The organism is Streptomyces sp. NPDC003248 (assembly GCF_055563235.1).
Genome location: NZ_JBVHDT010000006.1, coordinates 340073 through 396353 on the forward strand (window position 1 = coordinate 340073; position 56281 = coordinate 396353).

At 73.9% G+C, this 56281-nt stretch carries 53 protein-coding genes (2 of these 53 cut by a window edge); 25 read left to right on the top strand and 28 right to left on the bottom strand.

The annotated features are described in order from the left end of the window. Nucleotides 1–38: the 3' portion of a hypothetical protein gene (locus tag ACZ3KJ_RS17610; protein WP_467527873.1), read on the top strand. Its footprint begins 583 nt before the window's first position; the window shows 38 of its 621 coding nt (coding positions 584–621); its start codon lies beyond the left edge, outside the window; it ends in the stop codon at nt 36–38. Between the two features lie 89 nt (nt 39–127). On the opposite strand, the gene ACZ3KJ_RS17615 is transcribed toward ACZ3KJ_RS17610, so the two are convergent. Then, nucleotides 128–976, bottom strand: coding sequence for a helix-turn-helix domain-containing protein (locus ACZ3KJ_RS17615; RefSeq protein WP_467527875.1), 849 nt, complete (start codon nt 974–976; stop codon nt 128–130). A gap of 18 nt (nt 977–994) precedes the next feature. Next, on the bottom strand, nt 995–1747 hold the full coding sequence (locus tag ACZ3KJ_RS17620) for a DUF6879 family protein (RefSeq protein ID WP_467527877.1): 753 nt from the start codon (nt 1745–1747) through the stop codon (nt 995–997). Between the two features lie 172 nt (nt 1748–1919). Between ACZ3KJ_RS17620 and ACZ3KJ_RS17625 the strand changes: the two genes are divergently transcribed. Together ACZ3KJ_RS17625 and ACZ3KJ_RS17630 are read left to right on the top strand one after the other, a co-directional pair. Further along, nucleotides 1920–2144 carry a DUF397 domain-containing protein gene (locus ACZ3KJ_RS17625; protein WP_467527879.1) on the top strand — a complete coding sequence of 75 codons (225 nt, stop codon included), beginning with the start codon at nt 1920–1922 and terminating at the stop codon, nt 2142–2144. A 7-nt stretch (nt 2145–2151) separates the two neighbouring features. Continuing rightward, on the top strand, nt 2152–2619 hold the full coding sequence (locus ACZ3KJ_RS17630) for a hypothetical protein (protein WP_467527881.1): 468 nt from the start codon (nt 2152–2154) through the stop codon (nt 2617–2619). 60 nt (nt 2620–2679) lie between these two features. On the opposite strand, the gene ACZ3KJ_RS17635 is transcribed toward ACZ3KJ_RS17630, so the two are convergent. The 7 genes from ACZ3KJ_RS17635 to ACZ3KJ_RS17665 all read right to left on the bottom strand — a co-directional run bounded on the left by ACZ3KJ_RS17635 (nt 2680) and on the right by ACZ3KJ_RS17665 (nt 11028). Next, nucleotides 2680–3324, bottom strand: coding sequence for a dihydrofolate reductase family protein (locus ACZ3KJ_RS17635; protein WP_467527883.1), 645 nt, complete (start codon nt 3322–3324; stop codon nt 2680–2682). Between the two features lie 179 nt (nt 3325–3503). Continuing rightward, nucleotides 3504–5045: a cellulase family glycosylhydrolase gene (locus tag ACZ3KJ_RS17640; RefSeq protein ID WP_467527885.1), complete on the bottom strand. Its 1542-nt coding sequence runs from the start codon at nt 5043–5045 to the stop codon at nt 3504–3506. A gap of 165 nt (nt 5046–5210) precedes the next feature. Next, on the bottom strand, nt 5211–7277 hold the full coding sequence (locus ACZ3KJ_RS17645; RefSeq protein WP_467527887.1) for an iron ABC transporter permease: 2067 nt from the start codon (nt 7275–7277) through the stop codon (nt 5211–5213). 8 nt (nt 7278–7285) lie between these two features. Next, nucleotides 7286–8266 (bottom strand): ABC transporter substrate-binding protein, encoded by a 981-nt coding sequence (locus ACZ3KJ_RS17650; RefSeq protein WP_467527888.1) that lies wholly within the window; start codon nt 8264–8266, stop codon nt 7286–7288. Then, on the bottom strand, nt 8263–9141 hold the full coding sequence (locus ACZ3KJ_RS17655; protein ID WP_467527890.1) for an ABC transporter ATP-binding protein: 879 nt from the start codon (nt 9139–9141) through the stop codon (nt 8263–8265). The genes ACZ3KJ_RS17650 and ACZ3KJ_RS17655 overlap by 4 nt, the downstream gene beginning before the upstream one ends. Nucleotides 9142–9283: 142 nt before the next feature. Beyond that, nucleotides 9284–9808 carry an MSMEG_1061 family FMN-dependent PPOX-type flavoprotein gene (locus ACZ3KJ_RS17660; RefSeq protein ID WP_467528078.1) on the bottom strand — a complete coding sequence of 175 codons (525 nt, stop codon included), beginning with the start codon at nt 9806–9808 and terminating at the stop codon, nt 9284–9286. 215 nt (nt 9809–10023) lie between these two features. Continuing rightward, entirely contained in the window at nt 10024–11028 is a 1005-nt protein-coding gene (locus ACZ3KJ_RS17665; protein ID WP_467527891.1) for a WD40 repeat domain-containing protein, read from the bottom strand. A 132-nt stretch (nt 11029–11160) separates the two neighbouring features. On the opposite strand from ACZ3KJ_RS17665, the gene ACZ3KJ_RS17670 reads away from it, so the two are divergent. The 3 genes from ACZ3KJ_RS17670 (at nt 11161) to ACZ3KJ_RS17680 (ending at nt 13586) form a co-directional block, all read left to right on the top strand. Beyond that, the gene (locus ACZ3KJ_RS17670) at nt 11161–11838 is read left to right on the top strand and encodes a GDSL-type esterase/lipase family protein (protein ID WP_467527893.1); all 678 of its coding nucleotides are present in this window, start codon (nt 11161–11163) and stop codon (nt 11836–11838) included. 119 nt (nt 11839–11957) lie between these two features. Then, entirely contained in the window at nt 11958–12545 is a 588-nt protein-coding gene (locus ACZ3KJ_RS17675; RefSeq protein ID WP_467527894.1) for a Uma2 family endonuclease, read from the top strand. Between the two features lie 48 nt (nt 12546–12593). Then, the gene (locus tag ACZ3KJ_RS17680) at nt 12594–13586 is read left to right on the top strand and encodes an aldo/keto reductase (RefSeq protein ID WP_467527896.1); all 993 of its coding nucleotides are present in this window, start codon (nt 12594–12596) and stop codon (nt 13584–13586) included. A gap of 393 nt (nt 13587–13979) precedes the next feature. Here the strand turns inward: ACZ3KJ_RS17680 and thpR are convergent, their stop codons facing one another. The 3 genes from thpR to ACZ3KJ_RS17695 all read right to left on the bottom strand — a co-directional run bounded on the left by thpR (nt 13980) and on the right by ACZ3KJ_RS17695 (nt 16552). Beyond that, entirely contained in the window at nt 13980–14552 is a 573-nt protein-coding gene (gene thpR, locus ACZ3KJ_RS17685; protein WP_467527898.1) for an RNA 2',3'-cyclic phosphodiesterase, read from the bottom strand. Nucleotides 14553–14727: 175 nt separating this feature from the next. Beyond that, a complete protein-coding gene (locus tag ACZ3KJ_RS17690; protein ID WP_467527900.1) occupies nt 14728–16089 on the bottom strand; it encodes an MFS transporter in 1362 nt (453 codons plus the stop codon). 25 nt (nt 16090–16114) lie between these two features. Then, nucleotides 16115–16552: a MarR family winged helix-turn-helix transcriptional regulator gene (locus ACZ3KJ_RS17695; protein ID WP_385070732.1), complete on the bottom strand. Its 438-nt coding sequence runs from the start codon at nt 16550–16552 to the stop codon at nt 16115–16117. 164 nt (nt 16553–16716) lie between these two features. Between ACZ3KJ_RS17695 and ACZ3KJ_RS17700 the strand changes: the two genes are divergently transcribed. Next, complete coding sequence (locus tag ACZ3KJ_RS17700; RefSeq protein WP_389521404.1) at nt 16717–16899, top strand: ribbon-helix-helix protein, CopG family; 183 nt, start codon at nt 16717–16719, stop codon at nt 16897–16899. A 92-nt stretch (nt 16900–16991) separates the two neighbouring features. On the opposite strand, the gene ACZ3KJ_RS17705 is transcribed toward ACZ3KJ_RS17700, so the two are convergent. After that, nucleotides 16992–18443, bottom strand: coding sequence for an NCS2 family permease (locus ACZ3KJ_RS17705; RefSeq protein WP_467527903.1), 1452 nt, complete (start codon nt 18441–18443; stop codon nt 16992–16994). A gap of 171 nt (nt 18444–18614) precedes the next feature. Here ACZ3KJ_RS17705 and ACZ3KJ_RS17710 point away from each other — a divergent pair, with 171 nt between their 5' ends. Together ACZ3KJ_RS17710 and ACZ3KJ_RS17715 are read left to right on the top strand one after the other, a co-directional pair. Beyond that, on the top strand, nt 18615–18899 hold the full coding sequence (locus ACZ3KJ_RS17710; protein WP_467527905.1) for a DUF2530 domain-containing protein: 285 nt from the start codon (nt 18615–18617) through the stop codon (nt 18897–18899). Nucleotides 18900–19005: 106 nt separating this feature from the next. Continuing rightward, on the top strand, nt 19006–21372 hold the full coding sequence (locus ACZ3KJ_RS17715; protein WP_467527907.1) for an HAD-IC family P-type ATPase: 2367 nt from the start codon (nt 19006–19008) through the stop codon (nt 21370–21372). A 105-nt stretch (nt 21373–21477) separates the two neighbouring features. Here ACZ3KJ_RS17715 and ACZ3KJ_RS17720 read toward each other — a convergent pair whose 3' ends face one another. The 3 genes from ACZ3KJ_RS17720 to ACZ3KJ_RS17730 form a co-directional block, all read right to left on the bottom strand. After that, nucleotides 21478–22404, bottom strand: a complete 927-nt coding sequence (locus tag ACZ3KJ_RS17720) for a hypothetical protein (RefSeq protein WP_467527909.1) — start codon at nt 22402–22404, stop codon at nt 21478–21480. Nucleotides 22405–22857: 453 nt separating this feature from the next. After that, a complete protein-coding gene (locus ACZ3KJ_RS17725; RefSeq protein WP_467527911.1) occupies nt 22858–26004 on the bottom strand; it encodes a sacsin N-terminal ATP-binding-like domain-containing protein in 3147 nt (1048 codons plus the stop codon). A gap of 877 nt (nt 26005–26881) precedes the next feature. Next, complete coding sequence (locus ACZ3KJ_RS17730) at nt 26882–27808, bottom strand: DUF3027 domain-containing protein (protein ID WP_467527913.1); 927 nt, start codon at nt 27806–27808, stop codon at nt 26882–26884. Between the two features lie 324 nt (nt 27809–28132). Between ACZ3KJ_RS17730 and ACZ3KJ_RS17735 the strand changes: the two genes are divergently transcribed. The 4 genes from ACZ3KJ_RS17735 to ACZ3KJ_RS17750 all read left to right on the top strand — a co-directional run bounded on the left by ACZ3KJ_RS17735 (nt 28133) and on the right by ACZ3KJ_RS17750 (nt 31763). Continuing rightward, a complete protein-coding gene (locus ACZ3KJ_RS17735) occupies nt 28133–29566 on the top strand; it encodes an MFS transporter (RefSeq protein WP_467527915.1) in 1434 nt (477 codons plus the stop codon). 109 nt (nt 29567–29675) lie between these two features. Then, nucleotides 29676–30188, top strand: a complete 513-nt coding sequence (locus ACZ3KJ_RS17740) for a DUF2771 domain-containing protein (RefSeq protein ID WP_389521390.1) — start codon at nt 29676–29678, stop codon at nt 30186–30188. Continuing rightward, nucleotides 30158–30922: a futalosine hydrolase gene (locus ACZ3KJ_RS17745; protein WP_467527917.1), complete on the top strand. Its 765-nt coding sequence runs from the start codon at nt 30158–30160 to the stop codon at nt 30920–30922. The genes ACZ3KJ_RS17740 and ACZ3KJ_RS17745 overlap by 31 nt, the downstream gene beginning before the upstream one ends. Further along, complete coding sequence (locus tag ACZ3KJ_RS17750) at nt 30912–31763, top strand: 1,4-dihydroxy-6-naphthoate synthase (protein ID WP_467527919.1); 852 nt, start codon at nt 30912–30914, stop codon at nt 31761–31763. Before ACZ3KJ_RS17745 ends, ACZ3KJ_RS17750 begins: the two co-directional genes overlap by 11 nt. Nucleotides 31764–31785: 22 nt before the next feature. On the opposite strand, the gene ACZ3KJ_RS17755 is transcribed toward ACZ3KJ_RS17750, so the two are convergent. Then, on the bottom strand, nt 31786–32169 hold the full coding sequence (locus ACZ3KJ_RS17755; RefSeq protein ID WP_385069837.1) for a cold-shock protein: 384 nt from the start codon (nt 32167–32169) through the stop codon (nt 31786–31788). Between the two features lie 165 nt (nt 32170–32334). Here ACZ3KJ_RS17755 and ACZ3KJ_RS17760 point away from each other — a divergent pair, with 165 nt between their 5' ends. Continuing rightward, entirely contained in the window at nt 32335–32586 is a 252-nt protein-coding gene (locus ACZ3KJ_RS17760; protein ID WP_385069840.1) for a hypothetical protein, read from the top strand. 36 nt (nt 32587–32622) lie between these two features. Here ACZ3KJ_RS17760 and ACZ3KJ_RS17765 read toward each other — a convergent pair whose 3' ends face one another. Further along, the gene (locus tag ACZ3KJ_RS17765; RefSeq protein ID WP_467527920.1) at nt 32623–33261 is read right to left on the bottom strand and encodes an HAD family hydrolase; all 639 of its coding nucleotides are present in this window, start codon (nt 33259–33261) and stop codon (nt 32623–32625) included. 47 nt (nt 33262–33308) lie between these two features. Next, the gene (locus tag ACZ3KJ_RS17770) at nt 33309–34358 is read right to left on the bottom strand and encodes a hypothetical protein (RefSeq protein ID WP_467527921.1); all 1050 of its coding nucleotides are present in this window, start codon (nt 34356–34358) and stop codon (nt 33309–33311) included. A 75-nt stretch (nt 34359–34433) separates the two neighbouring features. Here ACZ3KJ_RS17770 and ACZ3KJ_RS17775 point away from each other — a divergent pair, with 75 nt between their 5' ends. Further along, a complete protein-coding gene (locus ACZ3KJ_RS17775) occupies nt 34434–36968 on the top strand; it encodes a helicase-associated domain-containing protein (RefSeq protein ID WP_467527923.1) in 2535 nt (844 codons plus the stop codon). Nucleotides 36969–37062: 94 nt separating this feature from the next. After that, nucleotides 37063–38709: a DNA repair helicase XPB gene (locus tag ACZ3KJ_RS17780; RefSeq protein WP_467527924.1), complete on the top strand. Its 1647-nt coding sequence runs from the start codon at nt 37063–37065 to the stop codon at nt 38707–38709. Nucleotides 38710–38734: 25 nt separating this feature from the next. Here ACZ3KJ_RS17780 and ACZ3KJ_RS17785 read toward each other — a convergent pair whose 3' ends face one another. Next, nucleotides 38735–38929 (bottom strand): hypothetical protein, encoded by a 195-nt coding sequence (locus ACZ3KJ_RS17785; RefSeq protein ID WP_467527926.1) that lies wholly within the window; start codon nt 38927–38929, stop codon nt 38735–38737. A gap of 240 nt (nt 38930–39169) precedes the next feature. On the opposite strand from ACZ3KJ_RS17785, the gene ACZ3KJ_RS17790 reads away from it, so the two are divergent. Then, nucleotides 39170–41257 carry a HelD family protein gene (locus ACZ3KJ_RS17790; protein ID WP_467527928.1) on the top strand — a complete coding sequence of 696 codons (2088 nt, stop codon included), beginning with the start codon at nt 39170–39172 and terminating at the stop codon, nt 41255–41257. A 519-nt stretch (nt 41258–41776) separates the two neighbouring features. Here ACZ3KJ_RS17790 and ACZ3KJ_RS17795 read toward each other — a convergent pair. Further along, on the bottom strand, nt 41777–42469 hold the full coding sequence (locus ACZ3KJ_RS17795; protein ID WP_467527930.1) for a copper homeostasis protein CutC: 693 nt from the start codon (nt 42467–42469) through the stop codon (nt 41777–41779). 159 nt (nt 42470–42628) lie between these two features. Here ACZ3KJ_RS17795 and ACZ3KJ_RS17800 point away from each other — a divergent pair, with 159 nt between their 5' ends. Further along, a complete protein-coding gene (locus ACZ3KJ_RS17800) occupies nt 42629–43273 on the top strand; it encodes an HD domain-containing protein (protein ID WP_467527932.1) in 645 nt (214 codons plus the stop codon). Between the two features lie 320 nt (nt 43274–43593). Then, nucleotides 43594–44355, top strand: coding sequence for a hypothetical protein (locus ACZ3KJ_RS17805; protein ID WP_467527934.1), 762 nt, complete (start codon nt 43594–43596; stop codon nt 44353–44355). Here the strand turns inward: ACZ3KJ_RS17805 and ACZ3KJ_RS17810 are convergent. Together ACZ3KJ_RS17810 and ACZ3KJ_RS17815 are read right to left on the bottom strand one after the other, a co-directional pair. After that, nucleotides 44345–44629 carry a DUF4031 domain-containing protein gene (locus ACZ3KJ_RS17810; RefSeq protein ID WP_467527936.1) on the bottom strand — a complete coding sequence of 95 codons (285 nt, stop codon included), beginning with the start codon at nt 44627–44629 and terminating at the stop codon, nt 44345–44347. The two genes, ACZ3KJ_RS17805 and ACZ3KJ_RS17810, sit on opposite strands and share 11 nt — an antisense overlap. Nucleotides 44630–44636: 7 nt before the next feature. After that, nucleotides 44637–45065 (bottom strand): hypothetical protein, encoded by a 429-nt coding sequence (locus ACZ3KJ_RS17815; protein ID WP_467528080.1) that lies wholly within the window; start codon nt 45063–45065, stop codon nt 44637–44639. A gap of 166 nt (nt 45066–45231) precedes the next feature. On the opposite strand from ACZ3KJ_RS17815, the gene ACZ3KJ_RS17820 reads away from it, so the two are divergent. The 3 genes from ACZ3KJ_RS17820 (at nt 45232) to ACZ3KJ_RS17830 (ending at nt 48819) form a co-directional block, all read left to right on the top strand. Beyond that, nucleotides 45232–46128: a MurR/RpiR family transcriptional regulator gene (locus tag ACZ3KJ_RS17820; RefSeq protein WP_467527937.1), complete on the top strand. Its 897-nt coding sequence runs from the start codon at nt 45232–45234 to the stop codon at nt 46126–46128. Between the two features lie 155 nt (nt 46129–46283). Further along, nucleotides 46284–47219: an N-acetylmuramic acid 6-phosphate etherase gene (murQ, locus tag ACZ3KJ_RS17825; RefSeq protein WP_467527939.1), complete on the top strand. Its 936-nt coding sequence runs from the start codon at nt 46284–46286 to the stop codon at nt 47217–47219. Between the two features lie 16 nt (nt 47220–47235). Beyond that, the gene (locus ACZ3KJ_RS17830; RefSeq protein WP_467527940.1) at nt 47236–48819 is read left to right on the top strand and encodes a PTS transporter subunit EIIC; all 1584 of its coding nucleotides are present in this window, start codon (nt 47236–47238) and stop codon (nt 48817–48819) included. On the opposite strand, the gene ACZ3KJ_RS17835 is transcribed toward ACZ3KJ_RS17830, so the two are convergent. Together ACZ3KJ_RS17835 and ACZ3KJ_RS17840 are read right to left on the bottom strand one after the other, a co-directional pair. Continuing rightward, the gene (locus ACZ3KJ_RS17835) at nt 48764–50308 is read right to left on the bottom strand and encodes a subtype B tannase (protein ID WP_467527942.1); all 1545 of its coding nucleotides are present in this window, start codon (nt 50306–50308) and stop codon (nt 48764–48766) included. The genes ACZ3KJ_RS17830 and ACZ3KJ_RS17835 overlap by 56 nt on opposite strands. A 129-nt stretch (nt 50309–50437) precedes the next feature. Continuing rightward, nucleotides 50438–51064, bottom strand: coding sequence for a hypothetical protein (locus tag ACZ3KJ_RS17840; protein ID WP_467527944.1), 627 nt, complete (start codon nt 51062–51064; stop codon nt 50438–50440). A gap of 163 nt (nt 51065–51227) precedes the next feature. Between ACZ3KJ_RS17840 and ACZ3KJ_RS17845 the strand changes: the two genes are divergently transcribed. Next, a complete protein-coding gene (locus ACZ3KJ_RS17845; protein ID WP_467527946.1) occupies nt 51228–51794 on the top strand; it encodes a hypothetical protein in 567 nt (188 codons plus the stop codon). A 179-nt stretch (nt 51795–51973) separates the two neighbouring features. Here ACZ3KJ_RS17845 and ACZ3KJ_RS17850 read toward each other — a convergent pair whose 3' ends face one another. Together ACZ3KJ_RS17850 and ACZ3KJ_RS17855 are read right to left on the bottom strand one after the other, a co-directional pair. Next, nucleotides 51974–52624 carry a response regulator gene (locus ACZ3KJ_RS17850; protein ID WP_467527947.1) on the bottom strand — a complete coding sequence of 217 codons (651 nt, stop codon included), beginning with the start codon at nt 52622–52624 and terminating at the stop codon, nt 51974–51976. Next, nucleotides 52621–53805, bottom strand: coding sequence for a sensor histidine kinase (locus ACZ3KJ_RS17855; RefSeq protein ID WP_467527948.1), 1185 nt, complete (start codon nt 53803–53805; stop codon nt 52621–52623). The genes ACZ3KJ_RS17850 and ACZ3KJ_RS17855 overlap by 4 nt, the downstream gene beginning before the upstream one ends. A gap of 157 nt (nt 53806–53962) precedes the next feature. On the opposite strand from ACZ3KJ_RS17855, the gene ACZ3KJ_RS17860 reads away from it, so the two are divergent. After that, nucleotides 53963–54598, top strand: coding sequence for a VanZ family protein (locus tag ACZ3KJ_RS17860; protein ID WP_467527949.1), 636 nt, complete (start codon nt 53963–53965; stop codon nt 54596–54598). Between the two features lie 80 nt (nt 54599–54678). Continuing rightward, the gene (locus ACZ3KJ_RS17865; RefSeq protein ID WP_467527950.1) at nt 54679–55365 is read left to right on the top strand and encodes a DUF4232 domain-containing protein; all 687 of its coding nucleotides are present in this window, start codon (nt 54679–54681) and stop codon (nt 55363–55365) included. A 73-nt stretch (nt 55366–55438) separates the two neighbouring features. Here ACZ3KJ_RS17865 and ACZ3KJ_RS17870 read toward each other — a convergent pair whose 3' ends face one another. Then, nucleotides 55439–56281, bottom strand: the 3' portion of a protein-coding gene (locus ACZ3KJ_RS17870) for a carboxylesterase/lipase family protein (RefSeq protein ID WP_467527952.1). 705 nt of this gene lie beyond the right edge of the window; only the last 843 of its 1548 coding nucleotides appear in the window; its start codon lies off the right edge, out of view; the stop codon is at nt 55439–55441.

Sequence of the window (56281 nt, forward strand, 5' to 3'; positions counted from 1 at the left end):
CGCAGGCCAACGCCGGACTCCTCGGCGGCTGGGACTGACCCGGCACGCGGCGCGAGCCCTGCCGCCGGGATGACCGGGAACGGCGAGGCGGGTACTGCGGTACCCACCTCGCCGTCGACGTACGTCCTCAGACCTTGATGCTCCGGCGGACCCGGGCGATCACCTGCTGGGCGTCGGCGCCGAAGACGGCCGACTCCGCGAGGGTGTCCCAGACGCGGCGGTAGAGAGCAATCGTTTCGGCGTCGTCGAGCCATAGTTCGGCGTGCCAGTCCTCGACGCTGACCAGACGGTCGTCCAGGACCCAGAACCCGTTCCCCGGCGGCAGGCGCAGTGCGGCGTCCAGAGGCAGGATTCCGAGGTGGACGGTGTCCATGCCCACCACGCCCAGCAAACGGTCCAACTGAGCCGCCAGCACTTCCGGGGGACACACCTGGGCCCGCAGTGCGCCCTCCCACATGACCAGCTTCAACTGCTTGCCCGGCCGATACAGCCATTCCTGCCGTTTCATACGGGCTCGCACAGCGGCCTCCGCATCCCGTGGAGAGCGTCGGAACTCCGCGAAGCGTTCGAAGACGTTCCGGGCGTAGTCAGGAGTCTGAAGCATGCCGTTGACCAGGCTGTTGTCCCACACGTGCAGGGTTCGGGACTCCCCGATGAGCGTGTTCCACGCCTCCTGCACAGGACCGTGTCCTGCCGCCAGTTGGCGTCGCCACGAACGGATGTGACTGTCGAACCCCTTCAGACGGGCGCGTAGTTCTGCGAAGGCATCAGGCCGTCCGGCGGCTTCGGCCCATGCCCGCAGGTCGTCGTCCGTGGGGGTCTGCCTGCCGTTCTCCAGCTTGCTGACCTTCGACTGCGGCCATCCGAGCCGCTGGGCCAGCTCCGTACCGGTGAGCCGGCCATCAGGGCCCTCGACACGTAGTTCACGGAGCCTGCGGCCCAGTTCCTCACGCGCTCTCTGATAGTCCGTGCTCACCGGTACCCGCTCTTGTCCCTAAACGCCGCTGTGTACCTCCGTCGTGAACTGTCGCCACGGTACGGCGTGATGCCAAGCAGCATCCCGCACCATGGAGCAGCGCACCACCTCCGCGGGCTCGGTGATCAGGTCAACATGCGTGAGCTGATCGTCGTCGTCGAACCGCAGGAGCGCGATGAGACGACTGTCGAACAGCCAGAAGTCCTCGGCGGGAAGCCGGAGCCGTTCCGCGTCGGCCCGCCACAGGTTACGGATGTCCTCGCCCATGCCGCTGTTCCGCTTGGCGTTGTCGAGGAGGTAGAGCTGACCCGTGGTCGGCGGCTGGTCCACGATACGCACCCGCTCGACACGCTTGCCCTGAGCGGTCTGCTCGCGGATCGTCCGACAGTACGGGTGATCGTACGTCCAGTCGACCTCCCCGGTCGTCACGAACTGCCGGTAGGTGTCGGTCGCTTCGTCACTCGCGTACCGGCGCCGCGTCTCCAGACGCCAGGCGGTGTGCGCGAACTTGGCGAACAGGTCGCCGAACTCGTCCAGTCCGATCGTCCGCACCTGACGTGTCCGCTCTTTCGGGGACCAGTCGACCAGCAGGTCACGCGGAACCACGATCGCGACCTCCCCCTCGGAGAGGTGCTGGAGTTGCGCAACGTCCTCGGGCTGGGTGAGTGGAGGACCATGCACGATCACTTCTCCGCTGTCCAAGTCCTCATGCACGGACGGGCATCCGCCATCACCGCTACCAGTTCCGTTGAACCGCAGCCTGCGCGCCATGTATGACCACTCCTCGGGCCTTGACGATGTCGACGCGTACAGCATGTCGGTGACGTTGAGTGAATGTCCATGCATTCAGGGTTACATCAATCGAATAACCGAGAATATTCTCCGCCTTGCTCTCCTCCTGTCCCTACGGTCATTTCCCGGAAGCCGATCAGGAAGGAACGCCATGCCGAACACACCCGACCTCTACGCCCTCGACCTCACCGCAACCTCCTTCGTGAAGGCCTGCGGCGGCCCCTGCTCCGAGGGCTGCGTCACCCTCGCCCGGATCGGGGCGGACGCCTGGGCGCTCGGGGACAGCAAGCAGCCCGACAAGGAACCGCTCCGCTTCACCACCGAGGAGCTGAGCGTCGCCGGGATCGACCCCACCCGCTTCGGTCTGCCGATCTGAACGGCCGGTGCACCACCACGCCTACCTGTGGACCGGCCCGAAGGCCCGCTTCGACCAGGAGGCCCTGCGGAGGCCGCCGCACCCCGATCCGCCGCCCGGCAGCCGGCCCGAGCTGATCCAGCGCCACCGCGAGGTGGCCGCGGAGTTCCCCGCGTCGGACCTGCCGCCGCTGGAGACCGCGTACTGGCTCGTCAAGCCGGGCTCGCTGGTCCGGGGGACGTGGCCGGACCCGGCGGAGGCGGCGGCCTGGCTCGGTTCACAGGTGAACGCATACGTCACCCGGTTCGCGTCCGAGGCCCAGCGCGACGCCCGTCACCTGGCCGATCTCGTCGCCTCCGCCGCCGAACGGCTGGGGTCGGGCCACGACGTGTCGCTCGGGTTCTATCTGGAGCGGCCCTCGTACCTGTCCCTGGCCCTCGTGACCTGTTCTCCGAACCGGGAGAACGCCCAGCTCACGTGCCCCTTGGGGGCATGAGGGAACGAGCGCCGGCACCCGGCCGGCGCTCGATCGCAGGCACACCGCCGGAGCCTGCTGTCACCTCCGCCAGAACAGGTGGTGCGTCACGCCGCTCGGGCTGGGCACGACCTCCAGGTGGAACCGGTCGAGCAGGTCGTCGGGGGACTCCCAGAGCCGCAGGCCCGACCCGAGCTTCACCGGCGAGACCGCCACGTGCAGGGTGTCGACGAGGTCGGCGTCGAGGAACTCCCGGATCGTCGTGACGCCGCCGCCGAGTCTGACGTCCTTGCCCTCCGCCGCCTCCCGCGCCCGTTCGAGGACCGCGGCCGGGTCCCCGCCGACGAAGTGGAACGTGGTGTCGGAGAGCGTGAACGACGGACGCTCGTGGTGCGTCATGACGAAGACCGGGGTGCGGAACGGGGGCTCGTCGCCCCACCAGCCGCGCCACTCCTCGTCCTGCCAGGGGCCGCGCTGGGGACCGAACTTGTTGCGCCCCATGATCTCGGCGCCGATGTCGCGCGCGTAGTCCCGTGTGAAGTAGTCGTCGAGGCCCCGGCTGCCCCCGGGATCGGTGCGCATGGGCCAGCTCGCCGTGGCGCCCGCCCAGGCGAACAGCCGCTCGGGCTCGACATGGCCGAACGGGCGCTCGAAGCTCTGGTCCTCGCCCGCGCCGATCCCGTCACTCGAGACGTTGAAGTTCTGGACTCGCAATAACTGGGGCACGTGTTCCTCCGGTGGTGTCCGACAACAGTGATGAGACTCTTCCAGCCGGGAGAACTCATCGCCGCGTCCGGTGACCGTTCGGACGACTACGGTGCGCGCGGGGGACACGGGGCTCGGGTGTGACCAGGGTGCCCGGCGACCAGCGCCCGGGCACCCCCTCGCCGCTGCGCCGACGGCGTCTACGCCGCCGTACAGCTCACGCTCGGCACGCCGCCGCCCCCGGGCGCGCCCCCGAAGCCGAAGCTCGCCGAAGCCCCGGCCGCGACCGACCCGTTGTGGGACGCGTTCACCGCCGTCACCGTCGCCCCGCTCTGCGTGTACGAGGCGTTCCACATGCTGGTGACCTGCTGGGCGCCCGGCCAGGTCCAGGTCACCCGCCAGGACGTGATCGCCGTCGTCCCGGTGTTGGTGACCTTCACGTCGGCGTTGAAGCCGCTGCCCCAGTCGCTGGTGACGGTGTAGGCGGCGGCGCAGGCCGCCGTGGAGCCGGGGTCCTCGGGGTCCGAGGGGTCCGTACCGCCGTCCCCCGGGTCGAAGCCCGCCGCCTTGATGCTCGCCAGGTAGCCGTCCTTCACCGTGTCCACGGTCGTCCAGTCGTCCTTGAGGATGCCGCCGGTGTCCCCGGAGTTGGGGTTCCAGGACCAGAAGGTCCAGTGGAAGGAGTCGGCGCCGTACGCCGAGGTCGGGCGCAGGTAGTCGACGAGGGCGGCCAGCCACCGCTGGTCGACCGTCGACTGGAGGGTCGTACCGAACTCGCCGAGCCAGACCGGGGCGATGTTCTGTTTGAAGATGTAGCCCCAGTACTTGTCCCAGATGCCGGGCATGTTGGACGGGAACGACGGGTCGCTGAACCAGCTCTGCTGGGCCACGCTCGTCGCGTAGTCGTGGGCGGAGTAGACGAGCCGGTCCGGGACGTCGAGGCGGACGGGGTACTGGGCGACGCCCATCAGGTTGCCGCCCCACCACCCCGAGACGCCGTTGAAGGACTGCACGCCCTCGACGAAGACCAGCAGGTCGGGGTTGACGGCGAGGACGGCGTTGCCGGCCCGCTCGGCGGCCAGGCGCCAGTCCAGGGACGTGTCGCCGCAGCCCCAGCAGGCGGGGTCGTGCGGCTCGTTGTGCAGGTCGATGCCCACGACGGTGGCGTCACCGGCGTAACGGGAGGCGAGGGAGGTCAGGTTGGCGATCCACGTCGACTCCGGGACCGCCGAGGTGTACCAGAGCGCCGACTGGCCGGCCGCGTCCGGGCGGTGCCGGTCCAGGATGACCTTCAGGCCGGACTGGCCGGCGTACCCGACGATCCTGTCCAGTACCTGGAGCGAGGTCAGGCCCGCCAGGTCGGCGTTCTTGCCGCCGGAGAAGTCGATGCTGTCCGGCACGGTGCCGCTCTTGAGGATGTCGTCGCTGAACGGCAGCCGGAGGGTGTTGTAGCCCAGCGACTGCATCTGGTCGATCATGCTCTTGTAGTCGCGGGCCCACAGGCCGTGGACGACGTGGTTGGCCGTCTCGAAGCCGAACCAGTTGATGCCGGCGATCCGGACCGGCGTCCCGGCCTCGTCCAGGATCTGACGGCCGCTGGTGTGCCAGTAGCCGGCCCCGGCGTCGACCGCCACGACGCCGGTCGCCCCGTCGGCCCCGTGGGCGGACGGGGCGGCGGCCGCCAGCGGTAACAGCAGGGCCGCGCCGACCGCGCACAGCGCTCTGCGCAAGGTGCGGAACATGTCGTTGCTTCCTCTCGGGGAGGCGCGGGCCCGGAACATATGGGAGCGCTCCCACACACCGCGCACCCCCCAGCAAACTAACGCTGCATGGCCACGTCAAGAAGCGGGCACGTCAAGAAGCGGGGCGGGAGACTCGCCCCCAGTGGGACGAGTCTCCCCTCGGACCTACCGCCGGCTCCGCACCAGCAGGTGCAGGAAGTACGGCGTCCCGATCACCGCCGTCATCAGGCCCGCGCCCAACTGGGCGGGGGCGATGACCGTGCGGCCGAGGAGGTCGGCGGTGCAGACGAGCGCGGCGCCGAGGAGGACCGCGACCGGGACCACCCGGACGTGCCGGCGGCCCACGAGGGCGCGGGCCGCGTGCGGCGCGACCAGGCCCACGAAGCCGATGGTGCCGGCCGAGGCGACGGCGGTCGCGCTGAGCAGGACGCTCAGCGCGAGGAAGCCGAGCCGGGTCCGGGACAGGCTCAGGCCGAGGAGGCGCGGGGTGTCCCCGTTCAGGGAGACGAGGTCCAGCTCGGTGCGCCGGGCGACCGCGACGGCGAGGCCCAGCGCCAGGACGAGCGCGACGGGCGCCACGTCCGGCAGGGTCCGCCCGTACGTCGAACCGGACAGCCAGGTCAGCGCCTTCGTGGCGTTGAACGGGTCGGTGAGCACGATGAGCAGGCTGATCAGCGCCGTCGTCCCGGCGGCCACGCCGACGCCGACGAGGACCAGCCGGTTCTGCTGGTAGCCGCCCCGCGCGGCGAGCCCGAAGACGATCGCGGAGGCCGCCGCGGCGCCCGCGAAGGCGGCGCCCGCGACGCTCCAGGTGCCGGCGACGGGCACGGTGGTGACGAGCAGGACGGCGCCCAGCGCGGCTCCGCCGGAGACGCCGAGGACGCCCGGTTCGGCGAGCGGGTTGCGGGTCACGGCCTGCACCAGCGTGCCGGCCAGGGCGAGCGCCCCGCCCGCGCACAGGGCGGCGAGCACGCGGGGCACGCGGGTGTCCAGGACGAAGGAGACGGCCCGCCCGGCCCGCCCCTGCGCCCAGTTGGCGACGTCGCCGAGCAGGAGCTTGCTGTCGCCCAGCAGGACGCCGGCGATCGTGACGGCGACGGCGACGGCGACGAGGGCGGCCACCGTGACGAGGAACGCCGTGCGGCTCGGGATGCGCATCCGGTCCGGGGCCTCCGTGCCGGAGGTGTCGCGCAGCCGCAGCGCCATCACCACCAGGAAGACCGCGCCGACCAGGCTGGTGACGACACCGGTGGGCACGGCGACCGCGGTGTCCGCGGGGACGAGGGCCCGCAGCAGCACGTCCGACCCGAGCACCAGCCCGGCGCCGACCAGACCGGCCACCGGCAGGGTCGTCCGGGCGCGGAAGAAACCCCGGTGGCGGCGGGCGAGCGGACGCACCAGGGCCGGTGCGCACAGGCCGACGAAGCCGATGGGCCCGGCGAGGGTGACCGCGGCCGCGGACAGCAGCGCCGCCAGCACGACGACCGTGACGCGGGTGGCGGTGACCGGGACGCCCAGTCCGCGCGCGGCGTCGTCGCCGAGGGCGAGCGCGTCGACCCGGCGGGCCGTCAGCAGCAGTCCGGCGAGACCGATCACGGCGACGGGCAGCATCTGGAGGACGCCGTCGAAGCCGTTCTGGCCGATGCTGCCCTGGTTCCACTGGTAGAGGCCCTCCGTCTGTTCGGGGAACAGCAGGAGCAGGCCCTCCGTCACGGAGTTCAGGCCCAGTGCCAGCGCGGTGCCGGCCAGGACCAGCCGGACGGTGCCGGTGCCGAGGCCGGACAGCGCGAGCACGACGGCCGCGGCCAGGAGCCCGCCGGCGAAGGCGACGCCGGAGGAGGCGAGCATCGGCAGGGAGACGCCGGTCGCGCCGGCCAGCCCGAGCGCCAGGTAGGAACCGGCGTTCACCGCGAGGGTGTCGGGGGAGGCGAGGACGTTGCGGCTGACGGCCTGGAGCACGGCGCCGGCCACCCCGAGGACGGCGCCGACCAGGAGGCCGGCCGTCATCCGGGGCAGCCGGGAGGCGATCACGACGGACGCGTCGGCCGGATCGGCCCGGCCGGTCAGGGCCTTGACCACCTCGGCCGGTCCGACGGAGGCGGTGCCCTGGGTGACGTCGACGACGGCGAGGACGGCGACCAGGAGGACGAGCCCGGCCGTCACCGCGGCCGCGCCCGTCCGGGACGTGGCCGTCGACGGACGGGTGGCGGGGGTCGTTGCGGTGACGGCCATGGGGCGTGTTACTTCGTCAGCGCGTCGACGACGGCGTCGATGTACGCCTCCATCGACCCGGGACCGCCGAACATCCAGATGCCGTCGGCCAGCCGGTGCACCTCGCCGGCCTTCACGAACGGCAGGGACGTCCACACGGCGTTCTTCGCGAGCGCGCCGGTGAAGGGGGTGCTGCTCGCGTCGCCGTCGCTGCCGATGTAGGCGAACCGGACGTCGTCCGGCAGGTCGGTGAGGCCCTCGACGTCGGTGGAGCCGAGGCCGTAGGCGGCGTCGCCCTCGACGGTCCAGGCGTTCTTCAGACCGAGCTGCTCGTTGACCTCGCCGATCAGCGAGGTGCTGGTGTACGGGCGCAGGGTGACCTGGTTGGAGGCGACGTAGCCGTCGGCGAAGGCGTACTGGGCGCCCGCGAGTCCGGCGTCGGTGAGGGCCTTCTTGCCCTCCGCGACCTTGGCCTCGAAGTCCGAACGGAGCGTCTTGGCCTCGTCGGTGGTGCCGGTGGCCTCGGCGATGAGGTCGACGTTCTCCAGCATCTGGTCGATCTGGCCCGTGCCGTCGGCGGACTTCACCGCCAGGACCGGGGCGACCTCGCGCAGCTGCTTCACGGCGGCGGCGGTCAGGTCGGTGGTGGCGACGATGAGGTCGGGCGCGAGGGAGGCGATGGTGTCCATGCTCGGCTCGCCGCGGGTGCCGATGTCCTTCGGCTCGCTCTTCAGCGGGACGGCGGTGTCCCAGGTCTTGTAGCCCTTGACGTCGGCGACGCCGACGGGGTCGATCCCGAGCGACAGGACGCTCTCGGTGACGTTCCACTCCGTGGTGACGATCTTGGTGGCCGGGCCGTCGAGCGTGACCTTGGCGCCGGTGGCGTCGGTGAGGGTGATGGCCTCGGAGGTCTTCTCGGTCTTGTCGGCGGCGGGCTCGGTGGTGCCGCACGCGGCGAGGGTGAGCGCCGCGGCGGCGGTGGTCGCCGCGGTCAGCAGGAGTCGTCTCATGAGGTGGTGCCGAGCCTTTCGCTGAGAGTGCCACGCGTGTCCCGCGTGTGGTGACGGCCGATCGGGCGGGTGCGCAGCCGGCCGGTGAGGGGGTCGGTGTCGACGTCGATGCGGATGCCGTAGACCGCGGTGAGGCGCTCCGGCGTCAGGACGTCCTCGGGCGGTCCGTCGGCGACGATCCGGCCCGCTTCGAGCAGGGTGATCCGGTCGCCGACGGCCGCCGCCTGGTCGAGGTCGTGCAGGACGACGCCGACGGCGATGCCGTGGACGTCGGCCAGATCGCGGATCAGGTCGAGGAGTTCGACCTGGTAGCGCAGGTCGAGGTAGGTGGTCGGCTCGTCGAGGAGCAGGACGCCGGTCTCCTGGGCGAGGCAGCTCGCGAGCCACACCCGCTGCAACTGCCCGCCGGACAGGTGGTCGGCGCCGCGCGCGGCGAGTTCGGTGACGCCGGTGAGGGCGAGCGCCCGGTCGACGGCGGCCGGGGCGTCCGGGTCGGGGCGGCCGAAGCGCCCCCGGTAGGGGTAGCGGCCGAACTCGACGACGTCCCGCACGGTGAGTCCGCTGGGCGTCGGCCGGCCCTGGGTCAGCAGGGCGACGTGGCGGGCGAAGTCACGGGCCGTCAGGGCGAGACCGTCGGTGTCGGTGTCGATCCTGAGGGTGGCGCTGCGGGCGCGCTGCAACCGGGCGATCGTCCGCAGGAGCGTCGACTTCCCGCTGCCGTTGGGGCCGACCAGCACGGTCACCTCGCCGGGCCGGAGCGCGACCGCGGCGTCGTGCACGACGTCGGTGCCGTCGTACGACACGGTCACACCCGTGGCCGCCAGTTCATGACCGCGCAGGCGCGGGGTGCCGGCTGCTTCTTCACCAGATCTCACGCAGGCAAGGTTAGCCTCACCTAATTCGTTTTCGACAGGGTGTCCTGATATCGAACTTCCGGCCGGAACGCCGGACTCGGCCCACCGGCGTTCCGGACTCGGCCCGCCGGCGTCCCGGACTCGGCCCGCCGGCGTCCCGGAATCAGCCGGCCGACGGCCAGGACGCCGGGTTCCACACGCCCGCACGGCGCAGCGACGCCGGGCAGTGCAGGTAGATCTCGTCGATGTCGAGGACCAGGGCCAGCGTGGGGCGCCGGCCGTCCGCGGTCAGGGCGTCGAAGAACGGGGCGTCGGTGAGGACGCGGGCCCGGCCGTTGACGCGCAGGACCTCCGTGCCGCCGGGGACCAGGTACAGCAGGCCGGCGTGCGGGTTCTGGAGGATGTTGTGGAAGCTGTCGCCGCGCCGGTTGCCCGGCCGGTCGGGCAGGGCGATCCGGCCGGGCCCGAGGACATGGGTGAAGCCCGCGCCGTCACCGCGCGGGGAGACGTCACAGTTGCCCTGCGCGTCGGAGGTGGCCAGCAGGCAGAAGGGCGAACGGGCCAGGATCTCCAGGTCCTTGTCGGTGAGCCGGTCGTGGACCTTCTCGATCACCACGGGCCAGGGCTCGCCCAGCAGTTCGCGCAGCTCGGCGGGGGACCCGAGCTCGGTCCAGCCCTCCTCGGTCACGGCGCCGGGCCCGTGTCCCGCGGCCTGCCCCGCACTCTGCCCCGCGGCCTGCCCCGCGGCCTGTCCCGCACTCTGCTCCGCGGCCTGTCCCGCACTCTGCTCCGCGGTCTCGATCGTGTGCGGCAAGGCCGGCCCCCCAGATGTGTACGCCTCACAGGTAGTTGCGAACAAAACATTATCTGATGTTAGGTTCGCCTTACCTTACTGAGGCGACGTCACCCGCGGCGCCGCAGCCGCCGCAGGCCGAAGACGGCGGCGCACACGACGGCCAGGGCGAGCGCGCCCGTCCGCACGGTGCCGCTCGCCCCCGCACCGCCGCCGTCGCCGCCGCCGCTCCCGGAGGCGGCCGTACTCCCGCCGTTCGAGGGCGACTTGGAGTCGCCCGAGGCGCCGGGCGCGTCCTCCGCCCGCACCTCACTGGCGGTGCCCTCGGTGCCGTACAGCAGCTTCGAGCCGTCGGCCGAGTACGTCACGGACTCCCCCTGCCGTTGCAGCGGTACGTCGAGCCGCTCCAGCCGCTCGGGGGTGCCGTCGTTCCAGTCGTAGAGGATGCCGCCGAAGTAGCCCCGGACGGCGAGCCGGCCGCCGTCCGGGGAGAGGGCGGCGTCGGTGGCCCACAGGTCGACGGGGGCGACGGGCTCGTAGACGTTGGTGCCGGACGCGGAGAGCCGGGCCGGCCCCGCGTACAGGTGTCCGCCGTCCTCCTGCTTGTCGATGATGTAGACGCGCCCGGTCTTCGGGTGCACGACGAGCGACTCGGCGTCGCGGGGTCCGTCGGAGTACCGCACGACGTACTGGGTGGCGCGGACCGTCTGGTCCTTCAGCGTCTTCGGCTCGGGCAGCTCGTAGATCCACACGTGGTCCCACTCGACGCCGTCGTTGTCGCCGATGTCGCCGACGTAGATCTGATCGTCGGGGCCGATGCCGATCGCCTCGACGTCGCGGGGGGTGCCGACGCCGGTCATGGTGATCGTCGCGACGGTCTTGCCGGTGGCGCTGTCGACCGCGTAGAGGTAGGCGCCGGTGTCCTGGTCGTTGTGCGTCCAGTACACGCCGGGGTGCTGACGGGAGGCCGCCAGTCCGCTGGACTCGGTGATGCGGGGGTCCTCGATGGTGAAGCCCTCGTCCCCGTCGGCGGCGGAGGCGGGCACCGCGGAGACGGGCACCGCGCAGGCGGCCACGAGCAGGGCCCCGGCGAGAAGGGCGAACGGTCGGCGCATGCCCCAAGACTGCCACCCCGCCCGGCTCCTGAGGGGTCGTGGCGGGCCCGTGGCGGGCCCGTAGCAGACCCGTGGCGGGCCTCACACCCCACGCGCCTGACCGATCCACCGCCGATCCACCATGATGAGCGGATGCTCAGGTTGATGCCCGTCGGCGACTCGATGACGATCGGCAGCGCCGGTGAACACACGTGGCGCCACCGCCTGTGGCAGCACCTGTGCGCGACGTACGACGGCCCCTTCACGTTCGTCGGCCCCCGCGAGACGCTGTACGACAAGGCGGCGGACGCGCCGGTCTCGTACGCGTACGCCGACCCCGACTTCCCCCGCCGGCACCTGGCCGGCTGGGGCGAGGGCTGGCTGCACATGGCCCCGCTGATCGGCGAGGCGGTGCGGGCCGGCCGGGCGGACGTGCTGCTGGTCTCGCTGGGCCTGATCGACCTCGGCTTCTACACGAACGCCGAGCAGACCGCGGAGAACGTCCGCGCCTTCATCACCGCCGCCCGGACGGCGAACCCGCGGGTGAGCATGGTCCTCCTCCACGTCATCCCCAACATCCGCGCCGCCGCCGACGAGCCCTTCGCCGCGCAGGTCGCCCTCTTCAACGAACTGCTCGGCAAGACGGCCGCCGACCTCGACGAAGCATCCTCCCCGCTGCTGCCGGCCTCGGTCCCGCCGTCGTACGACATCCATGCCGACACCTACGACGGCACCCACCCCAACGCGAGCGGCGAGCACAAGATCGCGGCGGCGTTCGCGGCGGCGATGCACCAGGGGTGGGACGTGGGCGGACCATACGGGACCGGCTGACCGTACGGGACCGGCTGACCGCACGGGGGCGGTGAGGCCGCCACGTAACCCGGTCACCGTGCGTATCGTTGTACCGCGCGGCCGCACTCGAGCAAGGGCGGTCGGGGAGGAGCGCCACCATGACCGTCCTCGACGACAGGATCGCGATGGCCGACGCCAACACCGAGCGCTTGGACGCATGGTTCGAGCGGCTCGAGCGGATGCCCGTCCCCGAAGGATTCCGGGTCGAGATCGTCGGGGGCAGCGTCCACACGACACCTCAGAGGGCCACTCACTGGGAGATCATCTTCCAGATCGCCTGTGCCGTCCGCGAGAGGTTCGGGAAGGGCATCAAGGTCTTCTCGGACGTCCGCATCGACTTCCCCGGTCACGAGAACGGCTTCTGCCCCGACGTGGTCAAGCTCCGCGACTCCGCGGAGGCGGACGACGCGGGCCGCTGGAGCCACGAGGACGTCGAGTTCGTCGCCGAGGTCATCTCCCAGGGCACCGCCGCCAACGACTACGGCCCGAAGAAAACCGCCTACGCCGTCGCCGAGGTTCCCGTCTACCTCATCGCCGACCCCTATCAGGGCCGCTGCTACGTCCACACCGACCCCAAGGACGGCGACTACACCACGGTGACCAGGGTCAACTTCGGCACCGACATCGACCTGACCGACACGGTCGTCGGCCTCACCCTCACCACCGACGCCTTCCCCCGCGACTGACCGGATCCCCTTGCCTGGAGCGCACTCCAAGCCGTTGGCTGGGCTTCCATGAAGTACACGCAGCTCGGACGCACCGGACTCAAGGTCAGCCGACTGGTCCTCGGGACCATGAACTTCGGCCCCCAGACGGACGAGGCCGACAGCCACGCCATCATGGACGCGGCGCTGGACGCCGGCCTCAACTTCTTCGACACGGCCAACGTCTACGGGTGGGGCGAGAACAAGGGCCGCACCGAGGAGATCATCGGCAACTGGTTCGCGCAGGGCGGCGACCGGCGCGACAAGGTCGTCCTCGCCACCAAGGGGTACGGCAACATGGCCGCCGACGGGGAGGCGTGGCCCAACCACGACAAGCTCTCCGCGCTGAACATCCGACGGGCCGTCGACGCCAGCCTCAAGCGGCTGCGGACGGACTACATCGATCTCTACCAGTTCCACCACGTCGACCGCGCCACTCCCTTCGAGGAGATCTGGCAGGCGATCGACGTGCTGGTGCAGCAGGGGAAGATCCTCTACGCCGGATCCTCCAACTTCCCCGGGTACAAGATCGCCCAGGCCAACGAGATCGCCGGCCGCCGGCACGGGACGATCGGCCTCGTCAGCGAGCAGTGCCTCTACAACCTCGCCGAGCGGCGCGCCGAGATGGAGGTCATCCCGGCCGCGCAGGAGTACGGGCTCGGCGTCATCCCCTGGTCGCCGCTGCACGGCGGGCTGCTCGGCGGGGTCATCAAGAAGGAGGCCGAGGTCGGACGCCGGACCGGTGGCCGGGCCGCCGCCACCCTCGCCGACCCCACCGCACGCGCCCAGATCCAGGCGTACGAGGATCTGCTCGACAAGCACGCTCTCGAACCCGGTGAGGTCGCTCTCGCCTGGCTGCTCACCCGCCCCGGCGTGACCGGCCCGATCGTCGGCCCGCGCACCGCCGACCAGCTCGCCTCCGCCGTCCGCGCGGTCGACCTCGACCTCACCCAGGAACTCCTCACCGACCTGAACGACATCTTCCCGGGCCCGGGCCCGTCCCCGGAGGCCTTCGCCTGGTAACCCCGCCAGGGACACCCCGCCAGGGGCGCACCCGGCAACACCGCAAGGCCACACCCCGCCAGGGGCGCACCCGGCAACACCGCAAGGCCACACCCCGCCAGGGGCGCGGGGAACTGCGCGACCAACCCCCACCGGCCCGCAGCCGACCAACGACGCACCACCCCCGCCCCCGGCAGCCCCAGCCCGGCAACACCACAAGGGCACACCCACCAGGGGCGCGGGGAACTGCGCGACCAGCCCCCCACCGGCCCGCAGCCGACGACCGACGCACACACCGCGCCCCCAGCGGAGCGCCTACTTTCCGAGCGCCGCCGCCACCGCCACCACGACGAACATCAGCACGAGCACACCGGCCATGATCCGGTTACGGGTCTTCGGGTCCACCCTTCGAGCCTAACGGTCGCCACCGAGCGCCCAGCGCCCGACCGGCTCATAGCGGGGCTGTTCGCCCGGCACCCCGGACCGGGGCAGCCGGCTGCGGACGAGCACCAGCTCCTCCACCGTCCACGTCCGGCCGGCGAAGGCGCGCAGCGCCTCGACGTACGGCCGGACGTCGACGGCGTCCCGGCTGCGGGCCAGCGTCAGATGGGCCTGGTAGCGCCGGGGCTCCCCCAGGTCCAGGCCGGCCTTGCGGGCCGCCGCCTCCGCCCGGCCGGCCAGCAGCCGCAGCGCGGCGACCTCCCCCGCCGCCCCCGTCCACAGGGCCCGCCCGCGCCCGAACTGCCCGCCGCCCCGCAACGCCAGCTCGAACGGCGCGCTGCGCCGCGCGGCCCGCTCCAGCCGCGCCGACAGCTCCGGTACGACGTCCTCGTCGACCTCGCCGTAGAAGGCGAGCGTGAAGTGCCAGCCGGGCAGGCCGGTCCAGCGCAGCTCACCCGCCCCCGGCAGCCTCCGCAGCACGGCCACCTCGGCGGCGAGTTCGTCCGTGACGGCCCGCGGGGGCAGGACGGCGGCGAAAAGTCTCATGGAGCCAGTGTGAGCCGACGTGACCCCCGCCACGCGCCCGGACGTGTCCGGTCACCGTCCGTATCGTGGGACCGCGCGGCCGCGCCCGCCCACGGGACCGACCGGTTCCCCCGGGCCTGACGCCCCGCCGGTCAGGCCCCCGCCGGTCAGGCCGCCACCGGTCAGGCCCCGCCGGTCAGGCCACCGCCGCCAGTTCCTCTCGCCGCCCCCGGGGTTCGAACCGCACCGTCGGGTGGCCGCGGCGCCAGCCCACCGTCAGGCGGAGGTTGCCCACCCGGGCCAGGACCAGGCCGATGGCCGCGGCCGCGAGCGCGGCGATCGCGCCGCCCACCGCCAGACCGGCCCGGACGCCGTACGCGTCGGTGATCCAGCCGGCGATCGGCGCGCCCACCGGCGAACCGCCCAGGAAGACCATCATGTACAGCGCCATGACACGGCCGCGCATGGCCGGGTCGGTGCCCATCTGGATGCTGGTGTTCGCGGTGACGTTGATCGTCATGCCGAACATGCCGATCGGGGCCATGAGCAGGGCGAACAGCCACAGCGAAGGCGCCACGGCGGCCACCAGCTCCATCGCTCCGAAGGCGACCGCCGCGGCGATCAGCACGCGCATGCGGGCCGTGCCGCGCCGGGCCGCGAGCAGCGCGCCGGCCACCGAGCCGACCGCCATGAGCGTGTTGAAGAGGCTGTAGGAGCCCGCGCCCGCGTGGAAGACGTCGTCGGCGAAGGCGGAGAGGTAGACGGGGAAGTTGAAGCCGAAGGTGCCGACGAACCCGACCAGGACGATCGTCCAGGTCAGATCCGGGCGCCCGGCGACGTACCGCAGGCCCTCCCGCAGCTGGCCCTTGCCGCGCGGCGCCCGCTGGACGACGTGCAGCTCGCGGGCGCGCATCAGCAGCAGGCCGGCGATGGGCGCGACGAAGGACAGGCCGTTGAAGAGGAACGCCCAGCCCGTGCCCACGCCGGTGATCATCACGCCGGCGACGGCGGGGCCGACGAGACGGGCGGACTGGAAGTTCGCGGCGTTCAGGCTCACCGCGTTCTGGAGCTGATCCGGGCCGACCATCTCGCTGACGAAGGACTGGCGGGCCGGGTTGTCCAGGACGGTCGCGAGACCGACGGCGAAGGCGGCGACGTAGACGTGCCAGACCTCCACGTGCCCGGAGAGGGTGAGCAGCGCGAGCGCGATGCCGGTGACGGCCATCGCGGACTGGGTCCCGAGCAGGGTGCGGCGCTTGGGCAGCCGGTCGACGAGGACACCGCCGTACAGGCCGAACAGCAGCATCGGCAGGAACTGAAGCGCCGTGGTGACGCCGACGGCGGTGGCGGAGCCGGTGAGGCTGAGCACCAGCCAGTCCTGGGCGATGCGCTGCATCCAGGTGCCGATGTTGGAGACGACCTGGCCGCCGAAGAACAGGCGGTAGTTCCTGACCTTCAGGGCGGCGAACATCGAGGACTTGCGGGGGGCGTCGGGAGCGGGCGGGGAATCGTGGGTGGTCGGTGCGGGGGCGGAGTCTGCTCCGGATCCCGTACTCAAAAGGGTTCGCCTCCTCGTGAACTGCTTACAGATGTGCGAGCTTCTCCAGCACGGGGGCGGCTGCGCGCAGCTTGGCCCACTCGTCCTCGTCGAGGCCGTCGACCAGGGTGGCGAGGAACGCGTTCCGCTTGCGGCGGCTCTCCTCGAGCATGGTCTCGGCCTGCTCGGTCTTGGTGACGACCTTCTGCCGCCGGTCCTCCGGGTGCGGCTCCAGCCGGACCAGGCCCTTGGCCTCCAGCAGGGCGACGATACGAGTCATCGAGGGCGGCTGCACATGCTCCTTGCGGGCGAGCTCACCCGGGGTGGCGCTGCCGCAGAGGGACAGGGTGCCGAGCACCGACATCTCGGTCGGGCTCAGCGACTCGTCGACCCGCTGGTGCTTGAGCCGACGGGACAGCCGCATCACGGCGGAGCGCAGGGAGTTCACGGCGGCCGCGTCGTCGCCATGGCTAAGGTCCGGCATGTCTTTAGCGTAACTCATTACCCTCGCTAAGGACCACCGCGGGGACGCCCTTTGCCCGTGACGCCCGCCACTCATTCTCAGCCACCGCCGGAAGTCACTCGTACGGGTGATAGGAGTGCGGAACGCCACCCACCGGGCGGAACCGGGCCGCGACCCTCGTACCCATGGGGACCAGTGTGCTCAGCCTGCGAATAGACCACGACCTGCTCGAACGGCTCCGGCACCACGCCGCCAAACGGGGAATGAGCGTCCAGGACTATGTCGTCCGGACGCTCATTCGGGGTGACTTCGACGAACGGTTCCAGACCGCCGTCGAGGAGACGGAGAAGTTCTACGGGCTCACCTGATCCCGCGGCACCGACCCGGCGGCACCGACCCCGCGGCACCGACCCGGCGGCCCGTCACCGGGCCCGCGCGGGCCCGGGGGCCGGCGTCAGGCTCAGGTGAGGCCGAGGGCCGGCATCAGGTAGTAGAAGGCGAACACGGCCGAGACCGCGTACAGCGCCGCCGGGACCTCCCGGCCCCGCCCGGCCGCCAGGCGCAGCACCACGAAGGTGATGAAGCCCATGCCGATGCCGTTGGTGATCGAGTAGGTGAACGGCATCATCACCATGGTGATGAAGGCCGGGACGGCGATGGTGTAGTCCGCCCAGTCGATGTCCTTGACGGAGTTCGCCAGGATCAGGAAGCCGACCGCGAGCAGGGCGGGGGTGGCGGCCTGGGACGGGACCATCGTGGCGACGGGGGTCAGGAAGAGGGCGACGGCGAAGAGACCGCCGGTGACGAGGTTCGCGAAGCCGGTGCGGGCGCCCTCGCCGACGCCGGCCGTGGACTCCACGAAGGCGGTGGTGGCGGAGGAGGAACTGGCGCCGCCGGCGGCGACGGCGAGACCGTCGACGAAGAGGACCTTGTTGATGCCCGGCATCTGGCCCTGCGCGTCCGTCAGCTTGGCCTCGTCGCTGACGCCCATGATCGTGCCCATCGCGTCGAAGAAGCACGACAGCAGCACGGTGAAGACGAAGAGGATCCCGGTCAGCACGCCGACCTTCGAGAACCCGCCGAAGAGGCTGACCTCGCCGATCAGACCGAAGTCGGGGGTGGCGACGGGGTTGCCGGGCCACTCCGGGACGGTGAGGCCCCAGGACGGCACCGTGGCGACGGCGTTGACGACCATCGCCAGGACGGTCATGGCGACGATCGAGATCAGGATCGCGCCGGGCACCTTGCGGACGATCAGGGCCAGGGTGAGCAGCGCGCCGAGGATGAAGATCAGGACCGGCCAGCCGTTGAGGTGGCCGTCGGCGCCGAGCTGGAGCGGGACGGTGGTCTGGGCGGCGTCCGGCATCCGGGTGACGAACCCGGAGTCCACGAGCCCGATCAGCATGATGAACAGGCCGATACCGATCGAGATGGCCTTGCGCAGCCCGAACGGCACGGCGTTCATGACGCGCTCGCGCAGACCGGTGGCGACCAGCAGCATGACCACGAAACCGGCCAGCACCACCATGCCCATCGCGTCCGCCCAGGACATGCGGGGCGCGAGCTGGAGCGCGACCACGGAGTTCACGCCCAGACCGGCGGCCAGCGCGATCGGCACGTTGCCGATGACGCCCATCAGCAGCGTGGTGAACGCGGCGGTCAGACAGGTCGCGGTGACCAGCTGGCCGTTGTCGAGCTGATGCCCGTACATGTCCTTCGCGCTGCCGAGAATGATCGGGTTGAGCACGATGATGTACGCCATCGCGAAGAAGGTGGCGAAACCGCCGCGCACCTCACGGGCGAGGGAGCTGCCCCGCTCGGAGATGCGGAAGTACCGGTCGAGCGCGCCGTACGCGGACGCGCCGCCCGGGCCTTCGGGCGTGGGAACCTTGGCGGGGGCCGAGGTGGACATGCGGAACCTCATCACCAGCGGACTTCCCCCAGCCGCTTTGGCGCTTCCTACGAACATAAGTGGACAGGCACAAACGGTTTCAGTATGAACATATGAGACCGTGATCGCTATCTCCGCGCGTAGACCCCGGCGCGCCACGGGCCCGGCCCCCGCGCCTCGTAAGCTGTGGACATGGCGAAGTGGACACCGAGGCACGAGGCGCCGGAGCCCCTGGAGGGGCCCGTGGTCGCCACCATCACCGGCGGCACGATCCTCTGGTTCGCCCTCTTCCTCGTCCAGCTCCCCTTCTACGGCTGGTTCGACGACCACGGCCACCTGTGGTGGCTGTGGACCTGCCTGGCCGGCGGGGGCCTCGGGCTGATCGGCGTCTGGTACGTCCGCCGCCGGGACGCGGCCCTCAAGAGCGCGGCCGCCCGGGGCGCCGCGGCCCCGAAGGAGACGTCCGGGGCCGAGTAGGCCGAGCAGGCCGCGTAGTACCACCGCACGACGGCCCTCCTCCCGAGGTCGGATCTTCCGGGCATCCGGCGGGTGAACACCCGGATCCGCACGTACCGTCGATTCCATGCCCCCTACCGACGCCGCCGCCCCGGCCCGCACGGCGACCGGGCTCACCAGTGCCGAGGTCGCGGAGCGCGTCGCGCGCGGTCAGGTCAACGACGTCCCCGTGCGCAGCAGCCGCACCGTCGGCGAGATCGTCCGCGCCAACGTCCTCACCCGCTTCAACGCGATCATCGGCGTGCTCTGGCTGGTCATGCTGGTCGTGGCGCCGATCCAGGACGGCCTCTTCGGGTTCGTGATCCTCGCCAACACCGCCATCGGGATCATCCAGGAGTGGCGGGCGAAGCAGACCCTCGACTCCCTGGCGGTGATCGGCGAGGCCCGGCCGACCGTCCGCCGTGACGGGGTCGCCGCCGAGGTCGCCACCTCCGCCCTCGTCCTGGACGACATCGTCGAGATCGGGCCCGGCGACAAGATCGTGGTGGACGGCGTCTGCACGGAGGCCGACGGCCTGGAGATCGACGAGTCGCTGCTCACCGGCGAGGCCGACCCCGTCGTCAAACGCCACGGCGACACCGTGATGTCCGGCAGCTTCGTCGTCGCCGGGGGCGGCGCCTTCCGGGCCACCAAGGTCGGCCGCGAGGCCTACGCCGCCCAGCTCGCCGAGGAGGCGTCCCGCTTCACCCTCGTCCACTCCGAGCTGCGCTCCGGCATCTCCACGATCCTCAAGTACGTGACGTGGATGATGCTGCCGGCCGCGATCGGCCTGGTCGTCACCCAGCTCGTCGTGCAGGGCAACGACCTCAAGGACTCCGTCGCCCGCACGGTCGGCGGGATCGTCCCGATGGTCCCGGAGGGGCTGGTCCTCCTCACCTCCGTCGCCTTCGCCATCGGCGTGATCCGCCTCGGCCGCAAGCAGTGCCTCGTCCAGGAACTCCCGGCCATCGAGGGCCTCGCCCGCGTCGACACCGTCTGCCTGGACAAGACGGGCACCCTCACCGAGGGCGGCATGGACGTCACCGAGGTCCGCCGCCTCGACGGCAGCGACGACGCCTACGTACGGCAGGTGCTGGGCGCGCTCGGCGAGTCCGATCCGCGCCCCAACGCCTCCCTCCAGGCGATCATCGACGCCTGCCCGGACAGCGACGACTGGCGCTGCACCGAGTCGCTGCCCTTCTCCTCCGCCCGCAAGTACAGCGGCGCCACCTTCAGCGAGGGCGGCGGCGAGACCAGCACCTGGCTGCTCGGCGCACCCGACGTGCTGCTGCCCGACGACGACCCCGCCCTCACCGAGACCGAGCGGCTCAACGAGCAGGGCCTGCGGGTGCTGCTGCTCGCCCGCGCCGCCCGTGACCTCGATGACGACGAGGTCGCCCGCGGCGCCCGCGCCACCGCCCTCGTCGTCCTGGAGCAGCGGCTGCGCCCGGACGCCGCCGACACCCTGCGCTACTTCGCCGAGCAGGACGTCCACGCCAAGGTGATCTCCGGCGACAACGCGGTCTCGGTCGGCGCGGTCGCCGCCAAGCTGGGGCTCGACGCCCGGACGGTCGACGCGCGCCGGCTGCCCGCCGAGCGGGACGGCATGGGGCGGGCCCTGGACGAGGCCACCGTGTTCGGCCGGGTCACCCCGCGGCAGAAGCGGGACATGGTCGGCGCCCTCCAGTCCCGCGGGCACACGGTCGCGATGACCGGGGACGGCGTCAACGACGTCCTCGCGCTGAAGGACGCGGACATCGGCGTCGCGATGGGGTCCGGCTCCGAGGCGACCCGGGCCGTCGCCCAGATCGTGCTGCTGGACAACAGCTTCGCCACCCTGCCGTCGGTGGTGGCGGAGGGCCGGCGGGTCATCGGGAACATCACCCGCGTGGCGACGCTCTTCCTGGTGAAGACGGTCTACTCGGTGCTGCTGGCGCTGCTGGTGGTGTGCTGGCAGGTGGAGTACCCGTTCCTGCCCCGCCACCTGACCCTGCTGTCCACCCTCACCATCGGCGTCCCGGCCTTCTTCCTCGCCCTCGCCCCCAACCGGGAACGGGCCCGCCCCCACTTCGTGCGCCGGGTGATGCGGTACTCCGTGCCGGGCGGGGTGCTGGCGGGCCTCGCGACCTTCGCGACGTACCTGATCGCCCGGCACCACTACACCGGGCCGGGGGCGCTGGACGCCGAGACGAGCGCCGCGACGCTCACGCTGTTCCTGATCACCCTGTGGGTCCTGGCGATCGTCGCCCGCCCCTACACCTGGTGGCGGATCGCCCTGGTGGCCGCGATGGGCGCGGGGTTCCTGGTGGTGCTGGTGGTCCCGTGGCTCCAGGACTTCTTCGCGCTGAAGCTGGTCGGGGTGACGATGCCGTGGGTGGCGGTGGGCGTCGCGGTCGTGGCGGCGGTCGCCCTGGAGGTCGTCTGGAGACAGGTCGACCGCCGGGTGCCCGCCTGACGGCGGCGGACGCCGGGCGGACGCCGGGGCGGACGCGGAAGGGCCCGCACCCCGCCGGCTGCGGGGTGCGGGCCCTTCACTTCACCGAGTCTGCCCGACGTCGCTTCAGCGGACGTCGACGAAGTCGCCCGCGGCCTTGACCGCCGGGGCGGTCGTGGTGCCCACGAAGCTGTAGCGGTAGTAGCCGTCGACCGAGGCCTTGACGGTGGTGCTCAGTCCGCCGGTCGAGGTGGTCTTGACGCTCTTCACCGTGCTGTAGGTGGTGGAGCCCTTCTTGCGGAACTGGAGCTGCGCGTAGACGCCGGAGTAACCGGTGTACGTGCCGCTCTCCCAGTTCGCGCGGGTCAGCTTGCCGGTGACGGTGATGGTCTTGCCCTTCGTCACCGGCTCCGGGGAGGCGTTGACGGTGAGCTTCGTCAGGCGCTGGAGCCTGACGGTGGTCAGGGCGTCCTGCTCGGTGTAACCGACCTTGGTCCAGTCGATGGTGTCCGAGGTGTACGGGTCCTGGTCGTTCCAGTCGAGGACGTAACCGAGCGCCTTGAAGGTGGTGGCGTCGGCGTTGACCAGCTCCTCGCTCGGGTAGACGTCGACGGTGCCCTTGCAGGTGCTCACGGTCGTCGAGACGTTGGTGCAGGTCGGCCAGTCGTCGCCGAACAGGATGTTGGCGGGGTTGTCGATGCTGCCGCGGTAGAGGACGACGTCCAGCTCGGTGTCGGCCGCGGTGGGGTCGACGTCCGCGGAGTGCGTGACGGTGTAGGTCACGGGGACGCTGACCCGGCCGCTGGTGCCGGCGACGATCGGCTTGCCGTTGTTGACCTTGACGGCGGAGAACTTCGCGTCGAGGACGTAGGGCTCGTCGGCGGTCTCGCCGGCGAAGGTGGTCCGGCCGGAGGCGGCCTCGCGCGCGGCCTGGACGGCCTCGAAGGAGTCGGCCTTGCTCGGCTCGGTGTCGGCGGCCTGCGCGGCCGGCACGGCGAGGGCGGAGAGGGCCAGGGCGCCGGTGACGGCGGCCAGGGTGGCACGTGTGCGCATGCATGTCCCAAGTGAAGAAGGGGCTGTCCGGGAGGGTGCCTCCGGTGAGCCCGAGTGGACGCGAGCCTGTCGGCTCGCAAGATCAGATGTTCGACGCGGGGGAATGGTTGTACGGGTCACGGCCCTGCGTGGCCGGTCCCGCCCAGCGGGCCGTCGTCCGGGCCCCCGGACCCGGCGTCCGCACCCGGGCTCCTACTCGACGCCGGTGAAGCCGCTCGCGGCCCTCATCGCGGCCGGGCCGGTGACGGCGTGGGCTCCGCGCGAGGCGGCGACGCTGGTGCGGGTGCGCATGTGGTGTCCCCCGTGTTCAGGGGCCCGCGGGACGCATGTGTCCGAAGGGGCCCGAGTGCTCGGTGAACCGGCTGGTGGTGCCGGTTCACCGCATGAGACTCACCACCCCGTCGAACGGTTGCACGTTTAACGGAGGAATTGCGCGGGACGCGTGAAAGGGCGTCAGTCGAACCAGCGGTCCCGCGCCAGTTCGCCCGTCCGCGACGGGTCCTCCAGCAGGGCGGCGACCTCGAACCGCCGCGGCCACTGGCCCGCCGCCCAGGCCAGCCCCGCGGCGACGCCCTCCAGGGTGGCGGCGTGCAGGACGCCGTCGTCCGTCAGCCGCCAGTCGATCTCCACGCCGTCGACGACGAGTTCGCCGTGCTCGACGTAGGTGTCCGGCGTCCGCGGACCGAGCAGGACCCGCACCGGGTCCGGCACGTCGTGCTCGGTGCCCTCGGAGCCGACCTCGCCCGTCACGGACTCGCTCAGCCGCCGCACCTGGAACAGCTCGGCCAGCTCGGCGGCCCGCGCGGGACGCACGGGCAGCAGCGGGACGCCCTCGGTGAACGGCAGCAGGTCGGGCGAGTCCACGACGACCGCGTCGGCCGCGTCCACCACCTCCACCCGCCCGTCGACGACGGCCCGCACCTCGTCCGGCAGGGTCACTCGATCCGGGTCCAGCTCGGCCAGCGCCCCGTACAGCCCGTGCAGCTGGGCCGCGGTGACCGGCCGCTCCGGGTCGGCGAGCCGCTCCAGCAGCTCGGCGGCGCCGCCCGGCTCGTCGAGCAGGGCCGCCACGGACGTCCGCACCCCCAGCGCCCGCAGCACCTGCTCGTCGTCGAAGCCGGTGGCGTCGGCCTCGTCGTACAGCCCGCGCAGCAGCGGGTCGCCGCCGGAGGCGAGCAGCCCCGCCGGACGGCGGCCGTCGAGCACCGGGTGCCCGCGCAGCCACCAGGCCGTGTAGGGCCGTACGACCTCGTGCGTGCCGTCGGGCAGCAGGATGCGCACCGGCTGGGTCAGGGCGTCGCGCAGGGGCGGCTGGGCGAGCAGGGCGAGCGCCTGCGGCCACCGGTCGTCGTCGACCAGGTCGAGGTCGCGGACGGCGACCAGCTCGGTGGCGACCGGGGGCACGGGCGTGTCCGGGAAGCGGTCCAGGACGTCCTCGCACCACACGTCGACCGCGTCCAGCAGCCCGGCGTCGTCGGGCTCGGCGAAGTCGCCCTCCCGGGGTTCGAGCTCGTCGGGGTCGAGGACGACGTCGGTGGCGCGGACGAGCGCGAAGTCGGCGAGCACCCCGCACGCGGCGAGGGGCTGCTCGCCCCACCTCTCGGCCAGTTCGGCGTCCACGCAGGCCAGTTCGCCCTCCCGGATCACCTGGGCGAACGGGCTGCCGGGCAGCACGAGTTCACCGGCCGGGGCGAGCTCGCCGTCCTCGTCCGGCAGGGCGAGCGCGCCGAGCCAGGGCTCGTCGCCGGGCTCCAGAGCGGCGTCGCGCACCAGGGCGAGGACGGTCTCGGCGAGCTCCTCGGCGTCCGGGGCGTCCTCGTCCCAGGCGCCTCCGTCGTCGTCCAGGGAGGCGGCGACGGCGGCCCGCACCTGCGGGGTGGTCAGGACGGCGCGCGGGGTCGCGGGCAGCGCCCCGAGCTTCTCCAGGAGCGGATGGGCGGCGTCCGGGTGGGCCATCTTCAGGCCGAGCCGGGCGAGGACGCCGGCGTCGACGCCCGCCGACTCCGCCGTGGGCAGCAGCACCTGACGGGGGCCGATCGTGGTCCGCGCCGCGCCGGTCGCCGGGGAGGTGTCCCCGGCCAGCGGCACGGGCAGCCCCGAGAGCCGGTCGGGGTCCACGCCGGCGAGGCTCTCGTAGAGCCGGTGCCACCACTCCGGGGCCTTCTCCAGCCCGGCCAGCCGGTCGACGGCGTCGGCGAGCGGGATGCGGGCCACCCCGAGGGTGCGCAGCTCCACGCGCCGCTCCAGCCCGGCGGGCAGCAGCGTCGGCAGCACCTCGGCCAGCACCCGCACGGTGTCGGCGCCGGCGCCCTCCACGACCTCGGCGTCCCGCGGGCGCAGGGCCTCCGGCAGTTCGCCGTCGTCGGCGGCGGGCCGTACGGCGGGCGGCAGGAAGGCGGTGCGCGGCAGCCGCTCCAGGATCGCCTGGCGCAGCGCCCCGTCCAGTTCGCCCTTGCCCAGCGGCCCCGGCACGAGGTCGACGGCCCCGGCGGTCACCGGCCGCCAGTCGGCGAGCAGTTCGGCGTACGTGTCCGCCGCCCGCTGCACCAGGAAGTCGGTGAGCGGTCCCGGCGCGGCGTGGCGGCGGGTGGTGTCCAGGGGGAAGGAGGCGATGAGCAGGGCGGGCACGCCGAGCGGCTCGTCGCTGGGCGTCGGCGCGTGCACGACGGGAGTGGTCCGCGGGCGGGCGGGCGCCCCCTCGGCGTCGACGGGCACGGCCCACGTCACCGACCAGTGCGGCCGCAGCCGCTCCTCCAGCGGCCGGTCCGCGAGCAGGTCGGGGGTGAGGGGGCCGTGGCCGCCGGCGGTCCGCCAGCGGGTCGTGCCGTCCCGCGAGTCCTCCACGACGGTGAGGGCGCCGTCGGTGTGCCGGCGCAGGACGCGGGCGGGCGCGTCCCCGATCTCCACCGCGATCTCCTCCAGCCCGGGCAGCGCGAGGAGCACGGCGTCGTCGACGGCCGCGAGGAGCCGCTCGGCGAGATCGGCGGCGGCCGCGTCCCGCAGGGGCAGGATGACGGCGGTGTCGTACGGCTCCGGCGCGGTGCCCTCGGCGGCGAACGGCAGCCGCAGCAGCGGTACGTGCCCGTCCCGGCGCCGGATCTCGTCGCCCAGGCCGGGGCTGTGCCGGGCGGTCTCGGAGGCCAGTTCGCGGGCCTCCGGCAGGGACCAGCGGACCCCGCCGTGCCGTCCGACGACGGCGGGCTCGTCGGTGACGGCCAGGACGGCGGCGAAGCCGACGCCGAACCGGCCCACCGAGACCGCTTGCGTGTCGCGCTTGGCGGAGGCGCGCAGGGTGGCGAGCGACTCGACGCCGGCGGCGTCCAGCGGCGCTCCGGTGTTCGCGGCGACGAGGACCTGCTCGCGCAGCGTCAGCCGGAGCCGGCCCGGGACCCCGGCCCTGGCGGCGGCGTCGGCGGCGTTCTGAGCGAGCTCCACGACCAGCCGGTCCCGGTAGCCGCCGAGGACCAGGTCCTCCTCGGCGTTGGCGTCCTCCCGGAAACGGGCGGGGCTGGTGGCCCAGGCGTCCAGCACTCCGCGGCGCAGACGCGCCGTACCGAAGGGGTCCGCGCCCTCAGCTGCCGGCCGCACGAACTTGCTCACGTCGGTTCACTCTCCTCATCGGCGTGGGCTCGAAGGTACCGCGCGCCGGGGAGTGCGACGCGTCGGCCTCGGGCTGCCGCCCCGCCGGGTTGACGCCGGGCACCCGGCCGGGGCGGGTACGGACCGCCCCTCGGACCGCCGCCCGGACCCGCGCGCACCCGGCCGACGTGCCGCGCACAGCCTCCCGAGGCTGCCGCCCCGGAACCCGCGCGCACCCGGCCGACGGTCGGGCACGGTCTCCCACGGGCTGCCGCCCCGGGACCCGCGCGCACCCGGCCGACGGTCGGGCACGGTCTCCCACGGGCTGCCGCCCCGGGACCCGCGCACCCCACCGACGTGCCGCGCACGACCTCCCGGGGGCTGCCGCCCCCGGACCCCCGCTTCGGCCCTGGACGGGCCTCGTCCTCAAACGCCGGACGGGCTGGTGGGTCGGCCCTCCGGCGCCGAGAGCGACCGGCCGGGGAGCAGCCGACCGCTGGGAGACATCCCGCCGGCCGAGAAGGGGGCGGAACAGCCGGGGAACGGCCGGCCGGCCCGGACTGCCCCACCGGGCAGGAACTCGGCTGACCAGCCGTGGAGAAGCCACCAGCCCGGACTGGGCCCCCAAGCCGAGAAAGTGACTGACCAGCCACGGAGCGGCCACCGAACCGGACCTGGCCCACCGGCCGGCAAGAGGCCGACCAGCCGGGAGATGGCCGACCGGCCGAGGAGGGACCCACCGGCGAGGGGCGGCCGGCCGAGGAAACACCCACCACCCGCGACCCGGCCACCGGCCGAAGAGAGCCCCACCACCCGCGACCCGGCCCACCAGCCCAGGAAAGCCCCACCACCCGGACCGGCCCACCGGCCCAGGAGGCCAGTCGGCGCCGGACCGTGGTTAGGAGTGCCCCAGTTCGGCCGACTCCTCGTCCGCCACCGCCGGGACCGAGCCGGAGTCCGGCGCCGGGCGGAGGGGGAAGGGGTCCACTCGCGTCTCGTCGATCACCGGCGCGGGCGGCTGCGGGGGTTTCGGCATGACGGCGGCCTCGGAGTGGCCTCCGCAGCCGTACGCCAGCGAGACGACACGGCCGTCCGCCGGGGAGAACTCGTTGGCGCAGACGCCGAAGGCCTGCCCGAGGGAGCCTCCGATGGGGGTGAGGAAACCGCAGCTGACACAGGACGCGGGGGCGGCCTGCGCCATGGGGGTCTTGGCCCCGAAGGCCTCCTCCCAGCGGTCCGCGGCGGTGTGCAGCCCGTACCGCGACAGCACCCGGGCGCGGCGCATGCCGAGCTCCTCCGCGACCGCCGCGACCGAACCCCGCGACGGCGCCGTCGGAAGCTTCGCCGGCGGGCCCGCCGTGACCTCGGCGTCCTCCGCCTCCACCAGGTCCGCCATCTGCGGGGAGACGGCGGAGTTGGGCGGCGGCGCGTCCTCGCCGCTGTACCCGGGCTCCAGACGCAGGTCCTCCGCGTCCGTCGGCAGCAGGTCGCCGGGGCCCATGTCGCCGGGGCGCAGCCGCTCGCTCCACGGCACCCACTCCGGCGCCAGCACCGCGTCCGGGCCGGGCAGCAGCACCACCTCGTCCAGCGTCACGATCTTCGCGCGGGACGCCCGCGCGACCGTCACCGCCCAGCGCCAGCCCCGGTACCCGAGCTCCCGGCAGTCGAAGAAGTGCGTCACCACGCGGTCGCCCTCGGAGAGCACACCGACGTGCTCCCCGACCACGCCGGGCGCGGCGGCCTCCTCTGCCGCGGCGCGGGCGAGGTCGACGGCCTCGGCGCACAGGCGGTCGGGGGTGCGGCTTCGCGTGGTCGCTGCGCTCACAGGTATCGCTTCTCTCCTACGCCGTCTCCAGGGTGCGGATTGCCTCCGGCGGTGGAGCGGACGGAGCGGACCTCGGGACCGCGTCGACGTCTGCGTCCGATCGCGCTCGGGCGCACCTGTGCCATCCATTGTGCGGGATGGCTGAGATACGCACGCTACCTGTTCGCGCGCTCCCAGCCCACACCGACGGTGCTTCCACCGTGCTCCGCGCCCCTGTTTCCCGGCGCGCGACGGCCGGCCGCCCCTGCCCGACGGGCCGGACGGCACACGGCCATACGCGCGGTAACCGCACTACACACGTCCATCTCGGGGCACTATGACGGGGTGGCAACCGCGAGGACACCCCGGGGAGCCACCGGTACAGGTGGGGCGAAGGGGAACAAAGGGAGGAGCCGGGTGAGCGGTCCGGGCCGGATGAGCGGGTCCGTCCGCGCGGTCGGCCGCGCCCTGCACCTGCCGTTCACCGGCACCGCCCGCGGCATCCGCAAGGCCACCCACGCGCACGGCGCCGGTGAGTCCGGTCTCGGCAAGCTGATCGAACTGCACGGCGTGAACGGCGCCGGCGACGTGATGATCACCGTCGCCCTCGCCTCCACGGTCTTCTTCTCGGTCCCCACCGACGAGGCCCGGGGCCGCGTCGCCCTGTACCTGGCGATCACGATGGCGCCGTTCACGGTCCTGGCCCCGGTGATCGGCCCGCTCCTGGACCGGCTGCCGCACGGCCGCCGGGCGGCGATGGCGGGCGCGATGGCCGCCCGCGCCCTGCTCGCCCTCGTCCTGTCCGGCGCGGTCGTCACCGGCAGCCTGGAGATGTACCCGGCAGCCCTCGGCGTGCTGGTCGCGTCGAAGGCGTACGGCGTGGTCCGGAGCGCCGTGGTGCCCCGGCTGCTGCCGCCCCGGTTCTCCCTGGTGAAGGCGAACTCCCGGGTGACGCTCGGCGGCCTGCTGGCCACCGGCATCGCCGCGCCCGCGGCCGCCGGCCTCCAGCTCCTCGGCCCGCGCTACCCGCTCTACGGCGCCTTCGCGATCTTCGTCGCGGGGACGTTCCTGTCGTTCTCCCTGCCCCGGAAGGTCGACTCGGCGAAGGGCGAGGACACCGCGCTGCTCGCCGCGGACGCGCAGCACCTGCACGGCCCGCACCGCCGGCCGGTGAAGCGTCCGGGGCTCAGGACGGTCGGCATCGCCGTGACGCACGCGCTGGGGGCGAACGCCGCCCTGCGCTGGCTGTCGGGGTTCCTGACCTTCTTCCTGGCGTTCCTGCTGCGCGAGCACCCGCTGACCGGGCAGAGCGCGGCGGTGTCGCTGGGCATGGTGGCGGTCGCGGCGGGCACGGGCAACGCGCTGGGTACGGCGGTGGGGGCGTGGCTGCGGTCCCGGGCGCCGGAGCTGATCATCGTGACGGTGGTGGCGGTCGTCCTGGGAGCGGTGGTCACGGCGGCCGTGTTCTTCGGGGCGTTCCTGGTGGCGTGCCTGGCGGCGGTCGCCGGTTTCTCCCAGGCGCTGTCCAAGCTGTCCCTGGACGCGCTGATCCAGCGGGACGTGCCGGAGCCGGTGCGGACGTCGGCGTTCGCGCGCTCGGAGACGCTGCTCCAGATGTCGTGGGTGTTCGGCGGCGCGGTGGGCATCGCGATGCCGCTGAACGGCGCGCTGGGCCTGTCGGTGGCCGCGGCCGTCGTGGCGGCGGGCTGGCTGACGACCGTCCGCGGCCTGCTCGGCTCGGCCCGGCACGGCGGCACCCCGCGGACGGACCTGGCCTGATCCGTGCGGGGGTGGGACGTCCGGGGCGCACGGGGCCCGTGGGGCGCGACACCCGGCCACGCCGCCCCCACGTAGAGAGACCGCCCTAGGTGCCCGATAACCTTCGGCCATGACCACGCTGCCCCGCGGCGAAGCCGCTGATGTTCACCGCGCCGTACGACGCCGCCGCGCCGTCGCCGCCGCCGGCGCCGTTTCCGCCGGACTGCTCGTCCTGTCGGCCTGTGACAAGCCGACGCCGCTGTCCACGATCACCGTCGGCCAGTCCTCGGTCAGCGAGGAGGCCACCTGCGGCGGCGAGGGCAAGGCCCTTCAGCCCGCCGCGCTGACGAAGTGCCTGGCGGACAAGGGCATCGCGTCGATCAGCGTCGACCCGGACGAAACCGTCCGCTTCGGCGTCGACCCCGACGTCGCCGAGAAGCGCTGGACGATCCTGATGAACGGTCAGCCGCTCACCGAGGACAGCGACAAGACGTACCGCACGATCCCCGGCAGCGTGTTCTTCAACGCCCAGTACGGCGCCCAGGGCGACTCGACGCTGGTCTCCATCAAGGCGGGCGACGGCAAGAAGGACAGCCAGACGGTCACCGGCCTGTGGTCCTTCAAGCTCGAGAAGGACGACTGACCACGTCCGCCCCCGTGACCGGCCCGCGCGTCCTCGTGGCCACCGCGGTCCCGGCGGAGCGGGACGCGGTGGCACGGGCGTTCGGGGAGGGACCCGGCCGCGCGGAACACCGTCCCGGCGTCACCCTGCACCGCGTGGGCGGCGGCCACGACCTCCTCGCCGCCGGTGTCGGGCCCGCCCTGGCCGCCGCGTCCGTCTCCGCCGCGCTGACCGCCGCCGCCCTCGACGGCACGCCGTACGGTCTCGTGGTCTCGGCGGGGATCGCCGGCGGCTTCCCGCCCGACGCGCCGGTCGGCTCCCTGGTCCTCGCCGACCTGATCACCGCCGCCGACCTGGGCGCGGAGACCGCCGACGGCTTCCTGCCGGTCACCGAGCTGGGCTTCGGCACGGTCACCCACGTCCCGCCCCGGTCCCTGGTCCGCGCGGCCGCGGCCGCGACCGGAGCCCGCACCGGCGTGATCCTGACCGTCTCGACGGTCACCGGCACCGCCGACCGGGCCGCCGCCCTGCGCGCCCGCCACCCGCGGGCCCTCGCCGAGGCGATGGAGGGCTTCGGCGTCGCCGAGGCGGCCGCCGCGCACGGCACCGCCGTCCTGGAGATCCGCGCGGTCTCCAACCCCGTCGGCCCCCGCGACCGCGCGGCCTGGCGCATCGCCGACGCGCTGGACGCGCTCACCGCGGCCTTCGGGAAGCTCGCACCCGTCCTGGAGAGTTGGCACCGGCATGACCACTGAGCAGCAGCTGCGCATCGCGTACTCGCCCTGCCCCAACGACACCTTCGTCTTCGACGCCCTCGCCCACGGGCGCGTCCCGGACGCGCCCGCGCTGGACGTGACGTTCGCGGACATCGACGTCACCAACGGCATGGCGGAGCGCGGCGAGCACGACGTGCTGAAGGTGTCGTACGCCGTGCTGCCGTACGTCCTCGACCGGTACGCGCTGCTGCCGTGCGGGGGCGCGCTGGGGCGGGGCTGCGGGCCGCTGGTGCTGACCCGGGAGGCGGGCGCCGACCTGACCGGCCGGACGGTCGCCGTGCCCAGCGAGAGGTCGACGGCGTACCTGCTGTTCCGCCTCTGGGCGGCGGACACCGTGCCCGGCGGGGTGGGCGAGATCGTCGTGATGCCGTTCCACGAGATCATGCCGGCCGTACGGGACGGGAAGGTGGACGCGGGGCTGGTGATCCACGAGGCCCGCTTCACGTACCGCACCTACGGGCTGCACAAGCTCGCCGACATGGGCGAGCACTGGGAGTCCACGACCGGCCTGCCCATCCCGCTCGGCGCGATCGTCGCCAGGCGGTCGCTGGGCGCCGCCGCCCTGACCGGGCTGGCCGGCGCGATCCGCGCCTCCGTACGCGCCGCCTGGGACGCCCCCGAGGTCTCCCGCCCGTACGTCATGGAGCACGCCCAGGAGATGGACCCGTCCGTCGCCGACCAGCACATCGGGCTGTACGTCAACGAGTTCACGGCGGACCTCGGCGAGGACGGCTACGCGGCCGTGCGCGGGCTGCTCACGCGGGCCGCGGCCGAGGGGCTGGTGCCGCCCCTCGGCCCGGAGGCGCTCGCGTTCCCCTGACCCGGGTGGGTCAGGGCGGGCCCTACACGTCCAGCTGGTCGGCGACCGCGCGCAGCAGCCCGGCGATCTTCTTGCCGGAGGCCTTCTCGGGGTAGCGGCCCTTCTCCAGCATCGGGGTGATGTTCTCGAGGAGGGTCGTCAGGTCCTGAACGATGGAGGCCAGTTCGTCCGGTTTCTTGCGCTGCGCGGCGGCGACCGACGGGGTCGGGTCGAGGAGGACGACGGAGAGGGCCTGGTCGCCGCGCTGTCCGGCCACGACGCCGAACTCCACGCGCTGTCCCGGCTTCAGGGTCTCGACTCCGGCGGGGAGGACCGAGGAATGGACGAAGACGTCACCGCCGTCGTCGCGGGAGAGGAAGCCGAAGCCCTTCTCGCTGTTGAACCACTTGACCTTGCCGGTAGGCACGTCTGTCCTCGTCCTCGTACTCGTCGGAAAACTGCTTCGGAAAAAGGCTCTTGATAGCACTACAGCGGGTCGACCATGACCCGCCGGTACCAAGGCTAATGGTCTTCGAGCCGGTGACAAGACGTCGCCCGGTCGTTCCCTCGCGCTGGGAACTACCCTGGTCGGGTGCGTGACAAAACCCAAACGAATTCCGCCGCGCCCGGTGACCGACTGATCCGTGCCGGTGCCATCGTCTTCTTCATCGGTGCCGTGGCCACTCTCGTCACCGTGGCCCCGCTGTTCTTCGGCACGACGCCTTTTCCGACGTACATGTTCGGATTGAGCATGCTCATGGGCGTCGGGTTCCTCGTCGCGGGAGCGGGTGTCCTCCGGTCCGCCGCGGCCGGACGCCGGCAGGCCCGGACGACCGGACGGTGACGACGGCGGCGGCCGCGGAGATCCGTCAGAAGCGCCCTAGCGCTGCGCGAGGTGGCCGGTGAGCCAGTCCGGGAACGCCGTCAGGTCCGGCAGGACGACGTCGGCGCCGGCGCCGGCCAGCTCCTCCGCGCCGCACGGGCCGGTCGCCACGGACACCGCGAGCGCGTCCGCGGCGCGGGCGCCCCGGACGTCGCCGACGTGGTCGCCCACGTAGACGCCGGCGCCGTGCTCGCGCAGCGCCGCCGCCTTCTGCTCGGCCCACAGGTCGCCCACGACCGCGTCGGCGTCGATGCCCAGGTGCTCCAGGTGGAGCTTGGCGTTCGGCTCCCACTTCGCGGTCACCACGACCACCCGGCCGCCGGCCGCGTGCACGGCCTCCACCGCCTCCCGGGCGCCGGCCATCGCCAGGGTGGGGATGATCGCGCAGGACGGGTACAGCTCACGGTAGAGGCCGGCCACGTCCGCGATCCGCTCCGCCGGGAACCAGTGCGCGAGCTCCTCCGCCAGCGGCGGCCCGAGGCGCGTGACCGCCAGGTCGGCGTCGATGTGCGCGCCCGTCCGTTCGGCCAGCGCCGTGTAGGTGGCGTGGATGCCCGGACGGGAGTCGATCAGGGTCATGTCGAGGTCGAACCCGACGGTCGGCGCGGGGGAACCGGAGGAAGCCATATGGGTCATTCTGCCGGTCCGCCCCGCGGTCTCCGGTCCTTCCGGCACCGGACGTCTCATTTCCGGCGTTGTGAACGCCACAGCAGGAACAGGGCCGACGCCACGGCCGCGCCCCGGATCATCCAGGGCAGGGTGGCGTCCACGGCGTCGTTCATCCCGCCCTCGGCTATGGGGGCGCCCCAGCGGCCCGTGCTGCGTCCCCACAGCCAGGTGAAGCCGGCCACGACCGCCAGGCCCGGCAGGACCATCACCGCCCACTTGGTCTCCCGGTCGGTCAGCCGGCGGGAGGCGTAGGCGATGAGCCAGCCCACGACCATCACGCGCCAGTCGCCGATGAGCGCGCCGACGGCGAGGCAGGCCGCGGCGACGAGGAGGAGCGGGTTGCTCCAGCCGGCGGCGGCCCGCAGCGAGGGCAGGGGCAGGAACCGGCGACGCCGGGCGGGAGTCCCCCCGGCCTCCCCCGCCTCGCCCGTCTTCCCCGCCTCGGCCGTCTTCCCCGCGTCCTTCGCCGCCCCGGCTCCCGCCGGGCCCTGCGGGTCCCCGGCCGGCGGCGGGGGCTTCAGCATGGCCGGGATCTCGATGCCGCCGACGAAGCCGGGCACCGAGTCGTCCAGCCCGAGCAGGCCGTCGCCGCGCCGCCACCAGTCCGGGCCCTCCAGCCCGTCGCCGGGTCCGTGCGCACCGGCCGGGTGCGGCGGCGACGGCACGTCCGGGGCCGCGGGCCGCTCCGCCTCGGACCGCTGCCGGGGAAGCGCCACCGCCCACCAGCTCTTCGCCCCCTTGGGCCGCTCCTCCCCGCGGTCCCGCTGCACGGGCACGGAGGGCGCGGGCGGCGCCTGCGGTGCCGTCGGCACCGCAGGCGCCGGCGGCTCCGGGCGGTCGCCGGCCGCGGCCGCGACGATCTCGTCCGGGGTGCCGAGGCGGTCCAGGATCCGGCGGACGGCGGCGGGACTGTCGACGGGCGCCCTGGCCCGCCGGCGGTCGATCTCGTTCCGCAGATCCGACACGAGCCGCATCCGCGTGGCCGACGACAACTGCCGCTGCTGCGCCACGTCCCCGACCCGGCTCAGATATTCGTAGACGACCTGGTCGCTCTCGATCCCCACGGGAGGACGCTACCGCGCGGACCGCCGGGCGCACGTCACCCCGGCCCCGGGAGGCGACCCGCTACCGTGGGTGGGATGAGCACCGAGGACCCTCCGGCCCCGCGGTCCCTCGCGGAGGCGCTCCGCGCCCGGGACGACGACTCCCTGGCCGCGCTTCTGCGCCGTCGCCCCGACCTCATCACCCCGGTCCCCACCGACCTCACCCAGCTCGCCACCCGCGCCGCGACCCGCGCCTCCGTCGTGCGCGCGCTGGAGCGGCTGGACCGGTTCGCGCTCCAGACGGCGGAGGCGCTGGCGGTGGCCGGGGACCCGGCGGCGTACGGCGAACTGCTGGGGCTCATGGCCGGGGACACGGCCGACGAGACCGTCGCCCGCGCGCTCCCCGGTGCCGTGGCCGCCCTCCGCGAGCAGGCCCTCGTCTGGGGCGACGACGACCGGCTGCGCCTGGTCCGCACCGCCCGCGAACTGCTGGCGCCGTCCCCGCAGCACCCCTCCCCGACGGGTCTCGGCCCGTCGGTGCGGGAGGCCACCGCGGGCATGTCGCCGGGCCGCGTCCAGGCGATCGTGTCGGCGGTCGGGCTGCCGTCGACCCATGACTCCGTGTCCGCGGTCACCGCGCTGACCGGCCTGTTCACCGACCGTAGGCAGCTGGGCGCACTGCTCGGCCGGGCGCCGGCCGACTCGCTCGACGTCCTGGACCGGCTGGTGTGGGGACCGCCGTACGGCCAGGTCACCGCCGACCCCGCGCCCCGGCTGCGCTGGCTGCTCGACCGGGGCCTGCTGCTGCCGACCGCGCCCGGCACCGTGGTGCTGCCCCGCGAGGTCGCGCTGCACCTGCGGGCGGGCCGCGCGCACCGGGTGCCCGAGCCGCTGCCGCCGGCCGTCGAGCCGGCCGTCACCCACCGTCCACAGGATGTGGACGCGACGGCGGCGGGCCAGGCGTACACGGCGCTGGCGACCGTCGAGGAGCTGCTGAAGGAGTGGGACGAGGGCGGGCCCGCGGTGCTGCGGGCCGGCGGGCTCAGCGTCCGCGACCTGAAGCGGACCGCCGTCGCGCTGGACGTCGCCGAGCCCGTGGCCGCGTTCTGGGTGGAACTGGCGTACGCGGCGGGGCTGCTCGCCTCCGACGGGGAGGCCGACGAGCGGTACGCGGCGACCCCGGCGTACGACGAGTGGCGGGAGCGTCCGGCGGCGGAGCGGTGGGCGGGGCTCGCCGAGGCGTGGCTGATGGCGACCCGGACGCCGGGGCTGGTGGGCGGCCGGGACGCGAAGGACCGGGCGCTGTCGGCGCTGGGTCCGGGACTGGACCGCTCGGCCGCGCCGGAGGTGCGCCACCGGGTGCTGACGCTGCTGGCGGGGCTGCCGGAGGGCGGCGCGCCGGACGCGGAGGCGGTGCTCGGCCGGCTGCGCTGGGAGCGGCCGCTGCGCGGCCCGCAGGGGACGGCGGGCGAGGACGACCTGCGGTCCCGGCTCGCCCGGTGGACGCTGGCGGAGGCCGAACTGCTGGGCGTCACCGGCCGGGGCGCGCTGTCGGCGCACGGCCGCGCCCTGCTGGGGGCGTCCCCGGCCGGGGTCCCGGGCCCTGACCGCCCGGCCGTGCCCGCCGAGCCCGCCCCGGTCGCCCCGGCCCCGCGCACCGCGGCCCCGCCGTCCCCTCCCGAGCAGGCCGTCGCCGTCGTGGCCGCCGCCCGGCTGCTCGCCCCGCTGCTGCCCGAACCGCTGGACCACGTCCTGCTCCAGGCGGACCTCACCGCGGTGGCCCCCGGCCCGCTGCGGCGTCCGCTCGCCGACGTGCTGGGCGTCCTCGCGGACGTCGAGTCGAAGGGCGGCGCGACCGTCTACCGGTTCACGCCGGCCTCCGTACGCCGTGCCCTGGACGCCGGCCGGACCGCCTCCGACCTGCACGCCTTCCTCGCCGAGCACTCCCGTACGCCGGTGCCGCAGCCGCTGGCCTACCTGATCGACGACGTGGCCCGCAGACACGGCCACCTGCGGGTGGGCGCGGCCTCCGCGTACGTCCGCTGCGACGACGACGCCCTGCTGAACGAGATCCTCGCCGACAAGCGCTCCGCCGGCCTGCGCCTGCGCCGCCTCGCGCCGACCGTGCTGGCCGCCCAGGCCGACCCGGCGGCCCTCCTCGACGGGCTGCGGGCGATGGGCTTCGCGCCCGCCGCCGAGTCCGCCGAGGGCGACGTCCTGATCGCCCGGGCGCACGCCCACCGCACCCCGCCCCGCACGGCGCCCGAGCCGGTCCCCGACGGGCCGCCCGTCCCGGACGCCACGCTCCTCACGGCGGCGATCCGCGCGGTCCGGGCGGGCGACCTGGCCTCCACCGCCCCCCGCAAGCCCACCGACGCCGCCCCGCTCGCCCCCGGCGAACTCCCCCGCACCAGCTCCGCCGAGACCCTCGCCACCGTGCAGGCCGCCGTCCTGACCGGCGAGGCCCTGTGGATCGGCTACGTCAACGCCGAGGGCGGCGCCAGCCAGCGCGTCATCGCCCCGGTCCGGGTGGAGGGCGGCTTCGTGACGGCGTACGACCACACGGCGGACGAGGTGCGGACGTACCCGCTGCACCGGATCACGGGGGTGGCGGAGCTGGCCGACGACTGACCGCGGCGGACGTCCGGCCGCGGCCGACGGCCGACCGCTTTCCCCCCGGGTGAGGCACACTGGACGTTTGGCCGTGCGGAAGGGATGTGCGTACGTGAACGGACCGCTGATCGTCCAGTCGGACAAGACCCTGCTCCTGGAGGTCGACCACGAGCGGGCCGACGACTGCCGCCGCGCCATCGCGCCGTTCGCCGAGCTGGAGCGGGCGCCGGAGCACATCCACACCTACCGGGTGACCCCGCTCGGCCTGTGGAACGCGCGCGCCGCCGGTCACGACGCCGAGCAGGTCGTGGACGCGCTGGTGCAGTACAGCCGCTACCCGGTGCCGCACGCGCTGCTGGTCGACGTCGCCGAGACGATGGACCGCTACGGCCGGCTGACCCTGTCCAAGCACCCCACGCACGGCCTGGTCCTGACGTCCACCGACCGGCCCGTGCTGGAGGAGGTCCTGCGGTCCAAGCGGATCGCCCCGCTCGTCGGCGCCCGCATCGACCCGGACACGGTCGCCGTGCACCCCTCCGAGCGCGGCCAGATCAAGCAGACGCTGCTGAAGCTGGGCTGGCCGGCCGAGGACCTCGCCGGGTACGTCGACGGCGAGGCGCACCCGATCGAGCTCGCCGAGGACGGGTGGGCGCTGCGGCCGTACCAGAAGCAGGCCGTGGAGAACTTCTGGCACGGCGGGTCCGGTGTCGTCGTGCTGCCCTGCGGCGCGGGCAAGACGCTGGTCGGCGCCGGGTCGATGGCGCAGGCGAAGTCCACGACGCTGATCCTCGTCACGAACACCGTCTCCGCCCGGCAGTGGAAGCACGAGCTGGTGAAGCGGACCTCGCTGACCGAGGACGAGATCGGCGAGTACAGCGGGACCAGGAAGGAGATCCGGCCGGTCACTATCGCCACGTACCAGGTGCTGACGACCCGGCGGAAGGGCGTCTACCCGCACCTGGAGCTGTTCGACTCCCGCGACTGGGGCCTGATCGTCTACGACGAGGTCCACCTGCTGCCCGCGCCGGTCTTCAAGTTCACGGCGGACCTCCAGGCGCGGCGGCGGCTCGGTCTGACCGCCACCCTGGTGCGGGAGGACGGCCGTGAGTCGGACGTGTTCTCGCTGATCGGCCCGAAGCGGTTCGACGCGCCGTGGAAGGAGATCGAGGCGCAGGGGTACATCGCGCCCGCGGACTGCGTCGAGGTGCGGGTGAACCTCACGGACTCCGAGCGGCTGGCGTACGCGACGGCCGAGACGGAGGAGAAGTACCGCTTCTGCGCGACGACCGCGACGAAGCGCAAGGTGACCGAGGCGATCGTGCGGCGGTTCGCCGGGCAGCAGATCCTCGTCATCGGCCAGTACATCGACCAGCTCGACGAACTGGGCGAGCACCTGGACGCCCCGGTCATCAAGGGCGAGACCTCCAACGCCCAGCGGGAGAAGCTCTTCGACGCCTTCCGCGAGGGCGAGATCAGCGTGCTGGTGGTGTCGAAGGTCGCGAACTTCTCGATCGACCTGCCGGAGGCGACGGTCGCCATCCAGGTGTCGGGCACCTTCGGCTCCCGCCAGGAGGAGGCCCAGCGCCTGGGCCGCGTCCTGCGTCCCAAGGCGGACGGCCACCAGGCCCACTTCTACTCGGTGGTCGCCCGCGACACCATCGACCAGGACTTCGCGGCCCACCGCCAGCGGTTCCTGGCGGAGCAGGGGTACGCGTACCGGATCGTGGACGCGGACGAACTGCTGGCGGACGGGGGCTGAGCGGGGGCGGGCGGGCCGACGGGCGTCACCTGTGGCGGACGCCCGCCTCCTCCCCGTACTCGCCGAGGATGACGACGTCGAAGGCGGCGCCGGCGAAGACCCTCAGCGCGCGGAGGGCGTCGCCGAGGAGGTGGCGGTGGCCGCCGCCGGAGAGGGGGGTCGCCCCGGACGGGCGACCGGGGGCCGGGCCGGGGGCCGGGTGGATGGTCGCTGCACTCATATCTCCATGGTGGAACCGCGGGACGGGAAAGCCACCCCGGGACGGGAAAGCCACCCCGGGACGGGAAAGCCACCCCGGGACGGGAACCGTCGCGGGGCCGGAAATCCGTTGGCTTCCCTCCGCCCCCTCACCTAGACTCTCCGCTCTTGCCCGCCTCCCTCACGGAGTGCCGCCGCCCGGACGGAAACCGGACGGCATCCCGCAGCGCCCTTCCCCGCAGGTCCCTCCGGAGGCACCCCCTTGTCCACGCCCGCCCACGGCTCCCCCGGCGATCCCCTCGCCCGTGAGCGCTCCCACCTGAGCGCCTCCCGGTCCGCGCTGCGCGCCATGCGCGAGGACGTCGAGGCCCTCGACATCAGCGACGTCACCGCGAACTGGGTCAACGCCCAGATCCTGGAGCGCCAGATCCAGGAGCGCGTCAAGGCGCTCGCCGACCTCAGCGACACCCCGCTGTTCTTCGGCCGGCTCGACTACCTGCACGCTCCCCCACTCTCGGCTTCGCTCGAGCGGGGGGCCCCCCACGGCGCCGACCGGGCCGAGGGCGCGGAGGGCGAACGCTTCTACATCGGGCGCCGGCACGTGCACGACGCGGACGGCGACCCGATGGTCATCGACTGGCGGGCGCCGGTCTCGCAGCCGTTCTACCGGGCGTCCAGGAAGGACCCCCTGGACGTCGCGCTGCGCCGCCGCTTCGGGTACACGGGCGGCGACCTCACCGCGTACGAGGACGAGCACCTCTCGGACCCGGCCGAGGAGGCGACCACCAGCAAGCTGCTCCAGCGGGAGATCGAGCGGCCGCGTGTCGGCCCGATGCGCGACATCGTGGCGACCATCCAGCCCGAGCAGGACGAGATCGTGCGCTCCGGCCTCTCCGGCTCGGTCTGCGTCCAGGGCGGCCCCGGCACCGGCAAGACGGCCGTCGGCCTGCACCGCGTGGCGTACCTGCTCTACGCCCACCGCGAGCGCCTCGCCCGCACCGGGACGCTGGTCGTCGGACCGAACCGGTCCTTCCTGCACTACATCGAGCAGGTGCTGCCCGCGCTCGGCGAGCTGACGGTGCGCCAGGCCACGGTCGACGACCTGGTGGCGCACGTGGAGGTGCGGGGCGCGGACGAGGCGGCCGCCGCCGTCGTCAAGGGCGACGCCCGGATGGCTCAGGTGCTCCGCCGGGCCGTGTACGCGCACGTCACGCTGCCCACGGAGCCGGTCGTGGTGGTGCGCGGCTCCCGCCGCTGGCGCGTCCCCGCGTACGAACTGGAGGACATCGTCCGGGAGTTGCTCGACCGGGACATCCGCTACGGCGCCGCGCGCGACGCCCTGCCGCAGCGGATCGCGCACGCCGTGCTGGTCCAGATGGAGCGGGCCGGGGAGGCCCCGGACGACCGGGTGCAGGACGCCGTCGCCCGCAGCAGCGCGGTGAAGGCGGCGGTGAAGGCGGTGTGGCCGGCCGTGGACCCGGCGAAGCTGGTGCTGCGCCTGCTCACGGACGCGGACTTCCTCGCCGCGCACGCCGAGGGGATCCTCACCGAGGACGAGCGCAAGACGATCCTGTGGGCGCGGCCGGTGCGGTCGGTGAAGTCCGCGCGGTGGTCGGCCGCGGACGCGGTGCTCATCGACGAGGCGGCGGACCTGGTGGAGCGCACGCACTCGCTGGGGCACGTGGTGCTGGACGAGGCGCAGGACCTGTCCCCCATGCAGTACCGGGCCGTCGGCCGCCGCTGCTCCACCGGCAGCGCGACCGTCCTCGGCGACCTGGCGCAGGGCACCACGCCGTGGGCGACCCGCAGCTGGACGGAGGCGCTGGCGCACCTCGGCAAGCCGCAGGCGGCGGTCGAGGAGCTGACGGCCGGTTTCCGCGTCCCCACGGACGTCATCGCCTACGCCTCCCGCCTGCTCCCGCACATCGCACCGGGTCTCACCCCGGTCGCGTCGGTCCGCGAGAACCCGGGCTCCTTCGAGGTGCGCCCGGTCCGGGACACCGCCGACACCGTCGCCGCCTGCGAGGAGTCGCTGCGCAACGAGGGCTCCACGGGCCTGATCGCCGCCGACGCCCGCGTCCCGGCCCTGGCCGAGGCCCTCACGGCGGCCGGTGTGCCGTACCTCGCGCCCGGCGAGGAGACCACCGCCGAGACCCGCCTGACCCTGGTCCCGGCCTCCCTGGCCAAGGGACTGGAGTACGACTACGTGGTCCTCGACGAGCCCCGTGCCGTGGTGGACGGCGAACCGGACGAGCGCACCGGCCTGCGCCGCCTGTACGTCTCCCTGACCCGAGCGGTCTCGGGCCTGATCGTCACCCACACGGCACCACTGCCGGCGCAGCTGGGCTAGGGGCCCTGCTTCCTCGACGGCGCCGCCCGGGCAGTCCAGGCCACCTGGGCAGTCCGGGCCACCCGGGCCATGCGGACCGCCCAGGCCGTCCGGGCCGTCCGGGCCGTCCGTGCCACCCAGGCCGTCCGCGCCATCCGGACCGCCCAGGCCGCCGGGCAGTCCGGGCCATGCGGACCGCCCAGGCCGTCCGGGCCGCCCAAGCCGTCTGGGCCATCCGAGCCGTACGGGCCATCCGGACCGCGCGGGCAGCCCGGGCCACCCGGGCCATGCGGACCGCCCAGGCCGTCCGGGCCGTCCGGGCCGTCCGAGCCGTACGGGCCATCCGTGCCACCCAGGCCGTCCGCGCCATCCGGACCGCCCAGGCCGCCCAGGCCGTCCGCGCCATCCCAGCCGTACGGGCCATGCGGACCGCCCAGGCCGCGCGGGCAGTCCGGGCTGCCGGAGCCGCCGGAGCCGTTCAGCGCTTCTCGCCGACGCACCGGCGGGACTCGGCCGGTCGGTCGCCGTCCAGCGCCCCGGTCAGTCCCCGTCCAGCACCCCGCGCCACCGTGCCACGGACTCCGCCGAGACCGGTCCGCTCCAGCCTCGTGGGCGGGCCGCGCCGCCGATGTGGAAGGCGTCGAGGCCGGCGGCGCGCAGCCGCGGCACATGGTCCAGGCGCAGGCCGCCGCCGACCAGGAGGCGCTGCTCGTAGCCCGGTTCCCCGCCGCGCCGGGCCTCGGCGAGCAGGGTGGGGAGGCCGTCGTCCACCCCGGCGGCGGAGCCGGCCGTGAGGTAGGCGTCGAGTCCGGGGAGCTCGGCGAGCTGCTTGCGCAGGGCGTCCCGGTCGGCGGCGTGGTCGATCACCCGGTGGAAGGTCCACCGGCAGCCGTCCAGCTCCCCGGCCAGGCACTCCACGGCGTCCAGGTCGACCCCGCCCTGCGGGTCGAGGAACCCCAGGACGAACTCCTCGGCGCCGGCGTCCCGCAGCTCCCGCGCGGCCCGGACCAGCCGCCGCCGGTCCCCGGCGGCGAACCCGTCCGTCAGCCGCAGCATCACGCGCAGGTCGACGTCGACGGCGGCGCGGATCGCGGCGAAGGTCGCCACGGGCGGGGTGAGACCGTCGGCGGCCATGTCGGTGACCAGTTCGAGGCGGTCCGCGCCTCCGGCCCGGGCGGCGACCGCGTCCTCGACGTCGAGGGCGATCACCTCCAGGACTGCACGCTTGCTCATGGGACCCCATTCGTCAGTCGGACGTCCGCCGTGGCCGGACGTCCGTCGTGGTCGTACGCCGGTCGTGGCGGTACGCCGGTCGTAGTCATCCATCGGCGGCTCTGCAGGTCTAGTCCAATTTAAGCCTACGCCCGCTCCGGGCCGCGCGAGAATGGCCCCATGGCCGATCCCGACGCCCTCCGCGCCCGCTTCGCCCGAGCCCTGGAAGCGGCCCGCGCCCCCGTCACCGCCCCGGACCCCGCCCCCTACGCCGACGCCCTCCTCGCCCGGTGGGCGGAGCCGCAGCGCCGCTACCACACCCTCACCCACCTCACCGCGGTCCTGGACCACGTCGACACCCTGGCCGGGTACGCCGACGACCCGGACGTCGTCCGGCTGGCCGCCTGGTTCCACGACGCGGTCTACCTGCCCGACCGCTCCGAGAACGAGGAGCGTTCGGCGCGGCTGGCCGAACGCGCCCTGCCCGAGGCCGGCCTGTCCGACGCCAAGACCGCGCGGGTCGCCCGGCTGGTCCGGCTCACCGTCGGCCACGACCCGGCCGACGACGACCGCGACGGGCAGGTCCTGTGCGACGCCGACCTGGCGGTCCTGGCCGCGCCGCCGTCGGCGTACGCCGCGTACACGGCCGCCGTCCGCGAGGAGTACCACTTCGTCCCGAACGACGCCTTCCGCGAAGGCCGGGCGGCGATCCTGCGCCGGCTCCTGGACCTGCCCCGCCTGTTCCGCACCCCGCACGGCGCGGGCGCGTGGGAGGCGACGGCGCGCTACAACCTGCGCGGGGAGCTGGACCTGCTGACCCGCTGACCGGGACGGGCGGTGACGCACGCGCCTCGCACGGACGGCCGACGCGGGCCGGACGGCCTACGCGAATGTGCTGCCCGGGCGGCCTCGACCTGGCGTAGGCGGGGCCCAACCTCGGGCTTTCCCCCTCCGCGCTCCCCCGCCCGCTTCCGATAATGCCGTACGGCCGCGCCGCCGCGCGCGGACCGCGTACGCCGGGGGAAGCGGGGGAGCGTCATGAGCGACAACGGCCCGTCCACGCCACCGGACCCGCCCGGCCCCCGCCGCCGGACCCCGACCCCCACCGGCTGGCCCGGCGGAGCGTGCGCTGGACGATCATCGGCGTGGTGATCAGCACGGTCCTCGCCGTGATCGGCCTGTACGTCGACGCGGAGCGGTCCGACGGCGCCGACTCGGGGGGTACGACGAGCAGCGGCGGCGGGACCGTCTCGGGCGGCACCGTCTCCGGCGGGGACACGGACTCCGGTGGCGACTCGGGCTCCGGCGGAGACACCGACCCGAGCGACAGCCCCGGCCCCGTCGACGTCACCGACGGCGGCACGTCGGACGCGGGCGGCACCTCCGACGCCGGCGGCACCTCGGACGCGGGCGGCACGTCCGACTCCGGGAGCACCTCGGGGGACGGCGGCTCGGACGGCCTCACCGACGCCGAGCACGCCCTGCGCGACTCGCTCAACAGCGACCAGTGGTCGCGCGACAGCTGCACGCGCGCCCTCTGGCCGGGCTCGGACGCCGCCCTGTTCTGCACGGTGACCACCACGGACGAGACCGGCGCCGCGCTCACCGGAAAGGCCAGCGTCGTGGCGTACGCGACGAAGAGCGCCCGGGACGCCGTCTTCCAGCAGTACGCCTCGCGGGTGCAGATGGGCGACTGCGAGACGCAGACCAACGTGTACGGCAGCTGGTCGGAGAACGACAGTCCCGACGAGGCCGCGGGCGACGTGGTCTGCTACCTGGCGACCTCCGGGCAGTACGTCTTCCTGTGCAGCTACTACGACCGGCCCACCCTCGTCCAGGTCACCGGCCCCGACCAGGGGAGCCTCGTCGCCTGGTGGCACACGATGGACCGGGTGTTCACCGGCTGACGCCGCCGGCCCGCCCCTTCCCCTTGCGCCGCCGCAGGCCCGCCCGGGTCAGCAGCCGCACCACCTCCCGGCTGCCGACCTCCACCGCGCCCGCCGCCACCGCGTCGGCGTACCGGTGCGCGGGCAGGTCGTAGTGGTCACGTTCGAACGCCCGTCGCGGGACGCCCAACCGCTCGGCGAAGGCGTGCAGTTCGTCGAAGGAGACGTCGCTCACGAGGTGGGACCACAGGCGTCCGTGCCCCGGCCAGGTCGGCGGGTCGATGTAGAGCGTCACCGGCGCCTCACGAGGACGCCCGCCCGCCGGTCGCCGAGCCCAGCGCGCCCACCGCGGCGACCCGCACACCCGCCTTGTGGCACACCCACTGCGGATCGGGCCCGAGTTCGGGCTCCACGTCGAGGGCGTGCGGGTCGCCGGAGCCGCACACCGGGCACAGCGGCCAGCGCCCGTACCGCTCCAGCAGCGCGTCCTGCACGTCCTGCGCGACCAGCCCCGCGACGAACTCCACGCCGTCCGGCCACTGTCCGACCCACCACCGCCGCTGCGCGACGGAGTCCTCGACCAGGGAGACCACGTCCGCCGCCGCCACCTCGCCCGCGGCCAGGTCGGCGAGCACCAGGGCGCGCGCCGCGTGCAAGGCCTGTTCCAGGGTGCTGACGGGGGTGGGGGACGGCGTCCCGGACGGCGCGTCGGAGGAGGCGCCGGAGGGCACGTCGGCGGGGGTGCCGGACGGCGTGCCGGAGGGCACGTCGGAGGGTGAGCCGGAGGGCGTGTCGGAGGGTGAGCCGGAGGGCGTGTCGGAGGGTGTGCCGGAGGGGTCCATGTCCCCATTGTGCGCACTCTTGACCGCTGCACCGAGCTGAAAATACGTTTCGCGGGTGACGCAGGACGTGAAGGACGTTTTCGGCGGCACCCCCGCCTCCGCGCTGGCCTCGAAGATCCGTACGCTCACCCCGTCCCTGACCCGCTCCATGCAGCGCGTCGCCGAGGCCGTCGCGCGCGACCCGGCGGGCTGCGCCGCGCTGACGGTCACCGGCCTCGCCGAGCGCACCGGCACCAGCGAGGCCACCGTCGTGCGCACCGCCCGCCTGCTCGGCTACCCCGGCTACCGCGACCTGCGGCTGGCCCTCGCCGGCCTCGCGGCGCACCAGCAGTCCGGGCGGGCGCCCGTCATCGCCACGGACATCACCGTCGACGACCCCCTCGCCGACGTCGTCGCCAAACTCGCCCACGACGAGCGGCAGACCCTCGCCGACACCGCCGCCGGCCTGGACACCGTCCAGCTCGGCGCGGTGGCCGACGCGGTGGCCGCCGCCCGCCGCACCGACGTCTACGGCGTCGGCGCGTCCGGGCTGGTCGCCCAGGACCTCGTGCAGAAGCTGCTGCGGATCGGGCTGGTGGCCCACGCCCACGGCGATCCGCACCTCGCCGTCACCGGCGCCGTGCAACTGCGGGCGGGTGACGTCGCCGTCGCCGTCACGCACTCCGGGTCGACCGGGGACGTCGTCGAACCGCTGCGGGTGGCGTTCGAGCGGGGGGCGACGACCGTCGCGATCACCGGGCGGCCGGGCGGGGCGGTCGCGCAGTACGCGGACCACGTGCTGACGACGTCCACCGCGCGGGAGAGCGAGCTGCGGCCCGCGGCGATGTCGTCGCGCACGGGACAGCTGCTGGTGGTGGACTGTCTGTTCGTGGGAGTGGCCCAGCGGACCTACGACACGGCGGCGCCCTCGCTGGCCGCGAGCTACGAGGCGCTGGCCCACCGGCACCGGTGAGCCCCACCGGCACCCGTGAGCCGTGGACCGTAGGAGTGACCGTCCGGGGCGTCCGCGGGTCCGTCACGGCCTGTCGCGCGGTTCCCCCCGCCCCTCGCGGGCACGCTGCACCACTCCCTGATCACCCCGCACCGCACCGGAGAGAACCTCTTCCCATGACCTCCGCCTCCCGCCCCGACGGCCTCCGCGCCCAGCTCGACTCCCTCACCACCGAGGCCTTCCGCCCGGACCTCGCCGAGATCGACCGGCTGCCCACCCTGGACATCGCCCGGCTGATGAACGGCGAGGACGCCGCCGTACCCGCCGCCGTCGCGCGCCAGTTGCCGGCCGTCGCCGCCGCCGTCGACGCGATCGCCGCGCGCATGGCCCGCGGCGGACGGCTCGTCCACGCCGGCGCCGGCACCGCCGGCCGGCTGGGGGTGCTGGACGCCTCCGAGTGCCCGCCCACCTTCAACACGGCCCCCGGCCAGGTCGTCGGGCTGATCGCGGGCGGCCCGCGGGCGATGGTCACCTCGGTCGAGGGCGCCGAGGACTCCCGGGAACTGGCGGAGGCCGACCTGGCCGCGCTCGCGCTGACCGCCGACGACACGGTGGTCGCCGTCTCCGCGTCCGGGCGGACGCCGTACGCGCTCGGCGCCGTGGCGTACGCCCGCTCGCGCGGCGCCCTGACCGTCGGGCTGGCCTGCAACGCGGGCAGCGCGCTGGCGGCGGCCGCCGAGCACGGCATCGAGGTGGTCGTCGGACCGGAGCTGCTCACCGGGTCCACCCGGCTGAAGGCGGGCACGGCCCAGAAGCTGGTGCTGAACATGCTGTCGACGATCACGATGATCCGGCTGGGCAAGACGTACGGGAACCTGATGGTCGACGTCCGCGCCTCCAACGAGAAGCTGCGCGCCCGTTCGCGGCGGATCGTCGCCCTGGCGACGGGCGCGGGCGACGACGAGATCGAGCGGGCCCTCGCGGCGACCGGCGGCGAGGTGAAGCCCGCGATCCTGGTCCTGCTCGCGGGGGTGGACGGGCCGGCGGCCGCCCGCCTTCTGGAGGAGTCCGGCGGTCATCTGCGTGCCGCGCTCGCCGGGGCGCGGCCCTGAGCCGCACCCTCGGGGAGTGCCCAACGATCCCCTTGCCACGGCCGCCGCGCTCCTCCCCCTGGTCGGCGGCCCCGCGAACGTCACGTCCGTCGCCCACTGCATGACCCGGCTGCGGCTGGGCCTGGCCGACCCGTCCCGCGCGGACGAGGAGGCGCTGCGGGCGCTGCCCGCGGTGCTCGGTCTGGTGGTGGCCGACGGGACGTACCAGGTGGTGCTCGGGCCGGGGGTGGTGACGCGGGTGACGGCCGCGTTCGAGGAGCTGGTGGCGCGGCCGACGGCGGAGGAACCAGTGGGCCGACCGACCGCGGAGGAACCGGCGGCACCGGGAAGCCGGCCGGCCGCGGAGGCAGCGGCGGCACCGGGACGCCGGCCGGCAGTGGAGGAAACGGCGGCACCGGGAGGCCGGTCAGCCGTGGAGGAAACGGCCGCACCGGGAAGGCCGTCGACCGCGGAGGAACTGGCCGCGCGGGGTGCGGCGTTGAAGGCGGAACGGCGGCGGCGCAACGCCACGCCCGTCAAGACGGCGCTGCGCCGCGTCGCCGCCGTCTTCGTGCCGCTCATCCCCGCCCTCATCGGCTGCGGCATCCTGGCGGGTGTCAACGGGCTGCTGGTGAACGCCGGCCTGCTGCCGTGGCTGACGCCCGCGCTGGCCGCCGTCGCCTCCGGCTTCATGGCGCTGATCGCCGTGTTCGTCGGCCTCAACACGGCGAAGGAGTTCGGCGGCACGCCGGTGCTCGGCGGCGCGGTCGCGGCGATCGTCGTGTATCCGGGGGTCGCGAAGGTCACCGTGGCCGGGGTGACGCTCGCCCCCGGCCAGGGCGGGGTCCTGGGCGCGCTGGCGGCCGCGCTGCTCGCGGCGTACGTGGAGCGGTGGTGCCGGGGGCGGTTCCCGGACGCCCTGGACGTGCTGCTGACCCCCACCCTCACGGTCCTGGTCGCGGGCCTCGCCACGCTCTACGGCCTGATGTACGCGGCCGGCGCGGTCTCCTCGGCCGTCGGCACGGCCGCGAACTGGCTGCTGGCGACGACGGGCGCGTTCGCCGGGTTCGTCCTCGGCGGCCTGTTCCTGCCGCTGGTGATGCTCGGCCTGCACCAGGCGCTCATCCCCCTGCACACCACCCTGATCGAGCAGCAGGGGTACACCGTGCTGCTGCCGGTCCTGGCGATGGCGGGCGCGGGCCAGGTCGGCGCGTCCCTCGCGGTGTACGTCCGGCTGCGCCACGACACGTCCCTGCGCACGACGATCAGGTCGGCGCTCCCGGCGGGCCTGCTGGGCGTGGGCGAGCCCCTGATCTACGGCGTCTCGCTCCCGCTGGGCCGCCCCTTCCTCACGGCGTGCGCGGGCGGGGCGGCCGGCGGGGCCTTCGTCGGGTTCTTCGCGATGCTCGGCGACCGGGTCGGCGCGACGGCCATCGGCCCGTCCGGCTGGGCCCTGTTCCCCCTGCTGGCCGGGAACCGGGGCTGGGGGACACTGCTCGGCATCTACGCGGGCGGGCTGCTCACGGGGTACGCGGTCGGCTTCGCCGCGACGTACGTCTTCGGCGTCACCGACCGCGTGCCGACCGGGTCCGGTGGCCCGACACCTTCGCGATCCAGGTGATGAAGTCGCCCGGGTCCTGGTCGGCGCCGTGGCCGCCGTCCCAGTAGTAGAAGGTGTTCACGTCGTCGCCGAGGTTCTCCAGACGGGTGGCCAGGCTGGCGACGACCGACAGCGAGGTGTCGCTGTCCTTGGTGCCGACGCGGATCCACCAGTGCCGGGCGCGGTACGGGTTCACCTTGTCCACGAGGTGGTACATCGGGTTCATCAGCCGCAGCTTCTCGGGGAGGTCGGCGTCCAGCCGGGCGCCGGGCCCCTGTTCGTGGCGGAGGCTGTGGAGGGTGAAGTGGCGGGCCCGGGTGGTGCCGGTGCCGTAGAGGTTGTTCTCGGGGCTGCTCAGGTCGAAGGCGTCGAACGACGGCGCGTTCTTCTTGCGGGCGCCCACGTGGGTGAGGAAGCCGGCCCAGGTGAAGGAGGCCTTCCCGGCGGACCAGGTGAGGAAGGGGTGCGCCGCGAGGTAGTCGGCGCGGGCGGTGTCCGTCAGGCCCGTGAGGAACGCGGTGGCCGAGGGCCGGAGGTACCGCTCGACGAGGTATTCGTCGAGGTTGCGGACGGTGAGGGGGCCGTAGCCCTCGCCACGCAGCCCGAGGGAGGCGAGGTAGCCGGTGTACTCGGCCGCCAGCTCCTTCGACAGCGTCTGGTCGACGAGCGCCCCGGAGGTCAGCGGGTTGGCGCCCCAGTTCCACTCGTAGGCGGCGTCGGCGTGCTCCAGGTCGGTGATCGGGCACCAGTCGCCGCTGGCGAAGATCGCGTCGGAGGCGTCGGCCGCGCCGATCTCCTCCAGGTAGGGGGCGTAGAGCGGGCTGTCGCCGGAGGCGCCGAGCAGCGCGGACAGCGCGCCGCCCGCGCTGACGCCGGACGAGACGATCCGCTCGACGTCACCGGGCACCCGGCCCTTGTTGTACTTCAGGTACCGCACGGCCGCCTTGAGGTCGACGATCGCGGCGGGGGCGGTGCCGTAGTAGACGCCGTCGGCGTCGACGAGGGTCCGGCCGCGCGCGCCCGGCTCGACGACGACGTACCCGGCGGCGAGCGCGAGCCCCTGCCGGCTGGTGCCGCCGCCCATCCCGGAGGCCATGATCCCGGTGTTGTTCGCCACGCTCGACGGCATGTAGCCGCCGACCGAGTTGGCGAGGAGGATCGGCGCGTCGGAGGCGTCGACGGCGGTGCCGTCGACGGCGACCGGCACGCTGACGTTGAGGGACTGGTAGGCGGCGTTCACCGGCCGGGCCACGTAGCTGGCGACCTTGTGGAACCGGTAGGTCACGCTGTGGGTGGTGCCGGTGGTGTCCTTGATGGCGATGGTCTGCTCGGTGTAGGCGGCCGGGTCGAAGACCAGGGAGGAATCGGCGGCGGCCGCGCCCGTCCCGCCCGTCGCACCCGTCGCGCCCGTCGTATCGCTTCCGCTCGCCGCTCGCGCGCCGGTGGCGAACCCGAGGGCGGGGGCGGCCCCGGCGGCGGTGAGACCCATGACCACGGTTCTGCGCTTCACTCGCTTCACTTCCGTCTCTCGATGGGCAGCTTCGGCGGCGGCGATGACACTGCCAATCGTCACCAAAACTGTCAACAATTGCGCGGGGCCGGCGAGGAAATGGCGTGATCGCACCCGTGCCGGAGGCGGTCAGCCGCGGCGGCGCAGCCCCCCGTAGAACGTGGCCCCGCCGACGAGCAGGGTCAGGCCGGCGGTGCAGGCGAGGGTGATGCCGGCGGTGCCGCGGTCGCCGGAGCCGTACGGCAGCCACGGGTCGAGAAGCCCGAGCGGATCCTCGCGCAGCACGACACGGTCCCCCTCCTCCGCCTGCCCGAAGCAGTTCTGCTGCTGCGACACCTCGAACGTGCGCCGCTCGCCGGTGAGTTCACGGACCGTGCAGACCATGTCGGCCCCGCGCTTGACGTCCTGGTCGACGATGCGGACCACCACCGCGGACACCGGCTCCCCGACCGTCCTCATGTACCCCTCGTACACGGCGGGCCCGGCGAACAGCGTCAGCGCGAACCCCCCGAAGCACACGAGCGTGGCCGCCCCGGCCCGATGCCAACTCCCGCCGACGAGACAGGCGCCCACGGCGACGACGGCCAGGACGAGCACGACACCTACCGCGGTCACCCACTGCGCGACACCGGAGGCGAGCAGCAGACCGGCGGGGAGGGCGAGGGCCCACAGGAGGGAAGAAAGGGTCCTTCTCGCGGCCGGCGCCGGTGCCGCGGGGCGTGCGCCGTCCGGGGCGACTGTCTCGTGTGCGCTCATGCGCCACACGGTAGGACCCGCCGCCCGTGACCCCGCCCGCGGGTGGTCTGTCGGTGCGGTGTGCGACGGTGGTGTCATCGCAGTCCGGCGCACGAGTGCGGAAAGCGCACGCGTACGGAAAGCGCACGCGTACGGAAAGCAGCAGGGAACGGAGCCGCTCGCCATGAACCACGCCCAGCTCACCCACCTGGGCCGTGCCCTCCGCCTCCTCGGTGAGCACGGCGAGGCCCTCTCCTCGGACACCCCCGACGCCAAGCTGCACGAGGTCAGAGCCGATCTGCGGCGGGCCCTGGAGCTGCTGGACGAGAGCGCCGGCGGCGCCCCGCCCGCGACCCGCTGCGCCGAGCACCCGAACGGGCCCGTCGACGAGAGCGCCCCCGACCTGTGCCTGCTGTGCGAGACCCGCCGCCGGGCGGCCCGGCGCGCCGAGTTCAACGGCCCCGCCCCGCAGACCCCGCACCCGACCGCCCCCTCCCGCTACGGCACCCGCGCCGACCGCCCCCAGCCCCAGCAGCGCTGGCTGCCGGAGCTGTGGAACGGCCAGGAGTGGCAGCTGTGCGGCACGCCCCGCCGCGACCGGCGCGAGGCCGAGGCGTACCTCGCCGCCGCGCGGCGCGGCTCCCGGCCCGCCATGGCCTACCGCCTGGTGCACGAGTTCACCGACTACGAGGTCCTGCGCGTCTGGGGCACCCCGGTCCGCGTGGACATCGAGCCGCTGGGGAACCTCTGAGGCCCCTCCGGGCGATCACGCGAACCGCACCGCACCGCACCGCACCGAACCGAACCGATCCGATCCGTTCCGATCCATTCCGTTCCGTGCCGTCCGATCCGTTCTGATCTGATCCGATCCGTTCCCGTCCCGTCCCGCCCCGTCCGTGGCGGGCCGTGGGGCCGCCACGGGCGGTCCGGTCAGCGGGCGAGGCCCGACTCCCACGCCCAGGCCGCCGTCTCGACCCGGTTGCGGACACCGAGTTTGCTCTGGATGTTGGAGAGATGGGTCTTCACCGTGCCCGTGCCGATGTGCAGGGCGGCGGCGATCTCCGCGTTGGTGTGCCCGCGGGAGACGAGCACGGCGACCTCGGTCTCGCGCTGGGACAGGGGCGAGGGACGGGCCGGGGCGGCAGCGGCGGCGGGGCGGGCGAACTGCCGGAGCAGGCGGACGGTGATGGAGGGGCTGATGAGGGCCTCGCCGGAGGCGGCGGAGCGCACGGCCTCGGCCAGCAGGCGCGGCCCCGCGTCCTTGAGGAGGAAGCCGCAGGCACCGTGGTGCAGGGCCTGGTGGACGTACTCGTCGTCGTCGAAGGTCGTCACCATGACGACCTTCGGGAGGTGCGCGGCCCCGGGACGGTGCAGGTGCCGCAGCGCCTCGATGCCGTTCAGCCGCGGCATGCGGATGTCCATGAGGACGACGTCGGGGCGGTGCCGGTCGGCCTGCTCGATCGCGGCGACCCCGTCGGCCGCCTGGGCGACGACCTCGATGTCGTCCTCGGCCGCGAGGATCATGGCCATGCCGGTGCGGACGATCGTCTGGTCGTCCGCGAGCAGGACACGGATGGTCATCGGGGCACCTGCCGTAGGGGGAGGGGGAGTTCGAGTGCGACGTGCCAGCCGGCCTCGGGGCCGGGTCCCGCGGTCAGTGTGCCCCCGGCGGCGTCGGTGACCTCGCGCAGGCCGCGCAGTCCGTAGCCGGTGCCGTCGGACGGGCGGTGGTGTCCGTCGTCGGTGATCCGCGCGGTCACCCGGCGGCGGGAGACGTCCAGGTGCACCCGCGCGGTGGTGCAGTCGCGGGCGTGCTTGCGGATGTTCGTCAGCGCCTCCATGACCACGCGTTCCACGAGGTGGGCGGCGTCCGCGGGGAGACTGTCGGCCGGGCCGGTCTCGGTGAGGTCGACCCGGGCCCCGGGCAGCCGGCAGTCGGCGACGAGGGCGCGGACGGCGGCCGTCCCCGGCGCCCGCGTGTCCGGGACGGTGTCCTCGCGCAGGGCGCCGACCATCCTGCGCATGGCGGTCAGCGCCTCCGCACCGGTGGTCTCGATCAGCTCCAGGGCGTCGCCCACCGCCTGGGGCTTCCTGGCCGCGACGGCACGGGCACCCTGCGCCTGGACCACGATGCCCGATATGTGGTGGGCGACGAAGTCGTGCAGGTCGCGGGCGAAGCCGAGGCGCTGTTCGAGTCTGATCTGCTCCTCGCGCTGCCGGCGGGCGGCGACGACCAGACGCACGGTGAGGCCGGAGGCCAGGGCGCCGCTGGCCACCAGCGTCAGGATGAGCGCGACGATGCTGCTGCCCTCGTCCACCTCGATCACCAGCGGACGCAGGACGACGGCGGACATCAGCAGCGGCAGGGCGACGGCGGTGCCGGCCGGGGACCCGCGGCGCGCCGTCACATGCAGCAGCACCATCAGGGCCGCCGGCTCGAACAGGGTGTAGGTGTCGGAGGCCTCGTCCAGGACCGAGCCGCCGCCCGCCGCCACGACGCCCAGCCCGGCCGAGCAGACCAGCGACACCAGCGCCACGCCGCACGCCCCCCACGCCAGCACCGCGGGGGGCAGCCTGACCCCCACGGCCGGGAGGGCGCCGGCCGCCGCCGCGGCCGTCGACAGGAGCAGCAGGACCCCGGTCCCCTGATGGCGGAGGGTGTCGGCGCCCAGGTCGATCAGCAGGGCCACACCGAGGACGCAGAGCAGCAGGGCACCCCCGGCGAACCGGCCGACCGCCACGACGCGCGGTGATCTGAACATGATGAGCACCCTAGCCCCGCCCACCGGCGGGCCCCCTCTGCCGAAAGTCATAGCCGTCCGCCGAGGAATGGATCTTTCGGGAGATCCGCGGGACCCGGTCCCGGAAGGAGGCTGAACGACGTCAGCGCCGCTCGCCCCGACCGAAGGATCACCCGTCATGGACATCCGTTACCAGGTGGAATCCGCGCCCGTCCTCGGCCCCGCGCTCGTCCTGTTCGCGGCCGTCACCGCCGTCCAGGTGTGGCGCGGCGCGTGGAACATGCGCCGCGCCCTGCTCCAGCTGGCCGCCGCCGTCTACGCCGCCGCCGTACTGTCCCTGACGATCTTCCCGCTGGACGTGACGTGGGGCAGGTACGCCAACCAGGCCCCCTGGTACGGACAGATCAACTTCGTCCCGCTGCTCACCGCGGACATCACGATCGTCGCCAACGTCATCTTGATGGTCCCGGCCGGCTTCCTGCTGCCCCTGCTGTCCCGGCACGCCACCTCACCGAAGCGGGCGGCCCTGATGACGGCCGCGGTCAGCCTGACCGTGGAAGCCGCGCAGCTGCTGTCGTACATCGCCTTGAACAACGGCCGTTCCGTGGACGTCAACGACGTCCTCGCCAACGCGCTCGGCGGACTCGCCGGCTACGCCCTGGTGACCCTCGCCCTGCGCACGCCGGCCCTGCGCACGCCCCTCCTCGCGGCCTCGCTGCCCCGCTCCGCCGCGCTCCAGGACGACCGCCGGCGGACAGCGGCCGCCGACGAACCCCGGCCGGCCCCGATCGCGGCCCCCGTCACCCGTCCCTGACCCCGCCCAGACCCCGCCCACCGAACATCCGTGACCCTCCGTCACCAACCGTGACCGTGTCGAGAAGGAAACCCACCAAGATGAACCGCCGTCTGCGCACCGCCCTCGTCGTCACCGCCGCCGTCACCGCCGGCTTCCTGACGACCGCCTGCGAGGAGGGCACGACCGACGCCTCTCCCGTCGCCGCGTCCGGCACCACCGGCGCCGCCGGCTCCTCCTCGTCCGGCGGAGCCCAGGGCACCTCCACCGACGGCGCCGACGACGGCGGTGCGACGTCGACCGCGACCGGCCGGGCCACCGGCACCGGCACCGGCACCGACTCCGTGTCGGGCTCCTCCACGGAGGCCGGGGACAAGTCCGGCTACGGCCAGTCCTGCGGCACCAACGACCTGGTCTGGAGCGCCGAGGAGATGACCCAGGCCGGCGGCTACTACCGGATCAGCGTCAAGGCCCAGCCGGGCATCACCTGCGTCCTGCCCGGCGGCCTGCCCGTCATCGCCTTCGGCTCGGGCGGCACCCAGGCCGGTCCCGCCGAACAGGTCGCCGGCGACGAGATCACCCTCTCCGGCGACACGACGGCATACGCCGGCGTCAGCCCGAAGAGCACCGGCGGCGACGGCGGCACCGAGTACGGCACCGTCATCGTCTCCGTCACCGACGACGACCCCGACCCCCTCTCGCTGGAGGTCGGCAGCGTCCTCGTCGAGGAGCCCCTCGTCACCGGCTGGCACACCGACCCGCAGGACGCCGTCCCCTTCACCTCCTGAGACCCGTCCCTGGAACGGGCCGGGCGGGCGCGCGGTGTGCGGCGGCGCACCGCGCGCCCGCCCGGTGTCGGTCTCAGGCCCCCAGCAGCGGCAGCGGCGGGAAGTCGTGGCCCTCCCACAGACGGCGCGAGGTCTCCTCCGGGTAGGGGCGCACCTCCGGCCGCGCGTCCAGGATCTGCACCAGCCGCCGTTCCGTGTCGTACGCCGGCCAGCCCGGGTCGCCGGTGCCCGCGAACGCCGTCCAGGCGCCGCGCATGAAGGACGACAGGGCCCTCGCCTCCTCCGTCACCTCCGCGTCCCCGAACAGCAGGGCCCCGAGGTCCGCCCGGTAGGTGCCGAACAGCAGGGGGATGTCCAGGCCGTGGCAGGCGCCGAAGGCGCCGTCCAGGGCGGGGGCCGGCCAGGTCAGCTCGTAGACGTGGGCCCGGCCGCCGCCCGCGGCCTGCGCCTCGGCCAGCCGCAGGGAGGGCATGTGGAACAGCCAGTCCGACTGCACCCGCTCGTACAGCTCGCCCGGACCGGCCTGCGGGAAGGCGGCCCGGTACGCCCGCTCCCCCGCCTCCCCGCCGCCCGGCCCGAACATCCGCAGGGCGTCCGTCGCCTGATCCTCCGTCACCTTGCCCAGGCGCCCGGCCATGGCGACGAAGAGGCGGTACTCCTGCGCGTTGTGCCCGACGAGCAGCTCGACGTCCCGGCCCGCGCCCGCCGCCAGCGCCTGCCAGGGGGTGACCGGCAGGACCTCGCCGTCGACGACCGGCGAGAACGGGGTGACGGTGGGCGCGACCCGGCCCCACCGGTCCACGCGCGCCGCCATCTTCTCGCCCAGCGCCGCCCCCGCCTCGGGCAGCTCCCGCGGATCGACGGTGGCCAGGTCGGCGGCGGTCGGGCGCAGCCCCGCCTCGGCGGCGATGGCGGC

Bases quoted from the DNA above. Each gene is read 5' to 3' on its own strand.
- ACZ3KJ_RS17785 (WP_467527926.1), bottom strand. From the start codon at position 38,929: ATGAGTGCAGCGACCATCCACCCGGCCCCCGGCCCGGCCCCCGGTCGC.
- ACZ3KJ_RS17860 (WP_467527949.1), top strand. From the start codon at position 53,963: ATGGACATCCGTTACCAGGTGGAATCCGCGCCCGTCCTCGGCCCCGCG.
- ACZ3KJ_RS17620 (WP_467527877.1), bottom strand. From the start codon at position 1,747: ATGGCGCGCAGGCTGCGGTTCAACGGAACTGGTAGCGGTGATGGCGGA.
- ACZ3KJ_RS17665 (WP_467527891.1), bottom strand. From the start codon at position 11,028: ATGCGCCGACCGTTCGCCCTTCTCGCCGGGGCCCTGCTCGTGGCCGCC.
- ACZ3KJ_RS17715 (WP_467527907.1), top strand. From the start codon at position 19,006: ATGCCCCCTACCGACGCCGCCGCCCCGGCCCGCACGGCGACCGGGCTC.
- ACZ3KJ_RS17700 (WP_389521404.1), top strand. From the start codon at position 16,717: ATGGGGACCAGTGTGCTCAGCCTGCGAATAGACCACGACCTGCTCGAA.
- ACZ3KJ_RS17795 (WP_467527930.1), bottom strand. From the start codon at position 42,469: ATGAGCAAGCGTGCAGTCCTGGAGGTGATCGCCCTCGACGTCGAGGAC.
- ACZ3KJ_RS17845 (WP_467527946.1), top strand. From the start codon at position 51,228: ATGAACCACGCCCAGCTCACCCACCTGGGCCGTGCCCTCCGCCTCCTC.
- ACZ3KJ_RS17850 (WP_467527947.1), bottom strand. From the start codon at position 52,624: ATGACCATCCGTGTCCTGCTCGCGGACGACCAGACGATCGTCCGCACC.
- ACZ3KJ_RS17865 (WP_467527950.1), top strand. From the start codon at position 54,679: ATGAACCGCCGTCTGCGCACCGCCCTCGTCGTCACCGCCGCCGTCACC.
- ACZ3KJ_RS17765 (WP_467527920.1), bottom strand. From the start codon at position 33,261: ATGACCCATATGGCTTCCTCCGGTTCCCCCGCGCCGACCGTCGGGTTC.
- ACZ3KJ_RS17695 (WP_385070732.1), bottom strand. From the start codon at position 16,552: ATGCCGGACCTTAGCCATGGCGACGACGCGGCCGCCGTGAACTCCCTG.
- ACZ3KJ_RS17645 (WP_467527887.1), bottom strand. From the start codon at position 7,277: ATGGCCGTCACCGCAACGACCCCCGCCACCCGTCCGTCGACGGCCACG.
- ACZ3KJ_RS17625 (WP_467527879.1), top strand. From the start codon at position 1,920: ATGCCGAACACACCCGACCTCTACGCCCTCGACCTCACCGCAACCTCC.
- murQ (WP_467527939.1), top strand. From the start codon at position 46,284: ATGACCTCCGCCTCCCGCCCCGACGGCCTCCGCGCCCAGCTCGACTCC.
- ACZ3KJ_RS17855 (WP_467527948.1), bottom strand. From the start codon at position 53,805: ATGTTCAGATCACCGCGCGTCGTGGCGGTCGGCCGGTTCGCCGGGGGT.
- thpR (WP_467527898.1), bottom strand. From the start codon at position 14,552: ATGAGACTTTTCGCCGCCGTCCTGCCCCCGCGGGCCGTCACGGACGAA.
- ACZ3KJ_RS17775 (WP_467527923.1), top strand. From the start codon at position 34,434: ATGAGCACCGAGGACCCTCCGGCCCCGCGGTCCCTCGCGGAGGCGCTC.
- ACZ3KJ_RS17800 (WP_467527932.1), top strand. From the start codon at position 42,629: ATGGCCGATCCCGACGCCCTCCGCGCCCGCTTCGCCCGAGCCCTGGAA.
- ACZ3KJ_RS17670 (WP_467527893.1), top strand. From the start codon at position 11,161: ATGCTCAGGTTGATGCCCGTCGGCGACTCGATGACGATCGGCAGCGCC.
- ACZ3KJ_RS17675 (WP_467527894.1), top strand. From the start codon at position 11,958: ATGACCGTCCTCGACGACAGGATCGCGATGGCCGACGCCAACACCGAG.
- ACZ3KJ_RS17680 (WP_467527896.1), top strand. From the start codon at position 12,594: ATGAAGTACACGCAGCTCGGACGCACCGGACTCAAGGTCAGCCGACTG.
- ACZ3KJ_RS17750 (WP_467527919.1), top strand. From the start codon at position 30,912: ATGACCACTGAGCAGCAGCTGCGCATCGCGTACTCGCCCTGCCCCAAC.
- ACZ3KJ_RS17720 (WP_467527909.1), bottom strand. From the start codon at position 22,404: ATGCGCACACGTGCCACCCTGGCCGCCGTCACCGGCGCCCTGGCCCTC.
- ACZ3KJ_RS17840 (WP_467527944.1), bottom strand. From the start codon at position 51,064: ATGAGCGCACACGAGACAGTCGCCCCGGACGGCGCACGCCCCGCGGCA.
- ACZ3KJ_RS17710 (WP_467527905.1), top strand. From the start codon at position 18,615: ATGGCGAAGTGGACACCGAGGCACGAGGCGCCGGAGCCCCTGGAGGGG.
- ACZ3KJ_RS17650 (WP_467527888.1), bottom strand. From the start codon at position 8,266: ATGAGACGACTCCTGCTGACCGCGGCGACCACCGCCGCCGCGGCGCTC.
- ACZ3KJ_RS17705 (WP_467527903.1), bottom strand. From the start codon at position 18,443: ATGTCCACCTCGGCCCCCGCCAAGGTTCCCACGCCCGAAGGCCCGGGC.
- ACZ3KJ_RS17740 (WP_389521390.1), top strand. From the start codon at position 29,676: ATGACCACGCTGCCCCGCGGCGAAGCCGCTGATGTTCACCGCGCCGTA.
- ACZ3KJ_RS17640 (WP_467527885.1), bottom strand. From the start codon at position 5,045: ATGTTCCGCACCTTGCGCAGAGCGCTGTGCGCGGTCGGCGCGGCCCTG.